Origin of the sequence: Novipirellula herctigrandis (assembly GCA_007859835.1) — a bacterium.
Taxonomy (GTDB): Bacteria; Planctomycetota; Planctomycetia; order Pirellulales; family Pirellulaceae; genus Novipirellula_A; species Novipirellula_A herctigrandis.
This window is the reverse complement of record SJPJ01000001.1, coordinates 2,259,771-2,317,441: the sequence shown is the minus strand read 5'-3', so window position 1 is coordinate 2,317,441 and position 57,671 is coordinate 2,259,771. Positions and strand designations below refer to the sequence as shown.

48 protein-coding genes, 2 tRNA genes and 2 pseudogenes (1 of these 52 only partly in view) are annotated in these 57,671 nt (G+C 53.1%); 36 read left to right on the top strand and 16 right to left on the bottom strand.

Going from position 1 to position 57,671, the window contains the following annotated elements; all coding sequences use genetic code 11:
- Nucleotides 1-127, bottom strand: partial view of a TetR/AcrR family transcriptional regulator gene (locus CA13_RS08325; protein WP_146395453.1) — the beginning only. 527 nt of this gene lie to the left of the window's left edge; the window shows 127 of its 654 coding nt (coding positions 1-127); its start codon is at nt 125-127; its stop codon lies off the left edge, out of view.
- A gap of 344 nt (nt 128-471) precedes the next feature.
- Here CA13_RS08325 and CA13_RS08320 point away from each other — a divergent pair, with 344 nt between their 5' ends.
- The 19 genes from CA13_RS08320 (at nt 472) to CA13_RS08225 (ending at nt 31,342) form a co-directional block, all read left to right on the top strand.
- Nucleotides 472-675, top strand: a complete 204-nt coding sequence (locus tag CA13_RS08320) for a hypothetical protein (protein ID WP_419194090.1) — start codon at nt 472-474, stop codon at nt 673-675.
- A gap of 505 nt (nt 676-1,180) precedes the next feature.
- Complete coding sequence (locus CA13_RS08315; RefSeq protein ID WP_146395451.1) at nt 1,181-1,567, top strand: hypothetical protein; 387 nt, start codon at nt 1,181-1,183, stop codon at nt 1,565-1,567.
- Between the two features lie 787 nt (nt 1,568-2,354).
- Complete coding sequence (locus CA13_RS08310) at nt 2,355-4,235, top strand: sulfatase (RefSeq protein WP_146395449.1); 1,881 nt, start codon at nt 2,355-2,357, stop codon at nt 4,233-4,235.
- A gap of 30 nt (nt 4,236-4,265) precedes the next feature.
- Nucleotides 4,266-5,789 (top strand): sulfatase-like hydrolase/transferase, encoded by a 1,524-nt coding sequence (locus CA13_RS08305; protein WP_419194089.1) that lies wholly within the window; start codon nt 4,266-4,268, stop codon nt 5,787-5,789.
- A gap of 174 nt (nt 5,790-5,963) precedes the next feature.
- Nucleotides 5,964-7,445, top strand: a complete 1,482-nt coding sequence (locus tag CA13_RS08300; RefSeq protein ID WP_473087451.1) for a sulfatase family protein — start codon at nt 5,964-5,966, stop codon at nt 7,443-7,445.
- Between the two features lie 5 nt (nt 7,446-7,450).
- On the top strand, nt 7,451-9,025 hold the full coding sequence (locus CA13_RS08295) for a sulfatase family protein (protein ID WP_146395447.1): 1,575 nt from the start codon (nt 7,451-7,453) through the stop codon (nt 9,023-9,025).
- 55 nt (nt 9,026-9,080) lie between these two features.
- Entirely contained in the window at nt 9,081-10,628 is a 1,548-nt protein-coding gene (locus tag CA13_RS08290) for a sulfatase-like hydrolase/transferase (protein ID WP_146395445.1), read from the top strand.
- Nucleotides 10,629-10,757: 129 nt separating this feature from the next.
- The gene (locus tag CA13_RS08285; protein WP_146395443.1) at nt 10,758-11,987 is read left to right on the top strand and encodes an SHD1 domain-containing protein; all 1,230 of its coding nucleotides are present in this window, start codon (nt 10,758-10,760) and stop codon (nt 11,985-11,987) included.
- A 258-nt stretch (nt 11,988-12,245) separates the two neighbouring features.
- Nucleotides 12,246-14,711, top strand: a complete 2,466-nt coding sequence (locus tag CA13_RS08280; RefSeq protein WP_419194088.1) for a glycosyl hydrolase family 95 catalytic domain-containing protein — start codon at nt 12,246-12,248, stop codon at nt 14,709-14,711.
- Between the two features lie 106 nt (nt 14,712-14,817).
- Nucleotides 14,818-15,888 carry a glycoside hydrolase family protein gene (locus CA13_RS08275; RefSeq protein ID WP_419194087.1) on the top strand — a complete coding sequence of 357 codons (1,071 nt, stop codon included), beginning with the start codon at nt 14,818-14,820 and terminating at the stop codon, nt 15,886-15,888.
- Nucleotides 15,889-15,949: 61 nt separating this feature from the next.
- Complete coding sequence (locus CA13_RS08270; RefSeq protein ID WP_146395440.1) at nt 15,950-17,461, top strand: arylsulfatase; 1,512 nt, start codon at nt 15,950-15,952, stop codon at nt 17,459-17,461.
- Complete coding sequence (locus tag CA13_RS08265; RefSeq protein ID WP_146395438.1) at nt 17,458-19,317, top strand: alpha-L-fucosidase; 1,860 nt, start codon at nt 17,458-17,460, stop codon at nt 19,315-19,317. The genes CA13_RS08270 and CA13_RS08265 overlap by 4 nt, the downstream gene beginning before the upstream one ends.
- A 153-nt stretch (nt 19,318-19,470) precedes the next feature.
- Nucleotides 19,471-20,523 (top strand): glycoside hydrolase family protein, encoded by a 1,053-nt coding sequence (locus tag CA13_RS08260; RefSeq protein WP_419194086.1) that lies wholly within the window; start codon nt 19,471-19,473, stop codon nt 20,521-20,523.
- Between the two features lie 183 nt (nt 20,524-20,706).
- Nucleotides 20,707-23,415, top strand: a complete 2,709-nt coding sequence (locus tag CA13_RS08255; RefSeq protein ID WP_146395434.1) for a right-handed parallel beta-helix repeat-containing protein — start codon at nt 20,707-20,709, stop codon at nt 23,413-23,415.
- A gap of 121 nt (nt 23,416-23,536) precedes the next feature.
- The gene (locus tag CA13_RS08250) at nt 23,537-24,610 is read left to right on the top strand and encodes a histidine phosphatase family protein (RefSeq protein ID WP_146395432.1); all 1,074 of its coding nucleotides are present in this window, start codon (nt 23,537-23,539) and stop codon (nt 24,608-24,610) included.
- Between the two features lie 225 nt (nt 24,611-24,835).
- A complete protein-coding gene (locus CA13_RS08245; protein WP_473087450.1) occupies nt 24,836-26,935 on the top strand; it encodes a sulfatase-like hydrolase/transferase in 2,100 nt (699 codons plus the stop codon).
- A gap of 1,232 nt (nt 26,936-28,167) precedes the next feature.
- Nucleotides 28,168-28,665, top strand: a complete 498-nt coding sequence (locus CA13_RS08240; RefSeq protein ID WP_146395430.1) for a hypothetical protein — start codon at nt 28,168-28,170, stop codon at nt 28,663-28,665.
- A gap of 245 nt (nt 28,666-28,910) precedes the next feature.
- Nucleotides 28,911-29,438 carry a macro domain-containing protein gene (locus CA13_RS08230; RefSeq protein WP_146395429.1) on the top strand — a complete coding sequence of 176 codons (528 nt, stop codon included), beginning with the start codon at nt 28,911-28,913 and terminating at the stop codon, nt 29,436-29,438.
- 731 nt (nt 29,439-30,169) lie between these two features.
- Nucleotides 30,170-31,342, top strand: coding sequence for a putative glycoside hydrolase (locus CA13_RS08225; RefSeq protein ID WP_146395428.1), 1,173 nt, complete (start codon nt 30,170-30,172; stop codon nt 31,340-31,342).
- 841 nt (nt 31,343-32,183) lie between these two features.
- Here CA13_RS08225 and CA13_RS08220 read toward each other — a convergent pair.
- The 6 genes and pseudogenes from CA13_RS08220 to CA13_RS08195 form a co-directional block, all read right to left on the bottom strand.
- The gene (locus CA13_RS08220) at nt 32,184-32,747 is read right to left on the bottom strand and encodes a lactoylglutathione lyase family protein (RefSeq protein ID WP_473087449.1); all 564 of its coding nucleotides are present in this window, start codon (nt 32,745-32,747) and stop codon (nt 32,184-32,186) included.
- A 24-nt stretch (nt 32,748-32,771) separates the two neighbouring features.
- Nucleotides 32,772-34,130 carry an alkyl/aryl-sulfatase gene (locus tag CA13_RS08215; protein ID WP_146395427.1) on the bottom strand — a complete coding sequence of 453 codons (1,359 nt, stop codon included), beginning with the start codon at nt 34,128-34,130 and terminating at the stop codon, nt 32,772-32,774.
- A 10-nt stretch (nt 34,131-34,140) separates the two neighbouring features.
- Complete coding sequence (locus CA13_RS08210; protein ID WP_146395426.1) at nt 34,141-34,587, bottom strand: MarR family winged helix-turn-helix transcriptional regulator; 447 nt, start codon at nt 34,585-34,587, stop codon at nt 34,141-34,143.
- The gene (locus tag CA13_RS08205) at nt 34,577-35,038 is read right to left on the bottom strand and encodes a hypothetical protein (RefSeq protein ID WP_146395425.1); all 462 of its coding nucleotides are present in this window, start codon (nt 35,036-35,038) and stop codon (nt 34,577-34,579) included. The genes CA13_RS08210 and CA13_RS08205 overlap by 11 nt, the downstream gene beginning before the upstream one ends.
- 81 nt (nt 35,039-35,119) lie before the next feature.
- The gene (locus CA13_RS34865) at nt 35,120-35,302 is read right to left on the bottom strand and encodes a hypothetical protein (RefSeq protein ID WP_419194085.1); all 183 of its coding nucleotides are present in this window, start codon (nt 35,300-35,302) and stop codon (nt 35,120-35,122) included.
- Nucleotides 35,303-35,317: 15 nt separating this feature from the next.
- Nucleotides 35,318-36,494: pseudogene (locus CA13_RS08195) on the bottom strand (sigma-54 interaction domain-containing protein); the annotation flags it as partial.
- A 17-nt stretch (nt 36,495-36,511) separates the two neighbouring features.
- Between CA13_RS08195 and CA13_RS08190 the strand changes: the two are divergent.
- From CA13_RS08190 to CA13_RS08175, 4 genes and pseudogenes are all read left to right on the top strand, one after another.
- Complete coding sequence (locus CA13_RS08190) at nt 36,512-36,946, top strand: carboxymuconolactone decarboxylase family protein (protein WP_419194084.1); 435 nt, start codon at nt 36,512-36,514, stop codon at nt 36,944-36,946.
- Between the two features lies 1 nt (nt 36,947).
- A pseudogene (locus tag CA13_RS08185) lies at nt 36,948-37,136 on the top strand (alpha/beta fold hydrolase); the annotation flags it as partial.
- 43 nt (nt 37,137-37,179) lie between these two features.
- A complete protein-coding gene (locus CA13_RS08180) occupies nt 37,180-37,716 on the top strand; it encodes an anthrone oxygenase family protein (protein WP_419194083.1) in 537 nt (178 codons plus the stop codon).
- A 28-nt stretch (nt 37,717-37,744) separates the two neighbouring features.
- Nucleotides 37,745-38,758, top strand: coding sequence for an NAD(P)-dependent alcohol dehydrogenase (locus tag CA13_RS08175; protein WP_473087448.1), 1,014 nt, complete (start codon nt 37,745-37,747; stop codon nt 38,756-38,758).
- A 74-nt stretch (nt 38,759-38,832) separates the two neighbouring features.
- Here the strand turns inward: CA13_RS08175 and CA13_RS08170 are convergent, their stop codons facing one another.
- The 3 genes from CA13_RS08170 to CA13_RS08160 all read right to left on the bottom strand — a co-directional run bounded on the left by CA13_RS08170 (nt 38,833) and on the right by CA13_RS08160 (nt 41,910).
- Nucleotides 38,833-39,288, bottom strand: coding sequence for a protease complex subunit PrcB family protein (locus CA13_RS08170; protein WP_146395423.1), 456 nt, complete (start codon nt 39,286-39,288; stop codon nt 38,833-38,835).
- Between the two features lie 30 nt (nt 39,289-39,318).
- Nucleotides 39,319-40,386, bottom strand: coding sequence for a CCDC34 family protein (locus tag CA13_RS08165; RefSeq protein ID WP_146395422.1), 1,068 nt, complete (start codon nt 40,384-40,386; stop codon nt 39,319-39,321).
- 414 nt (nt 40,387-40,800) lie between these two features.
- Nucleotides 40,801-41,910, bottom strand: a complete 1,110-nt coding sequence (locus tag CA13_RS08160; RefSeq protein ID WP_146395421.1) for an alpha/beta hydrolase — start codon at nt 41,908-41,910, stop codon at nt 40,801-40,803.
- Between the two features lie 400 nt (nt 41,911-42,310).
- On the opposite strand from CA13_RS08160, the gene CA13_RS08155 reads away from it, so the two are divergent.
- The gene (locus CA13_RS08155; RefSeq protein ID WP_146395420.1) at nt 42,311-42,478 is read left to right on the top strand and encodes an SEC-C metal-binding domain-containing protein; all 168 of its coding nucleotides are present in this window, start codon (nt 42,311-42,313) and stop codon (nt 42,476-42,478) included.
- Between the two features lie 78 nt (nt 42,479-42,556).
- Here CA13_RS08155 and CA13_RS08150 read toward each other — a convergent pair whose 3' ends face one another.
- A complete protein-coding gene (locus tag CA13_RS08150) occupies nt 42,557-42,847 on the bottom strand; it encodes a four helix bundle protein (RefSeq protein WP_146395419.1) in 291 nt (96 codons plus the stop codon).
- Between the two features lie 23 nt (nt 42,848-42,870).
- On the opposite strand from CA13_RS08150, the gene CA13_RS08145 reads away from it, so the two are divergent.
- From CA13_RS08145 to CA13_RS08135, 3 genes are all read left to right on the top strand, one after another.
- Nucleotides 42,871-42,941: transfer RNA gene (locus CA13_RS08145), tRNA-Cys, on the top strand.
- Between the two features lie 579 nt (nt 42,942-43,520).
- Nucleotides 43,521-44,540: a Tat pathway signal protein gene (locus CA13_RS08140; RefSeq protein WP_419194082.1), complete on the top strand. Its 1,020-nt coding sequence runs from the start codon at nt 43,521-43,523 to the stop codon at nt 44,538-44,540.
- Nucleotides 44,541-44,873: 333 nt separating this feature from the next.
- Nucleotides 44,874-45,380, top strand: a complete 507-nt coding sequence (locus CA13_RS08135) for a nitroreductase family protein (RefSeq protein WP_146395418.1) — start codon at nt 44,874-44,876, stop codon at nt 45,378-45,380.
- 3 nt (nt 45,381-45,383) lie between these two features.
- On the opposite strand, the gene CA13_RS08130 is transcribed toward CA13_RS08135, so the two are convergent.
- Entirely contained in the window at nt 45,384-45,968 is a 585-nt protein-coding gene (locus tag CA13_RS08130; protein ID WP_146395417.1) for a CvfB family protein, read from the bottom strand.
- A 236-nt stretch (nt 45,969-46,204) separates the two neighbouring features.
- On the opposite strand from CA13_RS08130, the gene CA13_RS34860 reads away from it, so the two are divergent.
- From CA13_RS34860 to CA13_RS08115, 4 genes are all read left to right on the top strand, one after another.
- Complete coding sequence (locus tag CA13_RS34860) at nt 46,205-46,351, top strand: hypothetical protein (protein ID WP_419194081.1); 147 nt, start codon at nt 46,205-46,207, stop codon at nt 46,349-46,351.
- A 540-nt stretch (nt 46,352-46,891) separates the two neighbouring features.
- A tRNA-Pro gene (locus CA13_RS08125) sits at nt 46,892-46,949 on the top strand.
- A 14-nt stretch (nt 46,950-46,963) separates the two neighbouring features.
- On the top strand, nt 46,964-47,173 hold the full coding sequence (locus CA13_RS08120) for a hypothetical protein (RefSeq protein ID WP_146395416.1): 210 nt from the start codon (nt 46,964-46,966) through the stop codon (nt 47,171-47,173).
- Between the two features lie 218 nt (nt 47,174-47,391).
- A complete protein-coding gene (locus tag CA13_RS08115) occupies nt 47,392-48,507 on the top strand; it encodes a slipin family protein (protein ID WP_146395415.1) in 1,116 nt (371 codons plus the stop codon).
- Between the two features lie 868 nt (nt 48,508-49,375).
- Here CA13_RS08115 and CA13_RS08110 read toward each other — a convergent pair.
- Entirely contained in the window at nt 49,376-49,993 is a 618-nt protein-coding gene (locus CA13_RS08110) for an SOUL family heme-binding protein (RefSeq protein ID WP_419195096.1), read from the bottom strand.
- Nucleotides 49,994-50,799: 806 nt separating this feature from the next.
- Between CA13_RS08110 and CA13_RS08105 the strand changes: the two genes are divergently transcribed.
- Nucleotides 50,800-51,099, top strand: coding sequence for an MTH1187 family thiamine-binding protein (locus tag CA13_RS08105; protein WP_146395413.1), 300 nt, complete (start codon nt 50,800-50,802; stop codon nt 51,097-51,099).
- 393 nt (nt 51,100-51,492) lie between these two features.
- Here CA13_RS08105 and CA13_RS08100 read toward each other — a convergent pair whose 3' ends face one another.
- Complete coding sequence (locus tag CA13_RS08100) at nt 51,493-52,839, bottom strand: malectin domain-containing carbohydrate-binding protein (protein WP_146403519.1); 1,347 nt, start codon at nt 52,837-52,839, stop codon at nt 51,493-51,495.
- A gap of 562 nt (nt 52,840-53,401) precedes the next feature.
- Here CA13_RS08100 and ltrA point away from each other — a divergent pair.
- Both ltrA and CA13_RS08090 read left to right on the top strand, forming a co-directional pair.
- Nucleotides 53,402-54,658 (top strand): group II intron reverse transcriptase/maturase, encoded by a 1,257-nt coding sequence (gene ltrA, locus CA13_RS08095; RefSeq protein WP_146395412.1) that lies wholly within the window; start codon nt 53,402-53,404, stop codon nt 54,656-54,658.
- Nucleotides 54,659-54,737: 79 nt separating this feature from the next.
- Nucleotides 54,738-55,358 carry a group II intron maturase-specific domain-containing protein gene (locus CA13_RS08090; protein ID WP_419194080.1) on the top strand — a complete coding sequence of 207 codons (621 nt, stop codon included), beginning with the start codon at nt 54,738-54,740 and terminating at the stop codon, nt 55,356-55,358.
- Between the two features lie 39 nt (nt 55,359-55,397).
- Here CA13_RS08090 and CA13_RS08085 read toward each other — a convergent pair whose 3' ends face one another.
- Nucleotides 55,398-55,850, bottom strand: coding sequence for a DUF3592 domain-containing protein (locus CA13_RS08085; RefSeq protein WP_146395410.1), 453 nt, complete (start codon nt 55,848-55,850; stop codon nt 55,398-55,400).
- A gap of 208 nt (nt 55,851-56,058) precedes the next feature.
- On the opposite strand from CA13_RS08085, the gene CA13_RS08080 reads away from it, so the two are divergent.
- Both CA13_RS08080 and CA13_RS08075 read left to right on the top strand, forming a co-directional pair.
- On the top strand, nt 56,059-56,301 hold the full coding sequence (locus CA13_RS08080) for a ribbon-helix-helix domain-containing protein (RefSeq protein WP_146395409.1): 243 nt from the start codon (nt 56,059-56,061) through the stop codon (nt 56,299-56,301).
- Complete coding sequence (locus CA13_RS08075) at nt 56,302-56,628, top strand: type II toxin-antitoxin system RelE/ParE family toxin (RefSeq protein ID WP_146395408.1); 327 nt, start codon at nt 56,302-56,304, stop codon at nt 56,626-56,628.
- A 129-nt stretch (nt 56,629-56,757) separates the two neighbouring features.
- On the opposite strand, the gene CA13_RS08070 is transcribed toward CA13_RS08075, so the two are convergent.
- Entirely contained in the window at nt 56,758-57,546 is a 789-nt protein-coding gene (locus CA13_RS08070; RefSeq protein ID WP_419194079.1) for a DUF1559 family PulG-like putative transporter, read from the bottom strand.
- Nucleotides 57,547-57,671: the final 125 nt, after the last annotated feature.

Here is a 57,671-nt window from a genome sequence, read left to right as displayed (position 1 = left end):
GCTGCGTCCAGAGGAAATCCAGCGCCGCCTCTAAAATCTCGGTGCGAGTCTGCTCCGACTTTCGCGGTTTGACGGCTGGGCTGGGGACACTTTCCAGGATCGACGAGTTCAGCTTGCAATGCGACATGACGTTGAGAATAACTGACGGTGTGTCAGTGTTCAACGGGCCGGTCGAATCGAATTTGAAAGCGATTTGAAGTGTCCCGCCTTGGCCCAGCGAAATCAAATTCCGAAAAGGTTCTCGGCTTCGCCTCACAACGCTTCAGTCGATCGTTTTTGAGCTCAATCGCTGTGGTCCGTAACCTGCGGAGGCAGCGTTCGCAGGTACTTTGCAGCTGGCGTTGGGTCTGCTTGGAGCATTGGTATCTACACAAGTCAGGAAAGGATTACGTGGGCAATCGAGGTCATTGAAAAATCTAAATTGACAATTGTAAATTTGAAAATCTAGAAACGTTTCAGTGGAGAAGATCGATGGATCAGCGCGGTGAAGATCTGGAAGACCGATTGTTGGATTTTGCAGCACCCATTGGGAAATTGGTAGATGCGTTGCGGGACACTCGGCAAGGCTGGCATATCGCGGGACAATTGGTGCGAAGTGGCTATCTGATGATCGGATCACGCCGCTTCTCGATGAATGCGTCCAATTGTGCAACATCATTGGAAAGTCAGTCGTGACAGCCAAGGCTAACCTTCAAAAAATGAATAAGCTGGCTGACGGAGGCGATTTTACAATTTACAACTTTCAATTTAACTTTTTCAGTTGGTAACGACTTAAGCCAGTTTGGTACTTGTGTAGATACCAATGGCTTGGAGGCCCTCTGTAGCAACTCATCAAGCCGATAGATTAACGAGCCCATAGGCGAGAACGTCCCCTTCAGGAAACTAAGTTTGGCCGACCGCAACTTGCGGAGGTTGGACCATCCTCGGCATTTTTCGAGATGCCCAAACTGCCGTCCGTCTTGGACACCGACGCGCGATTCGCATGCTTGGATTTCTCGCTTACTGAGGAACTCTGCGGAGATCTCAGCGCCGATCGATTGTCTCGACCTCTGGCCTAATCCCAAAACCATGGCTGTCTGCTCATTTTCCGGAAATCTGCTCGCGCCGTTTGCATTAGTAACCCTGACAGGCGTCGTTGAGTTTGCTTTTTAAGTTTGGTTTGTTTTGGAGGGGAGACGCGATGCAGGATTCGGTATTGCCGGCGGATCAGGTGACACGGGTGGCGTGTTTGTTGGGGCGTGCGGTGCTGCGGTGGCAGCGAGATCGGGTCGCCAACCCGAGAAGTTCGGAACTTGTCTCCGACTCTCTACCCGAGCGGCTTCAGACGTCGCCGGATTCGTTGCTCTCTGTGACTGGTCAAAACAACCGGGCAAAACAACCGGGCAAAACAACCGGGCAAAACAACCGGGCAAAACAACCGGGCAAAACAACCGGGCAAAACAACCGGGCGAGACCGACTCTCGACACGACACGGGAGACACAGGCGTTATGCGAAGAGCAACGAAAAAAGATCGCGACACTGATCGTCGAAGCGATCCGGCGGCCTAGTGTGAATGGTGAATGGTGAATGGTCATAGCGATTGAAGCGATCAGGCCATGCTTCACGGTCCGATGATCCCGGCTATGTAGCGAACGCATTCGGGATGTATGGATTATGTTGCCAAGAGCTTTTTAGGGGAACCTCGTATTTGCCCTCTCGTCGAGACGGAGTTGGTAAGATCGCCAAACGTCGTGTTCGGGACGAATCTGCGAACAAATCCCCAGTGAAAGAGAGGGGTGGTGGTGACAAATCAGTGGCCTTTCGCTGTCTATTCGGTCCGATACACCGATGCGAGCTAGCCTACAGCGTAATCTGCTTCGGTCGATGCAACCGCTCGCAATCAGGAGGCGAATCACCGACGGACACAAGAGCGAACTCCGAGACCTTGGCGTCTTCTAGCACAGACCAGTTACGTCCGCTTCTTTTGCGTGAGGTGTTCACGACCACGCGAGTTAGCGAATCACCAAAAACGCGTCCCGTTTGTAGCCGACCGACACAGAGATGTTTCAGTCGCTCTAAAGCGACAAGGGAGGCGAATGCGTGTTTCCTGATGGTTCCGGAATTAACAAAGTGAAGGAAGCAACGGAGGAAAGACAGGCAGGAGGAAGTCAATGGTGGAAGCGGCGGAGCATTTTTCTGCCCAGATTTTCTTGCCAAATGAAACTCCCACCACATGGCAACGGCATGAAATGGATGTCGCAAAACGTTAGTGCGCTGTCGCATTCTGAACTGCATTTGCGACTGATGTCGATTACACTTAAGTCGCAAATCCAGACCCGCTTGAGTAGCGAAAACAATTGCTGAGCGAAATCAAATGCGCCGATTCAGAAAACGACCATTCGCTGTTTCCATTCTTGTGATATTGGGATCGGTGTGCCTCTTTGCTGAGGAGACGCGTCCGCAACCTAACGTGGTGTTGCTATTGACCGATGACCTGGGTTGGCAGGATGTGAAGTGTTACGACATTGACGAACCATCGCCGATGGAAACGCCGAATATTGATGCGTTGGCCGAAAAGGGCGTCATGTTCTGGCAGGCCTATTCGCCGGCCCCGACCTGCGCCCCGACCCGCAGTGCGATCATGAGCGGTGATCATCCGGCTCGTGCTCAGCTTACTCATGTTGTCGGCGGCAAGCCGCCCGCGCCCTATCATAAAACACAGCACCGCATGATGCCGCCGTGGTACCGCGGGCACATGTCAGCGGAAACGGTAACAATCGCGGAGGCGCTGAAAACCAACGGTTACACGACCGGCCACTGTGGCAAGTGGCACATGTCAATCAAGCACAATGCTTTTCCGCAACCGGAAGATCAAGGCTTCGATTGGTCGCAACGCAACGCGGGAACAACCACCCGTATGCGGCCGCATCGCTTGACCGGGTTCGCAACTGACAAGCCTAACGATCCATATCGCCTGGATGACAATGGATTTGCAACCCACCAGAACAGCATCGACGCACTCGCGTTTTTGGATGAACACAAAGACAAACCGTTTTTTCTGTACTATGCCACCAAGCTTGTCCACGCACCGATTCATACGCGCAGCGAGCGGCTGCTGAAAAAATACTGCGACAAGCTCGGAGTGGAACTGCCGGAAAATCCGCAGCAGTGGAAAGGCGAGGGCCAGACCAATCCCTTTTACTGTGCGATGGTGGAAGAACTCGACTACTACGTTGGAAAACTGTTCCAGGCCCTGGAAACCACCCAAGACCCGCGTTGGCCGGGGCATACGCTAAGCGAAAACACGTACATCATTTTTACCTCCGACAATGGCGGCATGGAAAGGATGCCCGGCGACAATATCACGGATAATTACCCGCTTGATCGTGGCAAGATTTCTGCCATGGAGGGTGGCACGCGTGTGCCGCTGATCATTGTTGGCCCCGGTATTGATGCCGGTGTGCAGTCGGATGTGATGATCAACGGACTCGATTTCTATCCCACCATTCTTTCGTGGACTCGCACGCAGAAACCCGAAGGGAAACAGTTCGACGGCTGTGACATTTCCGAGCTGCTGAAGAACGACCCCACCGATCCGGAGTTGGTGAAAGAAGACGACGGTTCAGTCCGTGATACCATGTTGTGGCATTTCCCAAACAGCATCGCGTTGGAGAGCACGATTCGCATCAGGGATTACAAGCTCATTCGGAACTACGACCACAAAGACGATGCTCCAGAGCTGGAGCTTTACCGGTTGTACGAAACGAAGGACGGCAAACAGATTCGGGGAGACATTGAAGAGTCTAAAAACCTCGCCGCTTCGATGCCGGAAAAAACGCGGGCCATGAACGCGGAGCTTACCGAGAGGTTGACGGAGATGAGAGCCAGCTATCCCTATTTCAACCCGCACTGCAAACATTCGCTAGCGAATAAGGAAAAGGTTCCAACAGTCCTTTCTTTGAAACAAGATGGCGATGTTGTTGAGTTTACCTATCAGGAACATGGCGCGAAGGTTATTCGGGCTCAGTTGATCTACACATCCAACGGTGGAGAATTTCAGGAGGAGTGGTTTCGTACGCCAGCAAAATTGTTGCCCGAAAACAAGGGCTCAGCCACGTTGGCCGCTGGAACAACCCACTATGTGATTAACCTGATCGACGAGAATAATTTCCTGGTCAGCTATCCTGATGTGGAAAAATCGACTCGCACCAACCATCCGTCAGAGACGGCGCAGGCGGTTGCGGAATCCAAATAGGTAGAATGTGAAAACATGAAGAACAATAGCATGAGGAAAACTGGGCTGGCTTTTGGGTTGTTGGTCGCAGCCAACACCGCATTTGCGATGGGCCAGGCCAATGCAGACGACAAGCTTGCCAAGCGTGAAGCCAATCGCCCCAATATCGTCTTTGTAATGAGTGACGACCAGCGTTGGGATACGTTTGGTTGTTATGGCCGGACCGATGTACTCACTCCCAACATCGACAAGCTCGCAGCCAGTGGCGTGGCTTTCGACAATGCCTACTACGCGGTGGCGATTTGCATGCCGAGTCGTACCACAACGTTTACGGGACGCTACTTTTCGGATCATCAATGCGGATTTACCTATCCCTATAACCGCACGCTGCCCGCAAAGGAGTTTGCCGACAGCTATCCGGCCCAACTGCGAGCGGCGGGTTATCGTACGGGTTTCGTGGGCAAGTTTGGCGTTCGGCTGGAAGACCTGCCACAGACCGTCGCTGAGCACTTCGATTTTTACACGGGGATTTCCACGACCAGCAAGAAGGGGCCTCATTTTCCTGCGGACGATAAAAAATTGCAGCACATCTATCGAAAAGACCGCGATCCTAAAGAGCGAACTTTGATCAAGGGAGATTCGATGATTCACTTTCTGGAGACGCAACCTGAGGGGCAGCCCTTCTGTCTTTCGATCAGTTTTGATGCCGTCAAGAACGATCGCGACAGCGATATGTATGGTCCGCATGTGGCACTTTTTAAAGACAAGCCGATGTGGGTTCCTAAAAACTATGTGGAAGGGGAAAACGAAAAGCTGCCGCAGGTGCTGAAAGATCATGCCCGTGGTGTCTATCTGCATCGGGATCGAACATCGACACCGCAAGAGTATCAACGAAGGACTCGTCGTTTTGCCGTGCAGGGGTACACGGTCGACCAGCAAGTCAAACGATTGATGGACAAGCTGAAGGAAATGGGCGTGCTGGAAAACACCGTCGTGATTTACACCAGCGACAATGGTCGCTTCCACGGTTCGCAGGGGCTGTTTGACAAGGCGATTCTTTACGATGAAGCGATGAAGCAGCCGCTGATTGTTTTCGATCCCCGCGCCCCGAAGTCGCGGCGCGGCAGCCGAGTAGACGCGATGGTGTCCTCGGTCGACATCGCTCCGACAATTCTTTCTCTGGCCGGATTGGAAGTTCCGCCAAGTATGAAGGGACGCGACTTGGGTCAATTGCTTGCAGGCACGCAAGACTTGTCCAAATGGCGTGACACCGTGCTGATGGAAAACTTCTTTATTCAGGAACTTCTTGGTAAAGGGCGAAAAAAGGGAGTCACCCCTGATGCTCAAAACATAGAGCTCATTGCGAATAAGCGATCGTATCGCAGCCGCGGCGTGCGCACGGAACGCTACAAGTACTTCGCCTACTTTGAACATGATCCGGTGATTGAAGAACTCTATGATCTGAAAGAAGACCCGCATGAGCAGGACAACCTCATCTCCAATCCCGAATACGCAGCGGTACTTGAGAAACTGAGAGAAAAGACACGGGACTTCCACGCCCGCGCAACTGATTAACGGCCATGGCGTATGACCGTGCGACGAGCGAATTCATTGACGGTATAACTGACTGAATTTGGATTTCCCGGTAGTGGACGGGGCTACGAGTCCTGCGGCGAAAGGATTCGTTGCCTCATCCACTACGACACCTATGGCTCGAGCAACACCTAACAAAAAAATAGAGACTGAACGATGGAACTGATGAACCAAGCATCCATGATTCGACAGCTGGTCGTTGGGGCCTGGGCTGTATTGTCGCTGGCTGCCTCAGCTAACGCGGAACGTCCGAATGTTGTTTTTGTACTTTGTGATGATCTGGGCTACGGCGACGTGCAGTGCCTGAACCCGGAGCGGGGTAAAATCTCGACGCCGAATATCGATAAGCTCGCCGCCGATGGGATGATCTTCACCGATGCACACTCCGGGTCATCGGTCTGCACGCCGACTCGCTACGGTCTTATGACTGGGCGTTACAGCTGGCGCACCCGTTTGCAGCGTGGCGTGGTTCAGGGTTTTGCTCCCAATCTGATTGCTGCCGATCGTCCGACCGTGGCCAGCTTTCTGAAGGACCAGGGCTATCACACCGCGATCATTGGAAAGTGGCATTTGGATTTCCTCTATCAGGATCCGGCGACCGGGAAAACCGTGAAGCGGAAAGGAAAGAAAACGCTGGCTCCGGTCGGCAGCACCATCCCCGACGGACCGGTCAGCCGTGGTTTTGATTACTACCACGGCTTTCACCACGCGGGCGACATGAAGGGGGTCATCGAAAACGATACCGTCATCCTTCATGAAGACGAGATCAACATGTTGCCGCGTCTGAAGCGAAAGGCTGTGCAGTATATCGAAGAGCGGGCGAAAACTCCGGACCAGCCCTTCTTTCTCTATGTGCCACTCGGTTCGCCGCATACCCCGATTTTGCCAACGAAGGAGTGGCAGGGGAAAAGCGGGATCAATCCGTATGCGGATTTTGTCATGCAGACCGATGATGCTTTTGGAGCGATGGTCCAGGCATTGGAAGACAACGGGTTGACCGACAATACCCTGGTGATTTTCAGCAGCGACAATGGTTGTTCCAAAGCGGCGAAATTGAAAGAACTTGAGGCCGCCGGACATTATGCCAGCGCCCACATGCGCGGCTCCAAAGCCGATATCTGGGACGGCGGGCACCGCGTTCCATTTATCGTCCGCTGGCCGGGAAACGTTGCGGCGGGCACCGACAGTGACCAGTTGATTTGTCTCATCGACTTGATAGCGACACTTGCCGAACTGACGGGGACGCCGCTACCGGCCGGAAGTGCGGAAGACAGTGTCAGCTTTCTGCCCGCGTTGTCGGGGAAACCGATTGTGTCTACCCGCTCCGGAGTGATTCATCATTCGATTAGTGGCCACTTTGCCTATCGCCAGGGCAAGTGGAAGCTGTGCCTGGCCAAAGCTTCCGGTGGATGGTCAGCTCCAAACGAAAAGAGTGCCCCGGCAGATGCGCCCAAGGCTCAGCTGTACGATCTGGAAAACGACCCCAGCGAAACAACGAACCTTTATGAAAGCCACCCGGAAGTGGCAAAACGTCTGCTGAAACTGTTGGAAGCGGATGTGGTGGGTGGTCGCAGCACGGACGGTGCGGCGGCAAAGAACGATATGGATGAAATTAAACTGTGGAAAAGTGAGAGGTAAGGGTGATGAAAACAAATCGATATCGAACCTGGTTAGTGGTGGGGTTCGCTTCTTTGTTGGCTACCGGTTTCTTTGGAGCAGAGGTCGCTGCGAAGCGGCCCAACATTCTGTATATCGTCGCCGATGACCAAGCACCTTTTGATCTGAAAACCTACGATCCGGACTCGTCGTTGGACACTCCGGTGATTGACCGTCTGGCGGCCGAGGGCATGGTGATCGATGGAGCCCATCAAATGGGAGCCTGGTGCGGTGGCGTATGTACTCCGTCACGCCATATGATCATGTCCGGCCGCACGCTATGGCATGTTCCGGATAAACCAACATTCGGCCGCAATCCGCTTGAGAAAGATCCAGGTCATGTGCCACCCAATCTAGCGAGTCATACCATGGCGGCGGTATTTAATTCCGCAGGCTATGACACGATGCGGACTTGCAAGCAGGGGAACAGCTATGCTGACGCGAACAAGCAATTCAACGTCGTACACGATTCGACCAAACGAGGCGGCACCGATGAAACCGGCAGCGGTTGGCACGCGAAGCAGGTGCTTGACTATCTCGACGGGCGTGAGACGTCCAACGATCAGGATCCATTTCTAATCTATTACGGGTTTTCGCACCCCCATGATGTTCGGGACGGGAAGCCCGAGTTGCTGGCCAAATATGGTGCGGTGAATCATCGGAACAAGAACAGCCTCCCTCCGGCCAATCCAAATCAGCCAAAGCTTCCGCATAACTATCTCCCCGGACATCCGTTCAACAATACGGACATGAAGGTTCGCGACGAGGTAAACGTCAGCGGGGTTTGGAGCAACCGTGATGAACGCACTATTCGCAATGAGATCGGCCGAGAGTATGCCTGCAGCGAAAATATCGACATCCAAATCGGTGCTGTTTTGGAAAAGCTGAAGCAGTTGGGCGAACTGGAAAATACCTATATCTTCTACACGTCCGACCACGGGATGGCGATCGGACGGCACGGGCTGCAGGGCAAACAAAATCTTTACGAGCACACCTTCCGCGTCCCCTACATCGTGAAAGGCCCAGGCATCAAACCGGGCTCGCGGGCGTTGGGGAACATTTATCATCTCGACGCGCTGGCAACGCTTTGTGATCTCGCCGGGATTGAAACGCCGAAGACCAGCGAAGGGATTAGCTTTAAGCCAATTCTCGAAGGGGAAAAGGATACGGTGCGCGATGTGCTCTACGGTGCCTATTGCGGCGGCGCGAAGCCCGGAATGCGGTGTGTCAAGAAAGGCGACTGGAAACTGATCCGCTATGAATCGACCCAGGATGGCGTGAGCGAAACCCAGCTTTTCAACCTGGCCGAGAACCCCAACGAATTGCTGCCTGAACACCACGATCCGAACGTGATTGCATTCACCGGGTATACGCCCAATCCGAAGCAAACCGATCTGGCTGACGATCCGGCCTATGCACAGAGGCTCAAGGAAATGGAGCAGGTTTTGCTGGAGGAGATGCGAGATCACTATGATCCGTTCCGCTTTTCCAATCAGCCAGATGACGGCTTGCCGGCTGTGATTGAAACGAAGCAGGGTAAAGGGAAGATGAAGTCCAGGTAGAAGAAGTCCAGGTAGGATGCTCCCCGAAGCCTAGGATACTCATGAGAGATGTAGTATGAAAATTCAAATCGTTTTGGTGCTGGCCAGCCTGCTGCCCGTTGTCTCTATCGCCCAGGCAGAACCAGTGGATCAGCCCAATGCCTCTGCCAAACCGAATGTCATCTTCATCAAAACGGATGACCAGCGATTCGATTCGCTCAGCATGACCGGGCATCCGGTGACCAAGACGCCCAACATTGACCAGTTGGCCGCCGAAGGTGTGTTCTTCAATCAAGCGTTGATCACCAGCCCCATTTGCGGTCCCAGTCGTGCTAACTTCTTCACCGGACAGTGGGAACGAAAGAATCGGGTTGGCTTCACGTATGTCTCGAAGAATTTCATCCCCACCGAACTGTTTGACAACAGCTGGCTGATGCAGTTGAAACGAGCGGGCTACTTTACCGGGTACATCGGCAAGCACCACACCAATATTGGTGAGATCAAGCAGCAAAATCGTTACATGAAAGAGAACGTGGATTTCTGCTACATGAAACCGGGGCACCTGGGTTTTGATCTGATGAAGTGGAAACAGTTTCAAAACTTGAAGCACAGTTCACAAATTGAAGGTCTGTTTGAGGCGACCGACGCGTTTATTCGCCCTGGCAAAGACAAAGACTATTTCTTTGAGAACGCCGATTCATCGGTGAAAGACTTTTTGCGGCAACGCCATTCGGACAAGCCGTTTTGTCTGTCCATCAATTTCAATTTACCCCACGCCGCCAGCATCGGTGGGATGGGATCCAAGTCGACCGACCCGGAGATGTATCGGTCGCTCTACAGCGACAAAGCAGACGACTTCGTGTTCCCCAAAGGGTATCCGAATATCGAAGTGCCGTTGCCCGACGATGTTTTTCGGCAAGACGAATTGATGGGCTACTATCGGACAACGAATCCGCCGAGGTTGCTCGACAAGAAAACCAAAATGGCCCGCGCGGTCGCCGGGATTGATCGGTTCGTCGGCAACTTGCGGCAAACGCTCGCAGAAATGGATTTGGCCAGCAACACGATTCTGGTTTTCATTTCGGACCATGGGCTGTTGCTGGGAGAACATGGACTGGGCGGCAAGACGTTCTTGTACGAAGAGTCGATTCGCGTTCCACTGATCTTTTACTCGCCTTACTTTGAAAAGAATGAGCGAGGGAAAACGATCGACAAATTGGTCGTTGGGCAGGATGTGCCAGCGACGATTCTAGAGTTGTGTGGATTGCCGGTCCCAGCGACCTATCAAGGCGAAAGCCTGCTGCCGCTGATTCAGGGCCGCGAGGTTTCGTGGCGCGAGGATGTGTTCTGCGAAAACCTGTTTACCGATCAGGGCTATCCGCGGATGGAAGCGGTCCGCGGGAAGAATTGGAAGTACATTCGTTACTTTTCGCGAGAACACGATCGCAAAAAGTATTTGCCCAAGGCATCCACGGGCGGCGAGCAGCCGATTTACGAGGAGCTGTTTGATCTCAAGAAAGATCCCAAAGAACAGAACAATCTGGCCACCGTCCCGGAATACGAATCCGTGTTGAAAGAACACAGAGCACGATGCCAGGTGCTGGTGACGGAATTGGCAAAGTGAATAAATGGACGGCGCCCGAACAGTCGTCGTAGTGGATGAGATTACGAATCCTTTTGGCGCAAGACTCGTTACTTCGTTCACTACCGGAAACCAATCACTACCAATTCTGCTGTTGAATAGGACATAGCGATGTGGCGAAAACCTACTGTCTCACCGTACTACCGAACGCCGTTCGCGTACTTGACGCTGTTTTGCGCCATGACCGATAGTGCATTCGCTGACGAGCCTCGCGTCTGGAATTCGGCAGACGGAAAGTTTTCTGTCGAGGCAGAACTCGTGGGTATCGAGAACGACAACGTCCAATTGCTCAGAACAGACAACAGCAAAACGGTGTCTGTTCCGATCGAGAAGCTAGGCCGTCGTGACCAAAAATATATACGGAATCACGCACAACAAGTAACGAGCACAAACGAACTTACGCACCGTCGTGCCGCATGGATGGAAGGCCAATGGGGATTCCGCTTTAACATGCCAGGCATGAGACAGCCTAAATCGCTTGTTGAGTTTGATGTGCAAAAGATGATGGATCAGATCAAGGTTCTCGATACGGCTGCATGGGTCCAAATCAATCTCACGCAAGGAGCGAACGGTTCTTTTTACACCTCGCCTCACGCTGAACTGGCAAAGCATGTTTCGCCCAACATCGTCCCTCAGCGTGACCTGTTTGGAGAAACGCTCCGCGCACTCAACGAACAAGGCTTCAAGGTGATTGTCTATTTTGCGACGGAAGGCCCTACGATGGGCAAACATCCAGACCAGGCCATGCCGGGTGTCATCGACAATTGGAAGTCATATGCCAAATCTTGCCAGCTGACACCGAACCAAGCTGTCGCTGAGATCATTGTCAAAGAATATTCGTTGCGTTATGGCACGAAGATAGCAGGGTGGTGGTTTGACCATGCGAAATACGGTGAAATCAAGCTGTTGGAAAAGGCGGCTCGTGCAGGAAATCCTGAGGCGGTTCTGGCGTTCAACATGGGGGGATCCTCCAAGCTCCTGACCTGTCCAGAATCCGACTTTACTGCAGGCCATCCCACACCGATGAAAAAGCACAGTCCATCATGGGAAGGGAATGAGGTGGCAATTACACTCATTGAGAAGAATAACTACATCAATGGTTCTTTGGGACATTTCTTTCCGCCCATGCAGAAAACGTGGAACTCCGGAAAACCAGCATTCGAGACGCAGCAGGCCGTGGACTGGACGATGCGTATTGTTCAAGCAAATGGATCCATCACCTGGGCCGTCGCTCTTGAGGATTTCAAAAACAAGCAGGCTCCATTGGCCACCTTTCAATTTCAACAACTGAAAGCAATCAATGAGGCCGTCAAGCGAAGCAGATCAGCCGCCACGCCCTAGCGTACGGCTCCAAGAAAGAATCGGGTGTTGGCGGCTTATTGATTTATTCGTTTAACAGCGTTTAACAGTTAGCCGAAGGCGTACTTACCGCCCGTCGCGTGCGCCTACGGCTGCCGGTTAAACGAAATACAGTATACGAAGCACTGGATTAACAGCCCGCTAACGCACTGCGCCTGAATATTGTTTTTCGCTACCACGTTAAATCGACAGAACCCTTCACGACAACCATACGTCTCTCGTCGCTAACTCGACCTCATCATGAAAAAGAACCTCTTGTGCCAAATGCTACTTCGCATCGCTATTGCAGCCTTTGTGACGGTCGGCATCGCAAACGCCCAAACACCCTCGCAAGAAGCGCGACGGTCGAGTCATTCAGCAGAATCGACGCTTCCGCTTCCGAGTCCCCAGGTTCGATGCGAAGTCGACTACGAGTCATTTCTTTCGAAAATCGACATGACTTGGGATCGCGTTCCCCATCGCTGGGAAGTCGCTCCTTACACGGGCAACGGCAATGTCGGCTTCCTGCTTTATCAATCCGTTCGGGACGCCAAGAATGTCATCTCCATTCATGTCGGTCGACATGACTACTACGACCACCGGTTGCCGCACGAAGGAAACGAGCACCTTTGGATCTATCGCGGCCGTCTGCCGCTGGGGCGTTTCCAGCTCGAGTCGAAAGGCAACATCGAATCTGCAGACCTGCGACTGAGCTTGTGGGACGCCGAAGTCACCGGGACGGTTCATACGGACAAGGGTTCGTTCACCGTTCGCGGTCTGTCGCACAGTTTGGATGATGTGATTTACTTTGAGACCGATGCATCCGACGGTGAATCCATTCAGATCACATGGCATCCCGATGAACCGATGCCGCCTGTGCGTGCGACACTCGATTCAGGCGGTGGCCCCAAAGGTGGAATCTGGGACAAAATGCGGGTCGCACCGCTGCCGATGCCACCGGCCGCGAGCTTGAGCGAAGACGACGGAATAAAGTTCTGCTTCCAACCGCTCTATGACCATCGTGGCGAAACCACAACGGGCTGGGAAGTGAGCGGCGATTCCGATGGCAAGCAAGTCTTAATGGCGAGTATTCACCACAGTTTCCCCGAGCGGAACAGCAAGGAAACCGTGAAGCAAAATCTCAGCAAGGCTCAAGAGCGACTTGCCGAGAACTGTTTCTTCGATTCGCACAGGCAGTGGTGGCACGATTACTATCCGCTCAGCTTTCTGACGATCAATGATCCCGAGAAGGAAGCGTTCTACTGGATTCAAATGTATAAGTTCGCGTCGGCGACGCGCGGTAATGGTCCTGTCATGGATTTGATGGGGCCTTGGTATCACAACACGTTCTGGCCGATGGTTTGGGGCGATCTGAATGTGGAACTGCAGTACTGGACGCACCTGACGGCCAACCGGCTGGATGTGGGCTCGTCACTCTGCAATTGGTTTGACAAACACGAGGCACAGCTTTTCAAGAACGTTCCGGCACACTGGAAAGACAGCGCTGGCTTGGCCACGCTGTTTCCACAGGACTTGGTGGCAAGCCAGAGGGCGAGTGTGCCAGACATGCTGTGTTGGATCCTTCACGACTACTGGCTGCACTGTGAGTTCGCCGGTGACCGCCAGCGAATGAAAGACGGGCTCTTTCCCAAGTTGCGCGGCGTTGGAAACAGCTACTTGAATTATCTCAACGACAATCCGGTGGCTTCGGGCGACGGAACCATCCACATCAAGAACAGTTGGTCGCCGGAGTATCCAGGAGGTCGCGGGCAGGATATTAACTTCACCATCGGGCTGATGAAATGGTGCTTTCAAACTCTGATTGAACTCAATCAGGAACACGGCCTAAACGATCCGCGTGTGAAGGAATGGGAAAATGTCGTCACTCATCTTGTTGATTTTCAGATTGATGAAAACGGCCTGCGCGTCGGCAAAGATATCCCGTTCGATAAACCCCACCGACACTACTCGCACCTGTTGCCGTTTTATCCACTGGCGGTCCTGACTCCTGACACTGCGAGGGGCAAGAAGCTCATGCGGACCTCGCTGGATCACTGGCTCAGCGTGACCTTCAACAGTGACATCAAGGTCAAAGCCATGCCGGTCACTGGCTACACCGCTACTGGCGCAGCGTCAATGTACGCGATGTTGGGTGATGCCGGGAAGGCTTATCATTATCTTGATTTCTTTATTCAGCACGATCGCGTGTCGCCAACAACGATGTACGCCGAAGGCAATCCCGTCATCGAAAGCCCGCTGTCGTTTGCGACCTGCATCCACGACATGCTGTTGCAAAGTTGGGATGGCAAGCTTCGCGTCTTCCCCGCAACACCCGAAAAGTGGGCCGACGTCGCCTTTCATCAATTTCGAACGCAAGGAGCGTTTTTGGTGAGCGCGAAACGAAAAGACGGCAAGACGGAATTCGTGTCGATCGAAAGTCTGATCGGATCGCCATGCGTCGTTCGCACCGACATCGCGGAGCCAGCGATTAGTATTAACGGTGGTGCCGCCAATCCGCTGATGGTCAAGAAACGCGATGACGGATTCTATGAGGTGTCATTGAAAAAAGGCGAAACGGTCACCTTCAGTCGCCGCGCTCTTGAGCAAATGGATTTGACGATCCAAGCGATCCCCGTTACGGAACAGAACCGCAACGCGTTTGGTTTCAACAAAAAAACAGAACGCTTGCCGGGCCATCAGCACTACACCGCCAAGAACCGACGTTGATCAAAATCGCCGATTTCCCTGAACCAGAAATTGCTGAACTGAAAGCCAATAAGAAGCAACCTTTAAACAACTAAGTATTGCAATGAAACAACAAATTACTGTTCGGATGAATCTGATTCTCATCGCGGGGCTGCTGGTCGCCATCGAGTCCGCTATGGTTTCCGGGCAAGATCATGAGGATCGCTCATGGGCGGATCGCTTGGAATATGTGGGCGTTGCGGTGGAAGATCCCGGCTATCATGTGTGGGGGTCCAGTCCGGTGGTGGGACCGTCTGGAAAAACGCACCTTTTCCTTGCGCGTTGGCCGTTGAAGCAAGAATTTAAGGCTTGGTTAACCCATTCTGAAATTGCCCGTTATGTGAGTGACAGTCCAGAAGGCCCTTTTGTGTTCCAAGAAGTGGTGGTGCGGGGGAGCGGGAAAGAAGGGGCATGGGATTTTCAGTCGCCACACAATCCCAACATACAGAAGGTAGGGGACCGGTACGTGCTCACCTACATCGCCAATGGTGGCGGAGTGAAAAGTGAACAAGTTGCTTCGCAGCGGATCGGAATGATGATTGCCGATCGCCCCGAAGGCCCCTGGAAAAAGGTCGGGGACGATGGCCTGATCCTGGCCCCTCCGACAGACCCTTCCATCTGGAGCCATCAATCGACGGTTGGAGTCAACAATCCCGCACTCTTGGAGCATCCGGACGGCCGATTTTTTCTGTACTACAAGGCGATGAAGAAGGGGGATGTTCGTCGCATGGGGGTTGCGATTGCGGATCAGGTCGAGGGGCCTTATGCATTTATTGCTGATCCATTGACGAGCAACTCGACGACGATCGAAGATGGCTACGCGTTTGTGGAAAACGGAAAGGTTTACCTGTTAACCACGCACAACAACAAAGGAACGGGCTACCTTTGGGAGTCGGATAACGGGATTCATTTCACGGATCCAATTTTGGGTTACGATAAAATGCATCGCTATCTGGATAAAGAACTTCTTGCCAACGCCAAGGTACCGCGTGGCAAGAAGTTTGAGCGTCCGCAGGTGCTTGTCCAGGACGGGCACCCCACTCACCTCTACGTCGCATCCGGAGCCAATCTAACTGGTGGAAATGGCAGTCATTCTTGCCTATTCCGAATCAAAAGACCGAATCCGTCTCACTCCGGTTCAGAGGCAGGCAGCAGATAGGAAGCGACGCAACGTGTTGTGCCTTTCATCGTTTTGAGTTCATTTGCCCTGAATTAAGAATATGCACCATCTTATAACCGCTGGGTTACTGAACCTGGTATTCATCGCACTTGTATTTTCCGACTGTCACGCAGGCCAGCTTGCGGGCAAGCGTCCCAACATCATCCTTGTGCTTACGGACGACCAGGGAATGGGCGACTTGTCCTGCCTTGGCAATCCGATTCTGAATACGCCAAATATCGACCACTTCTACAAGCAATCGACACGCTTGGCTGATTTTCATGTCAGCCCTTCCTGCGCACCAACGCGTGCAGCAATCATGAGTGGTCGCCATGAATTTCGCGTTGGCGTCACGCATACCATTTTGATGCGCGAGCGCATGGCACTGGACGTTCTCACGCTGCCACAGATGCTTCAAGCGAGCGGTTACGCGACAGGTATCTTTGGCAAATGGCATCTTGGAGACGACGAACCCTACTTGCCACACAATCGTGGATTTGATGAATCGCTAATTCATGGTGCAGGCGGTATTGGCCAAACGGTGTGGGGAGACTTCCCACCCAACGGCAAAAGGACTTACTACGACAGTGTACTGCTGCATAACAACCAGATTGTACAAACCAAAGGCTATTGCACCGACTTGTTTTTTGATGCGGGGATGAACTGGATCAAGGGACAGCATGAAGCAAACAAACCGTTCTTCGCCTACATAGCAACTAACGCGCCTCACACACCTAACATCGCTCCCAAGAAGTACACGCAACGATTTAAAGAGATGGGCTGGGCGACTTCCAAAAACCATGCGCCGGCAGGACGTTTTGGCATGATCGAGAATATCGACGATAATTTTGGTCGAATGATGCAGAATTTGATGGATTGGAATGCCCTCGACAATACGCTCATTATTTTCATGACCGACAATGGAATGAACTATGTGAGCGGCAAGAAGAACGGAAAAAACGCCCCTTTCTTTACTGCGGGTTTAAGAGGCCATAAGGGCACCCCCTATGAAGGCGGAACGCGAGTGCCTTCGTTCTGGTATTGGCCAGGTGTCTTAAAAGAAGGCGTCGATGTGAATGGGCTTACGTCGCACATCGACATCTTTAAAACGTTCGCTGATCTAGTGTCTGCCAAACTGCCTACACAGATGCAAGAGCTCGACGGACGCTCATTGCTGCCGCTGTTACAGCACCCGGATTCCGAGTGGCCCGATCGTGAACTTTTTGTCCATGTTGGTCGCTGGGAAGAAAAGCATCCTCAAGCAAAAAACGTGGCGAGTGCTAAGTTTGTCAACTGTGCCGTCCGGACCGAGCGATGGCGTTTCGTCAACAACTCAGAACTCTACGACATCAATGCTGATCCTGGCGAAACGACTGATGTGTCAGATGCGAATCCCGAAGTCGTTGCCCGACTGCGAAAAAAATACGATGCGTGGTGGGACAAAACTGTGCCACTGATGGTCAATGAAGGGCTCACCACGGAGCGTGTCCGTAAGAAGCTTCCGCTTGTGGAGCGATACAAGCAAGCAATAGAAAGTAAAACCCTACCAACATGGAACCCCAGTATTCGATGAAAACTCTATTGAATGCGATCTGCCTGGTAACACTTGGACTGAACTCATTGAACGCAGCCCAGCCAGACCCCATGGAAGCTCAGGCACGCGCGAAAGCAGACCGTCCCTGGTTTGCTCAATTCATGTCCGGTGATCCCGTGGTGGCTGCCTTCCCCGGTGAGTCGGAACAAGATCGCATAAAGCGTGTCGCGAAATGGAAAGATGCCAAATTTGGTCTCTTCCTCCACTGGGGACCGCAGAAAGCAGGCGGTGAAGTCAAGATTAGTGATAACGTCTTACGCCGATTCAATCCGACGAAGTTTGACGCTGAACAATGGGTGCTGACAGCCAAAAAGATCGGCTTCCGATACATCGTGATCACGACGAAGCATCACTCGGGCTTCTGTATGTTTGATTCGGCCTACACCAACCATGACATCATGGATGCAACGCCGTTTGGCCGCGACCCGATGAAGGAACTGGCCGATGCTTGTGCAAAGCATGATATGTTGCTCGGCTTTTATTACTCGGTTTGGGACATCGCTCACGCCGATTACACGGCAAAACTCGGCAGCCCGAATTACGCTCGGTATCATCAATACATGCTCGATCAAACCGAGGAGTTGCTCACCAAGTATGGTGACATCGTGACGCTCTGGATGGACGGCGAGTGGGTCAACACATGGAGCTATGAGCGGGCATCGGATTACCGCGATCATGTCAGAAAGTGGCAACCGGATATCTTGCTCGTGGATCGTATCGGGCAGCGTCGCCTGGGGGATGGAGACTATGGATCTTCAGAGAACTTCGTACCGTACGTCGGGGACAATATCAACGGTCGCCTGTGGGAGAGCTGTCAGAGATTTGACGGAGGCTGGTTCTGGAAAGGCAAGGACACTTCGCAATCACTCAAGTGGGCAATCGACAACCTGGTTGATACCGTTTCGCGTGGTGGCAACCTGCTGATGAATATGGGGCCAACGCCGGAGGGGCTCCTTCCTCCTGTGAGTGTGCGAAAGTTGCAACCGCTCGGCAATTGGTTGCGCAAATATGGTGAGTCAATCTATGCGACGGAGCGTGGCCCGCACTACCTGCTGGATTGGGGCGCGTGCAGCCGGCGCGGCAATACACTCTACTACTTCGTCAGAGATTGGCCTAATGATGGCAAGCTCGTCATCCCAGGTCTTAACGTGGGGCAGCCGGACGCAGTTATCCAGCAGATTCAATTTCTCGGCGACATTAAGCCACTTTCATTCGTCCAGTCTGCTGGTAATGTGGTCGTTGATGTGCCAGCAAAATCGGTCGACCCACTGTTGAGTGTGATCAAGGTTGAGCTAAACGGCGCCCCTGTTGTTGACAATGCGAGTCGTCCATTGACTCGGCCGTTACGCCCTCAGCAGGGGAACGCAGAAGTTGATGTTGGTGATTACTTTTTGTCATCCGCCTTTGCGAAGGTTCACGGTGAAGACTTGCACTTTTCGCTTGGTGCCGGAGCCGGTGGACAACGTGAAAACTTAAAAGGTTGGACCAATCCGTCGGATTGGGCGGAGTGGGAACTTGTCGTTGAAGAGCCTGGTTCTTACGTCGTGAAAGTCAACCAATCCAGTTGGATGAATAGCGGCAAGTTCGTCCTCGAAGTTGCTGGCCAGGAGTTCCGACACACCGTGAAAGCCGGGCCTCTCGGCAGGGGACGCTTGTCTCCGTTCAAAGCCGCTTTCCAGTTGGTTGAGCTAGGCCAAGTGAACTTTGATCAGCCCGGTCGCTATCAACTCTCGGTCAAAGCATTGAAAATCGCCCCGTTGGCGATCGAATACGATCAAGGCCTGATGATGCTCCGCGAAGTCGTGTTGTCGCCCGCAAAGTATGGTAATGATTAAGATGTCGTTGTGGAAATCACGGCGAGCGAAAAGACCCTTTCCGCCCAGATGGGCCCCGGCGGCGGGCACTGCATGCTCTTCGAGCCGAAATGACTTGCAAATGACACAACTGGAACAACAAACTTCCTCCATCGAATGGAAAAGATGATGCAAATGAGACTCTTTGTACTTTGTCTATTGGCTGTACCGACGCTTTGCATGGCGCAACCATGCGATCTTGAGTTTGAATATGTTGGCAAGGCGGTGCAAACCGAAGGCATGCATGTTTGGGGTTCGTCGCCCGTGATCGGCCCTGACGGAAAAGTGCATCTGTATGTCGCACGTTGGTCCATGATGACGCAGAAGAACTTCAGCGGTTGGTACAAGGAGTGCGAAATTGCACACTACGTGGGCGACAAGCCGGAGGGCCCTTTTGAATTTGTCCGTGTGGCGGTGCCCGATTCCGACGGAACCTTCAACTCGCCACACAACCCAACGATCAAGAAGATCGATGGGAAATATGTGCTTTGCTTCATCGTCAACGAAAACAGTTTGCTAAAAACACAGCGGATCGTCATGTACGTCGCTGACGATTTGAACGACGACTGGAAACCGGCCGCCGGAGCCGAGGCCGACGGCACGATCCTGCGAAAGTCCACGGAACCTGGGGATTGGAATGTGGCTGCCCAGTTGGGTGTTTCCAATCCTTCGCTGGTGAAACACAATGGAAAATATCTGTTGTACGACAAGTCTGTCGTCAAGCCTTACCCCAAAGCCAAACGCGGCAGGTACAACTATGGCGTTGCCGTGTCGGACAAGCTGGAAGGCCCCTACAAGCATCATCCGAAACGTGTCACCCCGGACTCCATGCAGCTGGAAGACGCGTATGCGTTCACCATGAATCAGCATGTCTATATGCTAAGCCGTGATTTTGTGGGGTCCAAAGGGTCAAACGGTGGAGGACTGCTTTGGAAATCCAAGGAAGGATTCTTTTTTGATGCCGAGAACACGACGCGTGCCTATGAAGATCTGGCACATTACGTCGGGAAGGAAGCGTTGAGTGAAGGTAAAGCGTATCGAGGCAAAATCGATGGCCACCTTGAACGCGCGCAGGTGCTTGCGATCGACGGGAATCCCGCGTATCTGTATTTGGCCACCGGAGTCAATACGACGCCTGGGCACGGTAGCTGTTCGCACGTCTTCAAGATGAAGGAACGAACCAAATAAAAGGCGGAATCTGAAGGCCAGCGATTGACTTTGTCTTTGGATTGCAAATGTGGACGGGCGGCTTTTAAAAACACTTATTGCAGTCGGATGCCTGCGGCTCGAGTTACGGAACAACTCACAGACGGGAAACGCTTTCACTCGTAAAACAAATTGCTGACAGCACAAAGATAGAAACATCTCGATATGTCCAAAATACACAAATACGTCATTCTGTTCTGGTGCCTCACCTTCAGTTCGCTCTGGGCTGATCAGGCGACCCTTGTTATGAGTCCCGATGGTCCCATCGCGACGCTGGAAGATGCTCGATTGCAAGTTCGAGAACTTAAGAAAAGGCAGCCCAGTCAACCGATTGAGGTCCTGATAAAAGGCGGTGTCTACCCTTTAAGGCAAACCGTTGTGTTTGGTGTGGAGGATTCGGGCGTTGAAGGAGCTGCTGTCGTTTACAAAGCGTTCCCCGGTGAGGAACCTGTGTTTACAGGAGGTGTTTCGATAACGGGATGGAAAAAAACGTCATCGGATCCCAAGGGCGTATCCGAGCAGGCGCGCGGCAAGCTTTGGGTGGCTGAGATTCCAAAGGGAGCAGGCGAGCAATGGGTGATCCGATCCCTCTACGATGGGAAGACGATTCTTAAACGCTCCAGGTCAGGTAGCTTCAAATATGCAGACGTCAAAAAGGAAAATGACTTTAACCAGCAGGGTAAAAAGTTAACGAGTGTGTTGGAGTATGAAGGTAAGCCCGTTGCACCGTTCGACCGCACTGTTTTCTACAGGGACAATGACATCAAGGATTGGCAAAACCCTTCCGATATCGAACTCCTGCTGAAGGATCGTCCGTGGTTGGCCAACATCATCCCGCTTGAGCGCATTGATTCCGAAAACAAGATTGCCCACTTGGCGGTGGATCCGACGTATCAGCCGATCAACCCGAACAACCGCTACTGGGTTGAGAATGCGATCGAATATCTGGATGAGCCGGGAGAATGGGTGGTAAATACTCAGGAAGGGCGTATTTACATGTGGCCTGAAAAGGATGTGGCCGACATGAATGTGATCGCGCCGTTTCTACAGGAATTCATCCGAGTTGAAGGCGCGGAGGATGGACCTTTTGCGTCGCATCTCCGTTTCGAAGGTCTCACCTTCACCCATGGTGTGCGTGACAACCTGCTTGCACAGGATAAGGGCCTGCAACACGACTGGGAAATGTATGACAAGGGCAATGCCGTGGTCCGCTTCCGCTTTGCCGAAGACTGCGCGGTTTCATCGTGTGTCATCAAGTCAAGCAGCGGCACGGGCATCCGCCTCGATCTGCACTGTCAGCGAATCAAAATTGCCAGCAATCACCTGCACCATCTCGGCGGAGGAGGCATTGTGCTCAGCGGCTATGGTCCGGGCACCAAGGACGTGAACAAGAACAACGTGGTGCACGACAACTACATTCACCACATCGGTGAACTCTTGTTGCATTCCGCCGCCATTTTCATCACACAAAGCGGGCACAACGAAATCACCCACAACACGATTCAAGAAGTTCCTTACAACGGCATTGTGGTGAGCGGTTGCCGTCCGCATGAGTTTTACCTCGTGAACCGAATCCCATTCAGGCGCGCATGGGTATCCTCGATTCGATTTAAGGAGTGTGAGTCCGCTATCAGAAAGGGACTCGCCGCCGAGTGGCAGAACCGTCTTGAGCACTTCCTGCCGCTTCTACATGCCCGTGAAAACAAGATCATCATGAATGATATCTCGCGCACGCTTCTCAAGCTGCATGACGGGAACGCGATCTATTTCTCAGCCATGGGCGAGGACAACTTGGTGGAGCGCAACTATCTTCACGAAAATTATGATACAGCAGGGGCCATTCGTCTGGATGACAATCCGAGTTTCACCATCATCCGGGAAAATGTGATCACTGAATCAGAGCGAGGCCTGGGGCTCAAGGGACCTGCCGATGTGATCAACAACTTCATTTTCACTGAAACTTTCCTGCGCGGGCGAACCCTGCCTGGATGGTTGGGTGGCACCAAGAAAGCGCTACCGCAGAGAAACATCTTTATGCCGCCGGCGTCTTCTAAGTCCGGTAACGGTCTTTACCTGACAGACGAGCGTGCGACGAACCGGCCGTTCTATGAGAATCTCCCTAAAATGGAGAACTCGATCTATTTTACGCAGAATAAGAGTGATCCGTACGTGCCCAAAGCAGAACTCGGGAGTGACTTGTTCGCTGGGCAACCGGTGACGCCCGGTAAAGATCCGGTGAAGCTACTCTACGCAGATCCCATGTTTGATGAAGAAGCGATGAAGGAAGGACTCTATCGATTCAAGAAGGGTTCGCCCGCCGAGAAGCTCGGCATCAAACCGATCGATCTGCGCGAGGTCGGATCGTCTTTAGCAAACCCCTTGAATGCTCGAGGTAAAAAGGTCGTCTTTGAATTTACCGATGGTTCCGCACTGGATGCAAAAGCGGGCGTCGTTGGGGCGAGAATGACCGTCAGCGGCATCACTCTCACCACTCGTGCGATCATCGGCAGTGATCGGACTCACGAGGGCAATACGACCACCATCTATAAAGGCGTGGACTCTCTGAGTATCAACACCGGCTCCGTGAGTGGCTCCGAATATCAGAATTTCGATCCCAATGAAGCTTGGGTGTTTGATTTCGACACCGACGTCATGCTTGATGAGATTGATTTCGCTGGGCTTGGGCGCGGCGAAACCATGAGACTTACAATTCTTGACGGAAGTAACGGAGGAATGGGAACCGTGCGAACGGTTACCGATGCGGATGTTCTGGTTCTCGAAAAACAGGTTTCTGCAGGAACGGATATTCGAATGGAGCAAATTGCAGGCAAGGCGCGAATCGACTCGATTTCTGTTGCTGAGCCAGGTTTATGAATTGTTTCGATCCAAGGGTGATCAATCTAGCGGTAAACAACACCGTCACTGCTGAATTTCCCGTGGGGACAACTATAAGCAACAAGCTTCGACCACAGATTTGATCGCAACAGAGGCCATTATGAAAAAACCATTAATCGTATCGCTACTTATTCTGGCAGCCAGTGTTTTGCTGGGACCGAGCGTTGCCTTCGCGGAGTTGAAGATCTATTACATCCGCCATGCAGAAGGTGGGCACAACGTCAAAGCGGACTGGGAGCATCGGAAGGTTCCCAAAGATCAATGGCCCGCTTACGTTGGGAACCCCGATATGTTTACTCCGAAAGGACTGGCTCAGCAGGCCGCCGTGTCGGGGAAGCTCAAGAAATACGACTTTGATTTTATTGCGGTAAGTCCGTTGTGGCGATGCCGGAATACAATTTTGCCCTACATGAAAGAGATGGACGTTAAAGGGGAGATCTGGCCGGAGCTTCTCGAGCAACGTGCCAGCGACTTGATTCTATCCACGGAACAACCAGCACCCACCGACACGATTTTCGGAGAGGGAGATGCTGTGGAATTACCCGCCAATGAGGCACCCTATTTTTCCCTGCGGTCGGACGGCATGAATAATATCAAACTGCCTCGCTACGGGAACACGCCAGCAGATGATGAACTGGTGAACGCCGCGGCCCGTGTCGTGATTCAACGAGTGCTCGACATGATTCAGGATCGTTTTGGCGGGACCGATACAACCATTCTGCTGTCAGGGCATGGAAGCAGCGGTAAAGCCGTTCTCCGAATGCTGACGAAAGATCCGCTAGACGGATTTCCCAGTATTTCAAATACGGGAATCTGGATGGCCCGAGAGCAAGCCAACGGCGAGTTCAAGCCAATGATGTTCAACGATTATCCGCTTGAAAATGGTAAGCCTTCCGCCGCATTAAAACATGCGTCGATGGATACCAATGGCGACGGGCAGGTGACCAAAGCGGAATACGTTGCCCCTCGCGCCGCCGGCTTCGGACGGAAAGACCACAACAAAGACGGGGTTCTCTCACTTAACGAGCATGCCCATTCCTCGTTTGAAGTCGCGGACAAGAATCAGGATAACCAGCTGACACCGGAAGAATATGCTTCTGTTTTTGAGGATCAGTTCGATCAGCACTATGATAAAAATGGCGACGGCGTATGTACCGTTGATGAGATGCGATAACGAAGTGCAAAATTTGGCAATGGACCCACAGGAAATGAGCAGAAGAGAACAGAGGAAATGGACGAATTTGAGAAATTATTCGGTATGGGTATTGGGACCGTGCATCACAGTGCCTTGCATGCAAAATGACTGATACTGAAAAGCCTTCTCCGTTCTCTCCGTTGCCTCCTGTTAAATCAATTCACCGAAAAAAGCCATCCAATCCCAACCTCAGGATACATTCCCTTGAAAATTCGACTACTGCAATTTTTGTTTCTGCCCGCAGCATTGTTTTCGGTCAACGACGCTACGTTGTATGCCGACGACGACGGTCGCCCTGAGAAACCGAACGTTTTGTTGTTGCTGACCGACGACCTCGGTTGGCAAGACGTCAAGTGCTATGACATTGACGATCCTTCGCCGATGGAAACGCCCAACATCGACGCCTTTGCCAAGCAGGGTGTGATGTTTTGGCAAGGTTACTCACCGGCCCCAACCTGTGCTCCTTCACGCTGTGCCATCCTGAGCGGCAACCATCCAGCGCGGGCACAGAAAACACACGTCGTTGGCGGTGCACCACCGAAGCCGAACAGCAAGCATTCTCGGGTGATGAATCCATGGTATAGCGGTCGTATGCCTGCCGATGAAATGACCTTGGCAAAAGCTCTTCGCCAAAACGGATACACGACAGGACATTCGGGAAAATGGCACATTGCGATCAGCCACAATGCCTTCCCGCAGCCGCAGGATTTGGGTTTTGATTTCACTCGGTCCAGTCGTGGATCGCGAAGTGGGATGGACAATCGACTCACCGGTTTTGCCACCACGGCCGCGGATGATCCATACAGGCTCGATGAAAACGGCTACCCGTATCACCAAACGAACGAAGATGCCCTGACGTTTTTGAAGGAGAACAAAGACAAACCGTTCTTTCTGTACTATGCGACCTGGCTCGTTCACGCTCCGATTCACACGCGGTCAGAGGCCCACTTAGACAAATACGTCAAGCGTTTGGGGACGGATCCGGCCAACACCCCGACGAAGGACACGCCGGGCCAGTTGAATCCGTTTTATTGTGCGATGGTCCAGGAACTGGATTACTACGTTGGGATCATTTTCGATTATCTCGACGAGACCGAAGATCCACGCTGGCCCGGACACAGCCTGAGCGAAAACACTTATGTGATCTTCACCTCCGACAACGGCGGCATGGAAGGCAGCCCGAAGGAGCGCTACACCGATAACGAACCGTTGGCTCGCGGGAAAATCTCGGCGATGGAAGGCGGGACCCGTGTTCCGTTGCTGATCGCAGGCCCCGGGATTGCCGCGGGTGTGCAGACCGACGTGATGGCCAATGGGCTTGATTTCTATCCCACGATCCTGGCGATGACGGGAACACCCAAGCCATCAAACAAGAATCTCGATGGGTGTGACCTGCTGCCGCTCCTGCACAACAACCCCACGGATGCCGGGCTGGTCAAGCACGCTGACGGGACGACTCGCGACACGATGGTTTGGCACTTCCCGCACGGATCGGCGATGGAAAGTACGATTCGCGTCGGCGATTACAAGTTGGTCCGCAATTTCGACCACGTCGGCAACGACGAAACAGTACCTTTGGAGCTGTTTCAGCTTTATGATTCATCCAACAACAACGCACGACGTGTTGATATCGAGGAAGCGAGGAATCTGTCCGAGTCGATGCCGGAGTTGGCCCAAAGCATGAACACCAAACTGACGGCCGCGCTGACCGAGATGCACGCAAGCTATCCGTATTACAACCCAGCTTGTGCGATACCCTTGCCCAACCAGGACAAGGTTTGCACGGTTGAGTCGCATCAAAGGAAAGGGCAAAAAGTTAGCGCTACCTACAAAGAAAAGGGTGCCCGGGTCACCAGCGCGGATTTGATTTACACACTCAACGGTGGCGAGCAGTACGAAGAATGGTTTCGCACGCCAGCGACTCTAGCGGATAACAACACCGTCACTGCTGAATTACCCGCCGGGACAACCCACTATTACCTGAACCTGATCGACGAGAATCAGTTTCTACGGAGTTACCCGGAAGTTGCGGGAAACGGCAAATCGTTCGCCGGCACTGCTTTGAGTACTCAGCAAGAATCGGCTGCCGCGCCGATCAAGGCCACGAGGACCAGATCAAAAGGAAAGGGTGATCGCAATATTCCTTTTGATCGCTGGGACACGAATAAGGACGAGCACCTGTCGCTGGAAGAGTATCAGAGCGGACTGGCTGGGAAACCTGACTTGGAGGAACGCTTCAATCGTTTTGACACCAACGGCGACGGCAAAGTCTCGCGTGGAGAATTTGTGGGGAAGGAGCGGTAAACCGAGACTTGGATGTGGGCAATTGGTGTTTCAGAGCGTCGGTTCTACCGCAAAGACGCTGTCAACTGGATGAGTATTCCGGTGATGATCCGAAATGCCGTGGATGCGATCAGCAAGAACAGGTGTCTGCTCTGAATGGCACAGGCATCGTCCTAAGCTGCTGTAGTATAACGGTTTCGGTTTAGTTTGCGGGGACACGTCATGAGCCTGTAGCTCTTCTGCCTGCGTTTCAGCTCCCTTTTTTCTTGTCTGTCTGGGCGGTTGCCAACACCTCGTTCGGAAATCACTTCGAGCAGGTTGCCCCACTGCTCGTTGCCTCGGACGGAACCGAGTCGCAACGATGATGCAAACTCTTTCATCGCCTGCATTGCACCAGTGAAGCTCGGACGCGAGGGACTGAGGCTAAACCTCAACGCAGATACAAGGATCTCGCACCGCATCAAGTTAATTCCAATCAGGTGGCAGTGGATCCCTTCTTCTGGCTCTTCAACTGTGGGTATGAATCTTGGTTCTCCTCTGTACCTGACATCGTGACCGTCAACCATCTCTACAATTCGTCCATGAAACAACCATGCTTCGCTGCTGACTTCTTCGCAACGTTTGGATGTCCATGCGAGCAGTTGCTCGAAGAGTTCCTCCAGGTTAGGAAGTCCCGAAGTGCTATCGGAAGAAAGTGGGCAACCTTCCTGGCGTCGTCCCTCGCGGAGAGCTTCTGTAGAAAACCAATTTCCTGGATTCACTAGACCTCCATTGGTTGTCGTCTCACGCGGGAGAGGGTCGGCGAGGGCACATTGCATTCAACAGCACCGGTGTCGTGGAAATCGAGAGGCGGAAAACTCGGTCATGTCGGCTAACGGCAAGCTAGATTTCTAAGCGGCATCGGCTCGTGAATGGTTCCGAGCGTTGGATGATCGCGATTTGATCGGTTGCCCGTGATCGGTTGCCCGTGATCGGTTGCCCGTGAACGGTTGAATTGCGCAGAACCTTCTCGTTGTAACGAATTTGCGGATGAAGTATGCACTTGTCATCACCGGCGTTCTGGTCGGGCTAGCAAGCATGAATAGCGCCAGCGAAGCTGTCCAGTGTCGATTCTCGCTGGCCAGGATGGGTGTCGCTAACGAGGACCTGCGCGTTTTCCCAAATCAATCAAATTAATCTGTCGAGCGGAACATACACCCCGTAGCCGACAAATTCGGGCGGTATGAACAGGGCAATACGCCGGAGGAAAAAATATGATCGGCACCTTTCTCATTTATTTGGTGAGCTACAGTCTGCCTGTCGGTTTGATGTGCGTGATGTGGAAACTCAACGCCCGGCGGTGGACCCGCCTGGCCCGAGCGTATCGCGTTGTTGAGGGAACCGATTGCGTTGCCAAGCGGACCATGCAGACGGTGATTTTGGTTGCTGGCGATGTCGGGTGGAACTCTTACAAGGGAATCGTGACGGTCGGCGTGACGAGAGAGGGTATTTTGCTAAAGTTGATGCCTCCCTTTTCTCTCTTTCACCCACCGATACTGATCCCCTACGGCGACAGCCACATCGAGCCGAAGCGATGGTACCTGATAGGAAAGACATTGCAGTACACGTTGCGCGAGGTGAGTGACGTAAAGATGATTGTCCACGATGACTTGCAGGATTGGATTGAATCGCAAGTCGCCAGCTTGGCCATCGCACAGGCAGACACTCGAATCGACGACGATGTATTCGCGGGCATGCCGACGATTGTTTGATTTGCAATCGCTGCGACAGCAAACCTAACCCTACCGAACGATTTTCAGTCAGTCCGGTCGCTCGTTGGCTGCAGAGGCTTGGTGCTTACAATACGATCGCGTTGCCATTGATTGGTGCCGGCACCGGCGGCGGGTCGACCGGCGCCGTTTTTGATATGATCAAGGCGAGCTAGCGAACGTTAGCTTTGGAGGGCGAATCGTCATCGTTCAATTGAGGAAACACTGAATTAACAGGATTCATTCAAATGCTGATCAACATTCAAGTTGGCGACGTACTAGAAGTTGCCGCTAACGTGTTGATCTCTACCGCGAACCCTTGGCTGAATCTTTCCGGTGGCGTCAATGGAGCGATCCTCTCGGCGGTTGGGCCGACGATTCAAGAGGAACTGCACACATACCTTCATTGCCAAGGCATCTCTGCCGTGCCGGTTGGAACCGTCGTCCAAAGCGAAGCCGGAAACCTGCCGTTCGAATGCATTCTGCATGCGGTAGCGATCGACCCGTTCTACGATTCGTCCGTTGAACTTGTCCGCGAGACCATCGTTGCCGGTTTAGACCTTGCCATTAATGCTGGAGCGAAAACAATCTCTACGCCGACGTTGGCCACCGGATACGGCCCAATGTCAATCGCTGATTTTGGAACCGCAGTGGCGCCGCTTGCCAATGAACCTAAGTTCGATGAGATTTCATTGACAATCGTAGTCCGCTCAGAAGAGCACCGATCCGAGCTGTTCGAAGCCATCTCAGCGGCTCGGGTTTCCCACCGGCGGTAAGGCTCGCCAACCAAGAATCTGGTTAACCCTTCCCAGTTCTCTCCTACATAACGCACCTGCACAGTGGACGCGTTATGCGTTCTATGACCTGGAATGGGATTTCCATGCAAAAATTCATTTTCCGTCGTGCTCGTGCTCGTGCTCGTGTTTGGATCGTTGCCCATACCGAAATCGGCCAAGGTCACGAGGTGCGGCGGGACGCTCTACACGCTGAAGCCAGATGAGAAGGAAGGCCAGTTATAAGGCCAGTTATGCGGTGTGTATCCGTACAAGGTACACGTGGATTTTTCGTTCGCCCAAGGTGCTTTTCTCGACGACCCCGATGGGTTACTCAAACGGCGGCGGCAAGTTCCGTCGGCAACGGACGTGCGAGAGCTTTGATGATCTTGATGCGAAAATCGTCAAGCGGATTGTGAAGGCAGCGGCGAAGCTTTGAAGCTTGCTTCGTTGATCAATCGCGTCGACAGCCTGTTGGGTCGGCCAATCTATCCGCACGCTTCCATTTCGACCAAGGCCAATTTCACATCATCCCGCGTCCATGGGGACTAAACTGGTACGAAGCTAACGTCGCCTGAGTTTACGCAAAATACCTCGACCAAATCCACAACCAAGACGTGTGTCTTGATCGGTCTGCAGTCTACTGGTAATAGGATGATCAGTCCAAGAACAAGTAAGCTGGGCAGCACTACAGCAAATGGTGATCGCTAAAGGGAAGATAAAGGGAATATGTCATGAAAGTCAGACAACGGTTGGGTTTGATTCTGTTCACAGCGATTTTCGCCAGTCATGCCATTGGTCAGCAACGGCAGGAACCCGCGAGTAACGTGTTTCCGGAGTTCAGTTGGGACCGGGTGCCGGTGTCTGTGCACTTTGGTATCGGCGACGGGCTCGAACCGGAACAATATGATTTCGTGGCCAAGCACTTCAATTTCATTACGCTCACTGCGGGCCAGCTCCCCAGAGACAGTACAGGCAGCGCTGAGACATACACTGCGGAAGCCGCCCGGGCCATCAAGAATCGCAACCCGAAAGCGAAAGTGCTGTTCTACTGGGCCAGCGATAAGCCGAAGGCTCAATCGAAGATATCCAATGCAGCCTATCCGGGTGAATACATCATCCACACTCGAAACAGAAAGGGTGGAAAGAAACAAGTCACGAAGCATTTCGACGTGACTCGCAAGGAGGTTCAGGATTGGTGGTCTGATGCAGCCGCCAATGCCGTACATAAATATTCCTGCGACGGTATCTTTGTTGATGGGGCTACCGCAGGCACTCCCGGAGGCCCGTGGAGTCGTGACCTAGGCAATGAGAAGGCTGCCACGATGGACAAGGCCATGTTTGCCATGCTGAACAATGCAAGAAAGAAAATGGGCCCTGGCAAGCTCATTATCTTCAATCCGCTGCATGGTTATGAAGGAAGTCGCACGCAGTTGGGCAAGGAATATTTGCCGGTGACCGATGGTGCCATGGTAGATGATTTTGACCGGCTCCGCGTGCAAAGCAAGGAATACATGGCCAACACGATGAAGACGATGCAAGAAGCCGCAAAAGACGAAAAGATCATCGTCTTCAAAGGCTGGCCGCGTTTTCTGAGCGCGTGGAGGGACGGGAAGATGAAGCAGACTCCGCATGACGAAGTCCTCCGTATGGCGCAAAAGGACATCACTTTTCCGCTGGCCTGCTTCCTGGTGGGAGCCGAACCAAACTGCTATTTCTGCTATACCTGGGGATGGAATCCTGAAGAGGGTTCGCTCGACTGGTATCCGGAATTTGACAAGCCGCTGGGACCGCCGAAGGGCGATGCTGTTCAGAGAGGCTGGACATTCCAGCGTGAATTCGAACACGCCACGGTGTTTGTGGACCTGGAAAACAGGACGGCCAAAATAGACTGGTCTACCCTCTGAAGAAGAAAAAGGCGTGGAAACCGAAACCGCCGTCTGCTAGTACCCCCCAGGTCGGGCTTCTCTTTCGCGAACTTCACTGTCAAATCAACGAGCACTTGGTGGGGCCTTGGCCGACCAGGTTTCTTCGCTTTTCCGGCGAAGTCGTCCCAATTGTTGGCAACAAGTTGCCGGTGCCAACGCAAGCTTGTGTCCGGCATAAACAGAGTGCCAACTTGTGCAAGTTGTTTGCGGCCGAGGAGCATGCCATTGATGGGCGAGCGACGACCGGGCAAGCGACGATCGGGCAAGCGACGACGCTGCTCATCCGTTAGCAAGATTCGCTTCTTGCCGCACTTCTCTTTTTGAACGGCATTCTCGGTGCAAAGCTACTTAATGATTTCTTGTTGCTGTCGATTGACCCCACTGGCACGAATGATCCGCATCAACTGCCTCGGTTGCAGAATGGATTTCATTGCCGTCTCGGAATGGCCAAATCGGAGACTATCATGGCTGGTGACTGGAGTCGAAAGCGGCGCCGGTGAGCTTGTGTGGGTTCGGAGTTGCATTCGCGTCGGTGAGAAGGGTTGCGGAACCATTGCCGATGTCGACATGCATTTCAGTGAGGCGGAGATGCATGAGCGACAAAAGTCTGAAACCCTACCTTTTGTTGAGTCGGATGCTCGGCTGAGTTATTTGAGTGCACGGGCAAATCGATCATTTGCCCCGGCGTAACGACCGGCGGTCGCAGCGTGGTGACCGTAGCGTGGTGACCGTAGCGTGGTGACCGTAGCGTGGTGACCAAGGAAGTGCCAGCCGAAGTCGTCCTCGCGGGGAATCCGGCGAAAGTCATTCGCAAGTTCACCTAACCGCATCCCCCACAATCGGAATCGGATTGGTAGGCACCGGCTGAATACGTCAGTTCATAGCTGTGTGAATAGATCTCGATAAGATTTCCAAAAGGGTCCTCACAGTAAACCATTCGGTAAGGTTTTTCGCCGGGATAGTACTCACGAACTGGCATCCGTTGCTTGCCCCCGTTCGCGACGATTCTTTTTGCGAGGCCCTCTACGTCTGGATCCTGTACGCAGAAGTGAAATACGCCAGTCTTCCAGTATTCAAAGTTGTTTTCTGGCTTTTCGGCATTTTTAAACTCGAACAACTCGACGCCGACTCGGTCGCCGGTTGCTAGGTGAGCAATACGGAATCGCTCCCAACCTTGTCCGAAGACATCATCGCACATTACTCCAATCGCCGAGTCATCCGATACGATTTCGGTGGGCGGCATGATGACGTACCATCCCAACGTTTTCGTATAGAAGTCGACGGCCTGATCCAGGTCAGTGACGGAAATGCCGATGTGGGAAAAGGTTCGTGGATACGTCATATGAGGCTCTTCCGTCGAGTGTTGCGTTTGTGAATGCGACATGTTTATTCTCGGTTGAGGTAATTGTCATTCCGGTATCGTCGTTTCACGAAGTTCGCGAGCCACAGTCAGGTAATAGTTGCGAGCGGTTGCATTGACCATTTCGTTAGCGAGATTGGTTAATGCGTCGGCTTTGATGTGCTTTGCGTCTGTGTCTTCGGCGTTGATTGCAAGCAGGTGATCGGCGAGTTGTGCGGCCCATTGGCTGTCGTCCGCGGCCAGCGCTTCGCGGGCGGATTTCAATAGCTTGTCCATTCCGCCGGCCAGTTTTGCGACCCGCTCGGCTTCTGCCTTGGGCGGCAGCGGAAACAGGTTCGTTGGATTGCCGTCGAACCAGCCGAGGTAGAAGTTGAAGGTCGTGCGGACGCCCCAGTCCGGATGTCCGTAGAACGGTTGCAAGTATTCTTTGCCCGCGAGCGGTTCAGGAAGCTGCACGTACTCAACCAATTCGTCCGGCGTCATTCCTTTGTTGATTCCTTCAACCGTTTTGTCGTGGATGAACCGCACCGCGGTGTGGTAATCGGTCAGAACTTGCTTGACCTCACCAGCGCCCACAATTGGATTCGTATGACCGCCTACGAGTGCCTCAGCATCGTAGTCAGCAAGCTTTCCGAGACTCTCGGCCCACAAGCGAACGTTGCGATTGGGAGTGCCGCGAATCGCGTACAGGTTAGGAAATGATCGGTAGAAATTGTCACCGGCAAAGAGAACCTTGCCGGATGGGTACCAAGCAAAGAGTTGATCGTTGGTTTCGCCAGGCGATGCGACAAGTTCCAACTCGATGCCAGCGACCTTGATCGTTTGACGTTCGCCTTTGAGGAAGTGTGTTGGATTGGTGTCGTGTGCTGCTGCGAAAACTGCTCCACCGCGTTTGGGGTATCGAACCGGCGCGATACCGTTATTGATCCGTTGCTCGGGGGGCAATTTGAATCCGGCCTGCCTTGCGCCACGCAAGTTCTGAGCGGTCAGGTTGCCAGACGTCCATGAGCGAGCTTCGCTACCAAAATTCTCGTGTCCCCAAATCTGCGGTCGTTCGTCACCGAAAAATGCCGCCGCACCGCCCGTGTGATCGCCATGCGCGTGCGTGAAGATGATCGCCTTGACTGGCTTGACCGTGACTTTACGAAACTCGGTTGCAATTCGCTCGGCGTCATTGAGCATCATCCCGGTGTCGATAATCACGACGCCGTCCTCGCCAACGATCATCGAGACGTTCGACACGCTGAACCCAATAGCGACGTAAACATTGTCGGCGACCTTGATGATCTGCTCGGCAAATTGAGCGCTCTGGTTTCTCAGCCGCTGAGCAGCGCTCGTCGCGTCCTGAGCAAAGTTTGAACCTGCACCGATTAGCAAAAGAGCGAGTGAAAAGGCGATTGTTCGCATGAGTTTATTCCTATGAAAGGTGTTTGGTTAAGTTCTTCTGTATCTGCCGCAGAACGTTTTGCGTCGCGCTGAGCTCCGACTTTGAGATGCCCTTCAACGCGGTTTTTCGTAAGTCGTCCAATAACGGGAGAACTGTCGCGAGTTTTTGTTCGCCACGACGAGTCAGTCCGACCATCACGATGCGAGCGTCTTCACTCGATACAGTCCGCTCGACATGCTTTTGCTGGACGAGTCGATCTAATTGGCGCTTCACCGTTGTCGGATCACGGATCATCCGCGATGCCAAGTCGTTCATGCTTAGCGGTTCATCGGCGTCTGCCAGAGTTATCAGCGTTTGGGTTTCTTCCGGCGAAAACGGCCAACCGGCGCTCTTTAGCTCAGCGACCATTCCAGAACGGATCAAATAAGCAACACGCCCGATCGCGAATCCAGGCGAGGACTCAGAGTCAAATTGCATTTTCGTCTCCGTGCGAATCCTGGATCGAAACGGTCGTAGGTCCAGCAAAAATCGGACGGTACCAATCAAAGTGGCAGTAAATGAGCAAAGCACACGCCCCAAAATCGAATATGCCGATGACGAGGTATTGATGAGCAAAGAAGATCACGTACAGCAAGATGTTGAACGCATAGGGCAGCGATATCAGGATCGCGAGTGGCGATGTCCGCGGGAAGAACATCAAGCCGCCAGCGATTGTCTTGAGAAATCCAACCCAAAAAATAAGATAGCCTGTTTTCTCTAACGCGAGCATGAATTGATCGAGTTCACCAGGCGGATCGCCAACCGGATACCCATTTACGCCAAAACCCATCGTCATGATCCCGGTGCCGACAAGGAACAACGTGAAGAGTATCCGCACGATGAGCGCGAGACGTGGAAGTCGAACGCTGCGTTTTTCCAATGAAGACATATCACTTGGTTCATGCGAGTTGAGGTTGCACGTTTGTTTATCGGGCTCACGAGACGAAAGCCCGGCGATTCAGTATCACGCTCAATGCCTGTATAGTACAGCTAATGGTCGGCTAGTCAATGCTTTGCGGAGAAAAAAATCGGACGCCGCCGCTTCAGCGGAGGAAAGGACACCATCGCCGTTGGTATCCGCTTTGTGTTGGCGATTCGATGCACCAGCGACGGCGTAGGTTTGGGCGGCGAGAAATCGTTCGATGTTCATCATTGTTCTTGAGTGGAATTACGTTGTGATGCCGAGACTTTTGATGCGTGAAGATAGCGTGGTGGGTTTCATTCCTAGTAACGCTGCGGCTCCTGAATTGCCGTAGACTTTGCCACCGGTTGCCTCCAAGGCTCGGCGGATGTTCTCGGCTTCGAGCGTTCTCAGTTGGGCTGTTGTCATGATCTCATCTTCGGACTCGCGCAACGCCGTGACTGCTTTGGGAGATGCCGAGATTGTTCCGCTGGGTTCGATCCGCAATCGGCCCTTGGGGGATGTGATCAATGCACGTTCCAGCACGTGCTGTAACTCGCGGATGTTGCCCGGCTAATCGTACTGTTCTAGCTGAGCAACGTTTGCCTGGCTAAGTCTTGGCACCTTTTTGCCAAAACGGCGTCCGAGGTTGGACAACACGTGCTCGGCGAGTAAGCCGATGTCTTCTTTGCGTTTACGAAGCGGCGGTAACTCGATCGGAAACACGCTGAGCCGATAGTAAAGGTCGAGCCGAAATGCACCTGATTCGGCTTCCGCTTTCAAGTTGCGATTAGTCGCGGCGATGATGCGGACATCAACCTTGCGAGTGCGTTCCTCTCCGACACGTTCCAGTTCACCTTCTTGCAACACTCGTAGCAACTTGCTTTGCAGGTCGAGTGGGGTCTCGCCGATCTCGTCCAGGAATAGCGTTCCACCGTCGGCCAACTCAAAGCGACCGATGCGATCCCGCACCGCGCCGGTGAAGCTGCCTTTGGTGTGGCCAAAAAACTCACTCTCATAGAGCTCGCGAGGAATCGCCGCACAATTGACTTTGATCAATGGACGCTGGCCTCGTGCAGAACGTTCATGGATCTCACGTGCCACCAATTCTTTTCCGGTCCCAGTCTCGCCAGTAACCAACACGTTTGAATCGGTTGGAGCGACCAGTGAGATCTGTTGAGCGACTGTCTGTAACGCCGCACTCTGCCCGATCATCTCACCGAACGATTCGCCACGTAGTTGTTCTTGCAAGTAGTCGTTCTCAAGTGCAAGGCGATCGCGGAGTGACTCAATTTCATCCCAAGCCTCGGCGCCGGCAATCGCGGACGCGACAAGATTCGGCAATCATGCGAAGCCAATCGAGGCACGAGTCACCAATCGTGGTACGACTAAAAGCAGCAAGCACTCCGAGCACGTTTCCGTGATGGATCAAGGGTTGCCTACCTGAAGTTCAGCGGTGCGTTGGGCGAAGGCGAGTTGCCTGCCCAGGCTCGCGAGCAAATTGCACTCACCGTCGGCCAAGCCAACTCGTGCGAATACTGCCTCCGTGCTCACTCGGCGATCGGAAAGATGGTGGGCTTGACCGCGGATCAAGTTCGCCGCGCTCGCCTCGGCGGCGCTGAGGACACCAAGGTCAATGCGATCTTGGAGTTCACATCGCATTTGATTGAAAAACGCGGCCACGTTTCCGACGACGACTTGGCCGCACTTCGCAGTGTTGGCGTCAGCGATGGTGAGATCGCGGAGATCGTCGCCAACGCGTCTCTGAACTTGTTCACTAACTACGTCAACCACGTCGCGCAAACAGAGATCGACTTTCCGTTGGCCGAGCAATTATCGGCTGGCGAAAAGAGCGATTCCTGCGGATGTCACGACGACAAATGCAGCGTTGCCTAGCAAGAACGACAAGATCTTTCCTGCTGCCGGAGCCTATCCCTACCAACGTGACTTGAAAAACGCTGAGCTTCATTTGCTCAACACTGGCCACTTTGCTCTTGAAGAAGACGGTGAAGTGATCGCGGGTCACCTTCGCCGATTTCTGGCTGAACATGTTGGCCCCATCCACCACACGGTCACGATGAAGTAGACTTTACGACGTTAGGCTGCAGCGTACTTTGTGCGCTGCGGTCATGCTACTTTTCGTAAAGAACATGATGATTGCCAGTGCCATCCTACCGATCGCGTTATTAGCGGCAGCGTTTCTTTGCACACTCGTCGCAGGCTTTGTTTTACTGTTTGCCGTCGTCGTGATGCCGGGAATCGGAACTTTGCCCGATCGCGATTTTCTGCGATCATTCCAGGCCATCGACAAAGTGATCCAAGGCAATCAGCCGCTGTTCCTGCTTACCTGGGCCGGTTCGATCGTCTCGTTGGTTATCGCAACAGCACTGAGTGTTTGGCAACTTGACGGAGCGATCCGAGTCATTGTCGTCGTCGCTTTCGGCACCTACTTGATCGGAGTTCAGTTGCCAACATTTACCATCAATATTCCCTTGAACAACCGAGTTCAAACGCTCGAGCTCGATAGACTCGATGAAGCAACTCTGGCTGACGAACGATACCACTTCGAGGCTCGTTGGAATCGCTGGAACGTGACTCGAACCGTGTTTGCCTGTATCGTGTCGGTGTTGTTGCTGATTGTATTAGTGGTCTTCCACGCACAATAGGTCGCACCCGTTTCTCGAATGAACCCGGATGATTATGCAGGCAATCTATCGGCGGAACTACGGTTCTCCGGACACACTGGCATTAGTGGACGTGGAGAAACCGAGTCCAAAGGTTAACGAAGTTGTGATTCGTGTTCACGCGGCAGGCCTTCACGTTGGCGATGCGTTTGCGGTCAGAGGCAGTCCGTTCTTGATGCGAATGGAGACCGGCTGGACCCGCCCGAAGCGTGGCATTCCGGGTTTCGATGTAGCGGGGACAGTGGAGACCGTCGGCAAGGAAGTGACGCAGTGGAAACCAGGGGATGCGGTGCTTGGTGAATGCAGAGGCTCATGCGCCCAGTACGTGACTGCCAGCGAGGATAGGCTGGCTCGCAAACCAAGCTGCCTGACGTTTGCCCAAGCGGCGGTCGTCCCAACGTCGGGATTGGCGGCACTTCATGCACTTCGAGACGTCGCGAGGGTCGCGTCTGGGCAACGAGTGTTGATCAACGGTGCATCCGGTGGTGTCGGCACCTTCGCCATTCAGATCGCCAAGGCATGGGGCGCTGAAGTGACGGGCGTTTGCAGCGACCGCAACGTAGACATGGTCCGCTCGATCGGTGCCGACCACGTGATCGCGTACGACCGCGAGGATTTTACAACGGGCGACGGGCGCTACGATGTTATCTTTGACAATGTCGAGAATCGGTCACTGCAAGAGTGCCGGCGGGTGCTAGGTCCATCTGGCACGTTGATCCTCAACAGCGGTACCGGCGCGAGCGGCATCGCGTTGCTTTGGCGACTCATCAAGCCGCTGCTGATTTCACCTTTCACGCGGCAGAACCTTCGCCGCTACCTATCGGTTCCCAACCGAAAAGACCTCGAACTGCTGGCGACGCTCATCAAAGACGGTTGCCTCACCCCCGTCGTCGACCGATCGTTTTCGCTTGCTGAAACGCCCGACGCCATCCGATACTTGGAAACCGGCCGCGTGAAGGGGAAGGTGGTCGTTCTGGTCGAAGAATTCATGCCGCCCGTATCGACGGACGAAACTACCCACTGACAAAATGCGTTGACCACAAAACCTGAATCTCGACGCTTCACTTGGTCTGACGATGAACCAAATTTTGGATGACGTTAGTCGTTCAACCAAACAGCTTCTACGTTGACGCTCTTGGCAAGTTTTTGAATGACGACCGCATGAGTGGGAAACGTGATAGCCATACCGACAGGACGATCTCCCTTAGGCCAGCTTAAGGATGGAAAGACCTGCAACGCATCGCCTTGTAACGCCATGCCTTGAATTTCAACAGAATGCCCCGTCGTGTTGCATTCTCCACAAGCGACGATGACGACCAACTCGGTCGAAAAATCGACATCTTCCGGTACGGTATCGCCTGTGAGCTGCTGCAAGTCCTCGTCGGAACGAACAAGGTAGACGCCTTTTGTCTCGACACGGCTTACGTTGATCGTCCGTAGGACTTCGAGCCTCTCTGCTTTGGCGTTAGGTAAATCGACCGACTTCCGTTGAGAACATCCATTGGTGAAGCTGGCACAAACCGCGACCAAAAGGCATAAGGCATACTGCTTCATCTGTGCATTCCTGTGTAACTGTCATCGATCCTAGGAGGTGTGTTTCGACTGTTTTTCGTTCGACGCCTCTTCGAATTCGACCGTAAACTCCACCGGCAGCGATTCAATGACCATTGCGTCTTCCTCGAGTTCAGGGACATGGAACACGGAAAATTGGCTGCTCGTGATGCCTGTTGTATAGGTGACCGCGAATCGATGTGTGCCGGGCTTTACAAAGTAGAGTGGGAACTTCGATGCTGGTCGGTTCAAGGGAATGCGATACGTTTCCCCTGGAGCAAGATCAACAGAAAATTCGCTGTCGTGGAATATGCCGCTCGTCCCGCTGTGGATACCGTGTGTTCCGTCAGCTGAGTACTTCCATTTTGTGGAGTGGTGTGGTCGTCCGTTTGAGGTCGACGGATAAAGACGTCGCATTTGATCCGAGGTGTTTTCGAATAGGAGTGTCATGCGGGGCTGGGTTGGTCGTTGAGGGGCGGAAGGAACGATAGGGCGAGGTCCAATTTCTTTGATCGCTTTTTGCTCAGAGATAATGTGTCCTGGGAGAAGTCCGTTCACCGAATGGAGGGCAGACCCCCATCCGCCTCGCGTCACCGTGTTTTCGACTTTCCCCTCCGCTTCTTCCCTTTCTTCCAGTGCCTTTTTTCTGGCCTCTCGTTCTCGCCGTTCGAGTTGACTCCATTGCCGTTTCCAGCCGTCGAGCTCTCGCTGGCCAGCCTCAAAGGCTTCGATTTGTTTGCTAATGTCTGCAGGCACACGCACCGATGCGGAATCCATCAGGATCGTGAGCTTGATGTCCTTTCCCAGTAGCTCCGCTTGTTGCAACTGCTCCTGGTATTTGGCTTCAGCGAGTTTTCGCTGTTCCTCGTGGCGTTTCTGTTGCGCTTGGATTTGTTCCCGCGTGTATCTGGGGCCCGGAAATGGGACCTGGGCCGAGACTCGCGTTGCCGGAAGTGAAACCACAGACGTCAGGATCAGGGCGAATAGCATCGTTGGCTTCATGGTTTTGGTTTCGCGGCTATTTGGTTTCGCGGGTGTTTGGTTTCGCGGGTGTTTGGTTTGTTTCTCGTCCTCGCGAGACTGCTCGCTGTCAGGGGACAAGAATTCCCGAAATTTAGAAACCGAAGCGAAACGGTTTGGGAACCTTCCGTTTTCAGGTGATGAGTCGCGGTCGAGATGAATCGCATAGCTAAGAACGGGAGACCGCCGGTATTGGTGGCTCCATTTCCAGCTCGATTCGGAGGACTTGGTGATTCCTGATTATGATTCTACGGCGGCAAGACCGAACGATCAGTCGACGGTTCGGCTTCGTTCGATCGTCGTCAGTATCGCAATGAGTTCGTTCGGCACGATTTCAAAGGTTCGAGACGTGCTGCTGGAAGCAATGCGGTTGCCGCGAGCAATCAGACCCAGTAACCCGTTTCTCGAGCTTCCGTCTATTCCTTCAAACTTGACAATTCAAAGTACCCCATGATTGTCTGACGCGGTGTCCTAAACGGTCACACGGAAGTTGATCTAGTGGGAGCTACTCTGGATACCAGTGCCATCTGAGGGTTTCATCTCCAGCGTGCGTGTCAAGAAGGCGTGAACCTTATCGATGATCGGTGTGCCTTCGTGCTTCGCGCCCCAAGCAGAGTGCCCCCAGCCATCCAGAGTACAAACTTCGAGCTCGGCTCTGTATTTTTGTTGAAGTTCGATCGCTTCGCTGAAGGGCACCCTCTCGTCATCTGTTCCATGGATTATCATTAGCGGTGCATCGTTGGCGTCGAATCGGTTACGACCATCAAACCGTCTGAGTAGGTCGAGCAGCAATCCTGAGCCCCAATGGCTGACGACAGCCTGAACGCTGGAGGAGTGGTCTCGATGGGTGTTTTCGAGGAGCTTTTTTTCATTCGGATTGTCCAGTAGTTCGTCTCGGAAGTCTTCCTCGTCCGATGCCCCAAGTGCAACAGAAATGTACGCGCCCGCAGACCCGCCATACGCGACGATATAATCAGGATCGATTCGGTACTTTTGGGCGTTCGCTCGAATCCAACGGATCGCAGCCTTCGCATCGCGTGTTGCGGAGTAAGTTGGTCTGTTGTCGGGCCAGCCTTTGGGTGCAATCCCACGATCTCCATGCAAGCGATAGTTGATCGAGTAGCACACCCAGCCTCGTTGGGCAAAGTACTGTGCACCATTGACCATGGAATGCATGAGCGAATCGCCCGTCCAACAACCGCCTCCGTGAATCAGCACAACCACGGGGCGATTCTGTTGATGGTTGTCGTCAGGTTGGTAGACATCAAGGGTCAGATTGCGTGGAAAGCATCGCGTATTATCGGACGGATGGTATGTCATCCCTTGCCCATAGGGCACGCCAAGTGTTACGGTTACCTTGTAAGTTGCATCGTTGTAAACGGGGGCGAGACCGACGTTCGCTCGATCCCAATTCAAAGTGGTCTGCTTTGGCTTGGGCGTGTCTTCCGCAGCGTGTTCTTCCGCAGCGTGTTCTTCCGCGATGGGAGTTCTCAAAGCTCGATCCGGCTCATCCGCCCGCGACAGATCGCAAAGCAGCAGGCTAATCAGCAGAATGACGCTCATGATGGGACACTGAGTCGCCCAACGGGAAATCCTTAATGACATCGAATTGCTCGTGGTAGATAGAGAATGGGTGGGTCACTGACGAATCGGAATGTAAGAGTCGACGTTTTCCAGTCGACCTGCGCGCGGCATCCTTTCGAGCGTCTGAATGGCGATTCTACTCGCTTGACCTGATTCGCCCAAGGGTTTGTTCCTTACGTTTCTAATCATGGATGGCTTCACGCCGAGGAAGCTTTTTGAACCATTGATTTCGTTATTCGATCAAGTCCGTGAGCCCGTGAATTGAAGAGTCACGACGGATTGGCGGATTTCATCGCGAACCTGTCTCGTTTGTCAGAGTCCTACTTAGACAAAATCGATGGGATGTCCGAATCGGTAACAAGATCAAGGAGATCAATCATGAATACGCACGACTTAAACAGCGAATCGTTTTTTCGAGCCGATGAGTAAACGACGACGTGGCTTTCCATCCGAAACGCAAGTCAAACGAGGAGTGCGAATCGTCCACGGCGACAAGCAACTCGAGGAGAAACTCGGACGCAATGATCCCTGCCCCTGCGGCAGTCGATTGCGATTCAAAAAGTGCTGTATGCGTTCGGGCCGCTTTTGATGGCTCCAATCGCGACGACTACTTTTAGGGACGACGACTGAAGGATTCCTGAGGGATGAGTCTTGAGTTGCGAGGAAATCAGTCCGATGAGCGGAGTGATCGGATGAGGCCGTTGAGAATACGAGCGGTTTCATCGGCCTGACTGGATAGCTGTTCGCTGACCGGTTCATCGGTGTATCCGAGCCTTCGAGCGATCGTCAATGGATATTCAGCTTTTCGGATTGAGCCGAACACCCTATCGAGAAATCGAACGAAGTCCGCCTGCGAATTTCGGGCACAACCTTCGACGATCTTCGACGCAACTGAGACGGAAGCACGACGAGTTTGGGGTGATCTCGAATGTTTCTCCCTTTCCGTCTCAGGATTCACAACTCAAGACTTACCTCTCTCTAAACGCTGGAGCCAGACGGCAAGGCATCCGACTGCAACTCGGACGAAGTGGGTTCGACTCCCACCGGCGTTTCTCAATGGATCGACTGCAGACTCGGGTTACATCTTTGTAAAAGAACCGTCTGATTCAAAACCTTCGTTGGCCGATCGCGTTTTTGCATCATTACCCGTGGGATAGGCATCCTGTCTGTCATTTAGCATTCGACAAGCTGGAAGCTTATCCCACCACTAAAACACACTTGGCGAAGTGTTGACCAGAGACCCGTGTGAACAACACAGTGGCGAGCAAAATCGAGACGCCTGCGCGCGAGAGGATGTCTTTGCGGGCGTTTGTTTTTCCGGCCCGGATCGGCGTCAGATATCGCCTCTCTCGATCAATTGAGATGAAGATCGCCTGTGGCATGAGCCACCTGCGGCGAACGCATAAGGACATTGCCGATGTCGATTGCTTCAAAAACCGGTTTTTGCAATGTCGGATACTCGGCTGAGTTTTGTGACCGGACGCACATCGCACGATCTCGCGTAGAATGAGGATTCACTCATTGTTTTACGCAAAACAGATCTAGTATATTTACTAACGCAGTTGTCAATAATGGTATTCTTAGCATGTTAACTACATGGTAATTCATGTATCCAAAAATGAGGAATAGCGATGATGAAGCGACGTGAATTTATAACCGCCACGGCAGTCGCCTCAATCGGCGCGACACTGCCATCTCATGCAGCGGACAAAAAACCAGAGCAACTGATGTGGGGCAACCTCCTTCATCTGAGCTATAACATGTGGGAGGACTGGTCGGCACCGGGACACGAAACTCGCTACTTCCATCCGGAGCTTCAGTTTGATGAGAAGCTATGGGACGACATGCTTGCTAAGTGCGCATCGTCCGGAGTCAACATGATTGTCCTGGATGTCGGCGATGGCGTACTTTATGAGAGTCATCCAGAGATTGCTGTGGAAAACGCATGGAGTACGCAACGCTTGGGCAATGAAATCAAGCGAATGAAACAACTTGGGATTGAGTGTATTCCTAAACTTAATTTTTCCACCGGACACGATGCCTGGATGGGGAAGTATTCACGCATGGTCTCCACCGAGATCTATTACGGCGTCTGTAAAGATCTGATTGCCGAGGTCTGCCAAATATTCGACAAGCCGCGGTTCTTTCATCTGGGCATGGATGAAGAGACCAATCTGCACCAGCGAGATTATTTAGTGTCAACCGTCCGCCAATTCGACCTTTGGTGGCATGACATTTACATGCTGTTTGATGCCGTTAGAAAAGGGGGCTCACGCCCGTGGGTATGGTCGGATTACTACTGGCATCATCCGGAGTTGTTTCTGGAAAAAATGCCGAAAGATGTCCTCCAGAGTAACTGGTACTACGGGACCAAGTTTGATCAGGAATCAGAGAAAACCAGGATCCGGGTGGATGCCTACAATGTCTTTGAAAAGCGGGGATACGATCAGATTCCAACCGGCAGCAATCATTCAAACCCGGTTAACTTTGGACTCACAACCGAATACGCCCTGAAAAACATTGCTCCCGAACGGCTGCTGGGTTTTTTGCAGACACCCTGGCGAAAAACCAAAGAACAGTTCCGCGATCATCACATGGCGGCGATTGAACAGATCGGAGCCGCTCGTAAGGCTTTTGAAAAAAACGGATAAGCTGTCCCCCGACTGATAGCGATTTGAATATCTGGTAGCGAGCTCAGCAACTCCGCCGTTTCTGTACGCTCGCGGTCGCCGCTATTTTAAGGCGAAAAGCACTCTTCCAGTGAGCGGAGAGTTTGGTTCACGCGTTGCTTGAAGTTAAAGTCACGAAATCGAAAGCATGGTCCGTCGGATGCCGTCGACTGACCGTCAATCGAACTGGAAAACCCACCCCATGTTGCCAGCCAACTGGAAGCGATAGATAGTTTTCGGTATCGTTAGCTCACTACCGGGTATTCAAATTACTGATCAGTTATCAGTCAGTTTACGAAAGCAAAGGAATTTGACATGGAAGCGATCAAAGCCCTCATGACACGACGCAGTATTCGCAGCTGGACCACCGAGCCAATCACGGAGCAGGAACGCAAGACCATCATGGAGGCGGCCATGAACGCCCCGTCAGCGGCTGATGCCCGTCCATGGCATTTTGTCACCATCGATAACCCCGAGGTGATTAAGCAGTTCACCCAAATGGGCGGAACCGAAATGCTGAAGGAATCCACCTTCATGGTGTTGGTCTGCGGCGACGAGTCGAAAGAAATCTATCCCGGTTTCTGGCCGCAGGATTGTTCCTGCGCCGCGCAGAACATGCAGCTGGCTGCCCACGATATTGGGATTGGCTGCGTCTGGATTGCGATCTATCCGTTGCAGGATCGAGTTGAAACTGGCCGCAAGATTCTCGGCATTCCCCAATCGATCACTCCGTTCGCCCTGCTGGCCATGGGCGTGCCGAACGAAGTGCTGGCGCCGGAGTACCGCTACGACGAAGAACGGCTGCACCAAAACAAATGGTAGTGATCAAACCAATCGTATCCCATCCTTTTCAATCGTAATGACTCTCTGTTTATACAGGCCACCGATCGCTTTTTTGAACTGTCCTTTGCTCATCCCAAGCAGGTCAAAAATCGGAGCCGGAGGAGACTTGTCATGAACGGGCGCAAACCCGTCATGATCGCGTAAGTAGTCTTGAATCATTTGACTGTAATGGTCGCGGATTTGCCAACCACTTTTTAGACTCAAATCAATTTTGCCGTCTTCGCGAATATGCTTGATGTAGCCTTGGATGCTCTGCCCAAAACTGAGCCGTTGATCCACTTCGTCTTTGTCCAATCCCCAATCTAAGAACGCGCCGATCGGAGTCATGTCTTTTACTTCCAAATACGCGAATTCGCCGACCTCCGCTTCGGGAGTTTGAGTGGTCGCGATAGGGCGATCTTCTGAGTCCAGGTAAAGAAAGACTTCAACCGTATCATCGATACTCAAGTTGTCCGGAGCATGCTTTGAAGGAAGCAAAATCTCGCCGAGATTTCCGGCATCCAAATACAACCCGAAATCAGTGTGTTTGACCACTTCTAAATTATAGGTCCTGCCGATTTGAATCATGGCTTCAATGCTTTTTGTGTATGTTTGATCGAACGGGTTGGTTGAGTTTTTGAATCGGGGACAACTCACCGCAGTGTCCGCGGTGGGAGCATGACGACAGTATGATCTTCACCAGCAAGCGATTCGTCAATGATTGCAGCGACCGCTCTCCCAGTCGGACTGCGACGCAAGTGTTCCCCACGCGTCGATTGTTGGCGAAGGAGAACGTCGGGCGACTTCTGGGGCGAGTCAGAACTATGCCAAGGCAATACAGCGAAGGCCAGACCACACTGCCTGAAATCCCAGCGTTTGATGAGTTGGTTGCGACACGACCGGCAAGCCGAGACGCATCGCCTGCGGACTTATATGATTGCTACAATCAGCTTCCAGAGGGCGACGACTGAGTAGCCGTTTGTTATTCAATTGCTTCTGCTGCTGGCAAAGAGAAGCAAACTCATTCTTTACATCGATTGACTGTTGCTCAGTCTAAAAGCTTGCCGTGCTTGTCAACGTTCGCCGCTGCATGCGGCCAACGGGAGTGTTTACGGTATGTTGACCGTGCCCTGAAACCTGGACTACCTCAGACTCAGAGGGTGGGTGAAGTGAAGCCAACGACCTGTAAACCGCAGGGCTTGTTTGGAGAGAATGGTGAGCCACGTACGAATAAGGTGCCATTCGTCCCGGACACCTTGTTTCTCAATGACGCTTTGTTTCTCAATGACGCTTTGTCTCTCGAACAAAGCTAATGCGCACGCGTAATGCACGGTGGGTGTTTCGATTTAGCTTCTGAGAATGCCGATGTTGTCGCGAACTACATCGCGTTTTAGGTGTCCTCATCATTGCGATCGGCCGGTGGGGTTCCGGCGGCGCGGTTTTCCTCGTATTTGAACGGTTGGGATTCCGTGTTCCGTGCAAACGGGTTCTAAACGAACACCGGTCGAAGTAGCTCAGTTGGCAGAGCATCAGTTTAGGGAACTGACGGTCACGGGTTCGACTCCCGTCACGCAAACGCTTTGTTGCAAAACAAAGCTCCAGGGCACGAAAGTGTTCACCATGAAGCTGGCGGGCATTCGGTTGCCTTGTCGAATCAGCCGACGGACGCAGGCGACTTCGGTCGCCAAACGTCTGCTCGGCAACACGATGGTTTCGCCCTGCAAGGCATGCAGACGAATCATCCAGCAGCATCGGAAGAAACTGAAAACGATCCTCGACCGTTGGACGGATAGCATTTGGCCCTGGCCAAAACGCGTTGGTCCAACACGACGATCCGATTCAGCGGACACCGGTCACGCTCGATGGTTTCGAGCTACCTTCCGCGAATATTTTGTGTGATTCAGCGAACAATCGTCTGCCCAAAAGCCTCCTTCTCTCAAACCAAACGATAAACCAAGCCGCTGGCAAGGCGGCAATGAAACTTGCCGCAAGTGTTTAGGAGTACGACTTTATGATGTTCAAGAAGATTCACGTCCGCAGCTACGAAGTTGGCATGAAGTTCCGTGATGGCGAATTTGTTTCGCTGCTCGGTGCCGGCAAGCACTTCGTATTCACGCGGTTCGGCCAGACCAAGGTTCAAGTGGTCAGCAAGCGAGATCCGTGGATTGCTCGTGGCGATGCGAGCGATCAACTCGACGTGATCGTGAAGTCGGGTGCACTCAGCGGCAAGGCTGAAGTGGTTGACTTGAAGGATCACGAGCGAGCTTTGGTTTGGATTGACGGTCGCTTCAGCCGCGTGCTTGGCCCTGGCTTGTATGCTTACTGGATTGGCGTTCGGGAAGTTCGCATCGAAACGGTCACGATCGAAAACGCTCGGCTCGAGCACAAGGAGCTTGCGTCGATCGTGCGCGGTGTTGACGCTACTCGATTCCTTGACGTGTGTAAGGTTGAGCGAGATCACGTCGGCGTTCTGTTCTTGGACGGGCGTTACGTTGATCAAATCGGCCCAGGTTTGTACGCGTTCTGGGAGGATGCCGGCGACGCTCGCGTTGTTGAGATTGACATGCGTGAATCGCAAGTCGACGTGTCAGGTCAAGAAATGTTGACCGCCGACAAGGTAACGCTGCGTATCAACGCGATGGTGACTTACGTTGTGAAGGACGCTCGTCGAGCGGTGAGTGCATCGGATGATGTGCGTCAATCGATCTATCGTGAAACGCAGCTCGCGTTGCGTTCGTCGGTGGGTGCTCGTGAACTTGATACGTTCCTTGGTGGCAAAGACGATCTGGTTGAAGAACTCGAACAGAACGTCCGCGACCGCGCAGGGACGCTCGGCTTGGAAGTCGTCTCGGTTGGAATTCGAGACGTGATCCTACCAGGCGACATGAAGGACTTGATGAACAAGGTGACGGAGGCCAAGAAGGCGGCCGAAGCCAACTTGATCGCACGTCGTGAAGAAACGGCGGCGATGCGCAGCCAAGCCAACACGGCAAAGCTACTGGCCGACAATCCAACGCTAATGCGACTACGAGAACTAGAAGTTCTCGAAAAGATCGCCTCAGCGGGCAACATGAGCATCGTGCTCGGCGAAAAGGGATTGGCCGACCGAGTCGTCAACTTGCTGTAACTCGAAACGCCCGCGGAGGAGCCATTCCCCGCGGGCGTTTTGTTTTTTTCTTTCCGTCCCAAGCCACATTCGCGCGGACCTTTGGCATTTCAAAGCCGAAGATCCTTCAACCAGGTGGTAAATCGGGAGATGCGCAACGCTTGTTCTTTTTTGTCGCTGGGTAACACCGATGAAGTGCACTGGGCCGTCGCTACCGAGCTCGTTAACCACGAGAACATTTTACGCTTCTCGCTAATCGCCACCATTTTTTTGGATTGCTGACGGCCAACAAAGAACGGTTCGTGCCATGGCGTTGCATCAAGAACGAAGACGATTCTACGCTGCTGGGGTACAAAATGTGATCGGCAAGACGCTAGCCGCCGATTTGGTGATGGTGAGTTGAATCGTTGCGCTACCAACCCGCGTCTAACGCCTATCGGTCTCGATTATGTCGAGTCAGCCAAAGCCTCGTTCCATGGACGCTGAGTCGATCACTTTTATTTAACCGATGCTGGGATGAAGGCGTTAGCCGATGAGACAAACGCCGGACTGCTTAAGTTAAGCTAAGTTAAGGCGACGTGGATGATCCACCCTCATCGGTTTCCGGGGTAGTTCTCGCGGGCGCAATCGGTCCTGGCTTATCTTCCAGATTGGCGCCCCTTAAATTTTGCCAGCGCCACGGAGTAAAATCCTTGTTGCTGGCCGAAGACTCCCCCGCGGGCAATTGCAGCTTTGAACCATATCCAAACTTACTGTCGGAGAGAATGAAGATGAAAAACGGGATTCGGGTAATCGAGGCGATGGTTGCGACTCACACGAACCATTAACCCATGTCGCCATTTCGCTTCGCTGGTTTCTTTTGAGCTGCGACCGGTTCGATGGAAGTGGTTCATGGCGATTGCAACCGAATCAGGATTTCATTGCGGCGTAGTGGGCCGGGGGTGAAGGGGGGATCGTAGGCAGCGGATTCGACGTTGCTGGAATCGGGGGAATCCGTAGCTGCGGAGAGGTCTTTTGTTTTTATCCACTCACGCAACTTAGCCTCGGATTCTTTGGCGAGTTTCTCATTCAGTCGGCCCGAGAAGCGGTAAACGGCGAAGCGTCCGCCGGCTCGCTTGCAAATCGCGACGTCTTCACCGGTGGGTGAAGGGACGCCTTCGACCGCGACTTTTTTAGGCATTACGAACCCCATTTGGACTGCCGAATCCGCTTTGTCATTCTCCATGAACACTGGCGTCGTCATGGAAATCTTTTGCTCGGACTCGTTCGCGCCACTGATATAGCGAAATAGCCTCATGAAACTGCCGTCGCGGCCTTGAGCGTCGACTTTGGTGGTCGTCGCAACCAACATCAGATCGGGGTATTCGCGAACTTCAAACTTGCCGTCCGACTCGACGACCTTGTATTCGGCAGACTCATAGCCCGCTCGCGTCGTTTTGTTGAACATGAACACTCCGATCGCGATCAAGACAGCAACGCTCGCGAAATACACCATTCTTTTACGCATCATCCATTCACCAGTGGGAAAATTGTGGCGACGAATCGGAAGTCGAATCATCGGTTATGGAATGATAGACGCGAGGGAAGTTCAAAGAGTGTGGGGGGGAAGTGTGTGGTTCGCATTGCCACCGAATCTGCAAAACATGCTGCGCCGGCGTCGAGGCTGAGTCATTTTTTGCCTGCACTGAAAAGCTGCACGAATTTATACGTGTCAGTTCTGGGTTATGAATTCGTCGTATTTCGCTGTGTGCACGAATTCATCCGCATGGATCCGAAGTGCGTTTTTCGTGGGTGTTTACCACTTTTTTGTGCGAGGGTGGCTAGAGTTCGCTGTGGATAACTTTGTGTGGAGAGAGTTTTGAACGAACTTCGGTTCGCACAACTTCGGTTTGCATTCGGCTGGCTTAAAAAACGCGATACCAGCACACCGGTTCTTGTTGCCGGCACCCACAGCATCTACAAGCGAGCGTCTGGCCTCGATCCCTTTGACTTGGTTTGACTTAATCCTGGTCGATGAAACCTATCTCGTTTTAAAAGCGTGGCGGTATTTATCGGCAGTTCCTGGCCAACTGCACCGCGTCCGTTTCAAACAGCGTTAGTGGCGAAAGAAGGGAATAGGCAGGAGTTTGCCGGTCGTTTTCGTACAGAACCGAAGGAACGAAAAAATGGGTGCCGCACCGACAGCGAACGGTGTTGGGGATTGATGGACCTTCGTTGATTTCTCAGAACAAATGCGATGCCTTGCACTGCCTGAAAGTCTATACTTGATCCTAAAAATGTATTCCTGGTCGGCAGATGAGAGGCTTCGCTAAGATGAAAGTGATTGTAGATTTGTGTGTCGTCCCGTTGGGGGTTGGTGTATCGGTAAGTCAGTACGTGGTTGAGTGCCAGAAGGTATTGCAGGAAGCTGGATTGGAGCATCAGCTCCACGCTTACGGTACCAACATCGAGGGTGAGTGGGACGATGTGTTTGCCGCAATAAAACGGTGCCATGAACGCGTTCACGCTATTGGGGCACCGCGAATTTCCACCACTATCAAAGTTGGAACGCGGACAGACCGAGAGCAGTCAATGCAAGACAAAATCGACAGCGTGACGGAGCGCAGAACCTAGAAGCCCCCCTAACCTACAAGCCCCTGTCTACTCGATTTGGTTCATTGACCGGAGCGTTGCACGGCCCCATGATCGCCGTCCGTGTTCGCCGTCCGTGTTCGCCAGCCCAACATGCCATGCGTTGATAGCGTATCCGTCTTCGAATAGAAGGGAAGGAACGGGCAATGTGTGCCGCACGGAAAGCAATCGGTTCAGACTGCTCCCCGATTGTTGATCCGAGCTTTGGTTAGCAAGTGCTTCCGTTAGCAAGAGCTTCGGTATCGGTCACCGATGCATGCAATTGAAATTGCCGAGACTTGCATCGGTGTTGACCAAACTTGACCTACTATCCGAACCAAGCTCAGCAGGCAGTCTTGCCGAGTTAAGTTCGTTGCTAGCCACGAAAGTTGGGGATTATTTGGAACTCACGTCGTAACAGAGCAGTAATCCTTGATCGCGAATGTAGAGTTTTCCGTTGGCAATGATCGGATGTGCCCATGCAGGGGCACTGCTACGGTCGGGTTGCTCGAAACGGCCACGCTGAACAAACTCATCTTGTGATGGTTCAATGAGAAGAATTTCTCCCTCTTCGCCACGCAGATAGAGTCGACCGTCTGCCAACAGCAGCGACCCCTTGGGACCTTCACGATCACGCCAAAGCAAGTCGCCGGTTTGAAAGTCCAGGCAGGTCAACATTCCGCCACCGTTTCCTCCGTTGGCTCCGTACAGACAGCCATCAACCACGATCATTCCGCCGTGATGGTTTTGCATTCGGGGTGTGAAATAGGCTTCTTCAGCCGTGCTCTTTCCATCTTCGCCTTTCACCAATTTGACGGCGCCGCCACCGGCACCGTAGGCCGAAGCAGCGAACAACAAACCGTCTTGAAAAATGGGTGTAGAACAGTTGATCCCCATCGCGTTTGCTGGTGCGTTGTATTGCCAAAGCACTTTGCCATCGCTAGCCGAAACACCGACAAGCGAATTCGCTGTGAGTTGAACGTATTGTCGGTGCCCCACAAAATCGATAGCAATCACCGAAGCGTATGCCGCTCCTGATTGAGCACCACGACGTCCGCCGAAACGGCCCCCTCCGCCGAAATCACGGCGGCCACTTGAACCAGCGGTACGTCCGCCACCGAAATTAAAGAATCCCGGGCTTGTCGAACCGCCAGTGAAACCTTGATCTTCCAGCCAAACGTTCCCCAAGGAATCTTTCAACGAGTTTGATTCGCCAGCCTTGACTCGGATCGTGTCGGCCTCATTCGCGTCATCGCCCTGGGGAATGATCTCAATCGCCTTGATGGCTGGACTTTGTAACTGTTGAGCAAATGCAATACTCAACTCCCCATCGGTTATCTCCACCGGGACGGATTCAACGTATGCCTTTCGTGGACCACCTGCCTTTTTCCAGATGTCAAAGTCCTTGAACTCTTTACCTTCAACGTTGATGGTGAAGACTCGCTGCCCTTCATCGGTGATTCCGTTGTACGTTTCAGCGAAGTAGAGGTTGACGAGATACTTTCCGCGTGGAACCTTGTGAGTAAATCCGGTCATCCCCCAGTGTTCGCTTACAAACACCTCGGGATTTTTCGTGCCGGTTATTGATGGGGCGGAATTATCGTTTGCTTCGCGTCTCGGTGGTTCGCTGCGAGGCGTGTTTTCCTGACGACTCGCAGCACCACTCTCAGCCTCGGTGGACTCGCCGGGCATTATGGTTTTCCAAATCGTCTCGCCCGTCAGCTTGTCCAGTGCCACGATCATCGCGTCAGCAGCTCCCGGCGTGCAGATGACTGTGCGCCAGGCAATGTGCACTTGAGATGAGGGTTTGTTGGTCCCTCGCAGCCAGCTTGCGGAAGCCGGTTGCAAACCACCGTAAGCGGCTGTGGTCAAAAGCCATGGTCGTGAGCGTTACGGAAAAGGCGAGACTTGATCTTGTCAGGTACGAAACGGAAAGACGAATGCAAATGAACCACTGATGACCCGTCGAAAGCGTAGGAATGACGTCAAAACCGGGAGGTAGTCGTTAACCCGGGATGAGTGCTGAAGGTGATCCGCTTACTGTCAGCATGGCGTCCGGCGTAAAGGTGGCGTGAGTTCGTTTCAGGCTCAAGTGTGGAACCTGGGAACCTGTCGCCTCGATGATTGTGGCTCGTCGCCACAGCAAGGGAGCCGTCCAAGTGGCAGACCCACAAGGACCTGAGTACCGATGCGAGGCACAGGGGCGGACTGGTCTGTAGTAGCGACGAAGCGTCGGTAATCGACGTGGAGCGAAGGGACCAGATTGTTCAGCAGATGAAGTGAACCAACTGCAAAGGAGGAGTTCATGACAGAAGCAAAGCCGTATGTGATTCCGAAGCAAATCGTTTGGGACGCGTACAAGAAAGTGAAAGCGAATCGCGGCGCGGCCGGAGTGGATGGTCAATCGCTGGCGGATTTCGAGAAAGACTTGAAGAATAATCTCTACAAGCTCTGGAATCGAATGTCGTCCGGCAGTTACTTCCCACCCCCGGTTCGTCTCGTTGAGATTCCAAAAGGTACCTCGGGTCAGACTCGACCACTAGGCATTCCGACCGTTTCGGACCGGATAGCGCAGATGGTCGTGAAGCTGATGCTTGAGCCGCAAGTCGAACCACACTTCCATGAAGACTCGTATGGCTATCGGCCAGGCAAGTCGGCATTGGATGCGGTGGGGGTGACTCGCCAACGTTGTTGGCGTCGCAACTGGGTGATCGACTTGGATATCAAAGGCTTCTTTGATAATCTGCGTTGGGACTTGGTCATGCGAGCACTCGAGCATCACACCGATGTCCCGTGGATTCTACTCTACGTAGAACGCTGGTTGAAAGCTCCGGTTCAACACGAAGACGGACACTTCGAAGAACGAACGAAAGGCTCGCCGCAGGGTTCTGTGATCAGTCCCTTGCTGTCGAATCTGTTCATGCACTATGCGTTTGACGAATGGCTTCGTCGGAATTATCCGTCGATCCAATTCGCCAGGTACGCCGACGATGCGGTCGTGCATGCTCGCAGTCAGCAAGAAGCGGAAACGCTTCTTGCTGGACTACGCGGGCGGCTTGCAGAATGCGGCTTGGAACTTCATCCTGAGAAGACCAAGATCGTTTACTGCAAAGACGACGATCGTCGTGACACGCATGAACATACATCGTTCGATTTTCTGGGCTACACGTTCCGTCCTCGTCGAGCCAAGAACCGGCATGGCAAGCTGTTCATCAGCTTTCTTCCCGGTGTGAGCCAAAAGGCGGCGAAGTCCATCCGTGCGACGATTCGTTCGTGGCGGCTGGGCTCGACGCGTAGCAATCAGCGTCTGGAGGAGATCGCAAAGTTCGTCAATCCTTTCGTACGTGGTTGGGTGAATTACTATGGTCGATTTTACAAATCGGCCCTCACACCCGTGTTGCGAGAACTCGAACGCAGTCTTGTGTATTGGGTTCGTCGCAAGTTCAAACGGTTCGCTCGCCATGGTCGACGGGCGGTTCATTGGCTGGGCGTCGTCGCCCGCCGCGAACCGAACCTGTTCGTGCTGTGGCAAATCGGCATCCGACCCGCGGCTGGACAATAAGAGCCGGATGAGCCGAGAGGTTCACGTCCGGTTCCGTGAGGGCCTGGGGGTGCGATTCCCCCAGGCTACTCGACTCTTGGTGTTCTCCAAGACTGAGCAGTCGGCCACTCGCGTCTTTCGGTCAGTCGAGCGTTACCTGACATCAAAGCTGAAACTCGTGGTCAATCACGACAAAAGCAGCGTCTGCTCGGCGGAGGCGGTCGAGTTTCTCGGCTATACCTTTCGCGGTTTCGGCGGACGATTCGGTGTCAGCCGGAAGAACCTGAAGCGGTTCAAAGAGCGTGTGAAGCAGATCACTCGTCGCAACGGCGGGCGTTCGATTCAATCACGTCTAAGCGCACTTCGCCGGTACTTCCAAGGTTGGGTGGGCTACTTTCACTACGGCCTGGGCAAGAAGCAACTGCAGAGTTTGGACAAGTGGATCCGTCGGCGCATCCGCGCCTGCTATTGGAAACAGTGGTATCGAGTCCGCACCCGAATTCGGATGTTGTTGAAGCTCGGCGTTCGTCGTGACGAAGCCTTTTCTCACGGTAGCAGTGGCCGCGGAGTCTGGGTGATGTCCTCGAGTGCCGCGATGCATGTGGCGATCTCGAAGGACTATCTCAGGCAACAAGGACTAGCGAGTCTCGAGGAGATTTGGAGCAAGTTTGCTTCCAAGAAACGAACCGCCGGATGCGGACCCGCATGTCCGGTGGTGTGAGAGGGGTCCCGGGCAACCGGGCCCCTATCTCGATCATGGTTATCCGCCGTCTGGAGTCACCCACCGTATTCGTCGATGAATCCAATAGACGCCAAAGTACAGTAGACCAAAGACGATCGACATCGCCAGCAGTACCACCGGTATCGCCCAAGTGTAAGCAAAAGCGTCAATGCGTGCACGGTTTGGGTTTCGAGCATCGTAGAGAATCGCAATACGGTCGCCAGTGTCCCCAGGCGAAGGCGAAACAAACGAACGTGGCGTAACCGTGTATTGCTGTCCTGCAGCAATGAACGTGAAGGTAGGTTGGTATAGCGTGTCACCTTCATCCGAAGTCATTTCGGCCGATGCCGTTATGGTGCCTGTCGTACACGTTGCGCTACGAACAAACGAACCAGTCTCGATCGCAAAAATCGCAGATGCGAGCAACATGCACCCTACGAGTATTGGCATCATTACACGTGCCATTCGGAACGATGTCGCAAGGTCAAGCATCGTGAATTTCAGTCGGATAACGGTACGGTTCAGCGGGCGGCGGCGAACAACTTGCAAGCAGACGAAAAAGCTGACCACCGCCGCTCCGTTGCAACCGATGGTTTTCCGAACGCATTGGAGCAGCGTTGAAACCCGCTCCAGGGTGCCATTAGACTTCGTAGCACAGCACGGTACAATAGAAGAATCCAACAACAAGCAGGATCGAAAAATGTCAACAATTTCCGTGAATTTGCCAGACGCCGTGATGTCTGAGATCGCCGAGCGAGCCCAGAAAAATGGGTTTTCCGATGTCAGCGAGTTCGTATCGCAAATGATCGCCAAGATTAGCGATAGGCAGAAGCAAGTAGAGGCTTTGGCAATCGAGGGGATCAACAGTGGTCCGAGTGAGCCATGGAATGGTGCAGAAATCGAAGCAATTAGAGAAAGCCTTCGATCGAAGCACGGAAGCTAAATGTCAAATCGAAGGGTTCCGCATCGTAGACAGCTAGCGATCGACGACATCGCCGGGCATTCGCATCACATCGCGGAAAACAATCTTGACGCTGCATTGCGTTTCCTTGACGCAGTTGAGGCAACTGTAGAACTGCTCTCGCAATTCCCGGAGGCGGGCGGTGCAGTGCCGACAAGTCGTCTTGATGCTGACGGGCTTCGCGCGAAACTTGTAAACGGATTCGGAAACTATGTCGTCCTGTATTTCGTCACGAATGAAACGGTGGACATCGCACGGGTCATTAGGGGTGGACAGGAACTCGACCAGATCGCGCTCAACGCGAGCTAGACGGGCACCCAGTCGGATAACGGGCGGGTTGACCGGGGACGAGCGGAAAGGCAACCATTGCCAAAACGCGTTTTCGAGTCCTCCGCGTCCAACCCATGGTTCATCGGGTTCTCGGAGCGGCGAACGACTTTAACGGAGCCATCCATCTCGCACCAGTTGTGAACGCTCTATTGTTTCACCGCCGTTTGCGGTCAGCAAGGCGCGAACCAAGTCTTGAGGTGCCTCAGGGTTCAGGTGTAACACGGTCCCATCAGCGAAGGCAACCAGCGGACCAAGCTTGCGCGGACTGGAGATTCCGCGGCCCTTTGGATCGTTGATCGTAAACGTCATCTGATCGAATCGCAGGTCGATCGGTTGTGACCAGAAAGCATCAAGTAAGTGAGACTCGGCGAGCATGATGGTGTTCGTGACACCGTCACCGATGTCATCGTAAGTAATATTGTGGTCGTCTGGCCATGCAGTCTCGTTTCCAACAATAGCGAAATAGCGGACGTGGAAATCAGACTTGCCATCCGATTCCGCAGTACGAAATGGCCAAGCATAGTCAATCGGTCCGTCGTACGGTCCCATTGTCTTGATTAGTGGCTCTCCGAATTCGTTGAGCGGAGGAGCATCGATGTGTACGTCAAGCCCGCGAGCAAGCCGCATATTGTAAGGGCCGTCCCACGATTCGTCCCAGCGATAGAGTTGATCGACGGCAGCAAGGTATGGCGTAACAAGTGTCCGCCAACTGTGTGCTGGCTTGCCGTTTAAGTCAAAGAGAGTGTGTGGCGGCAACTGATTGTATTGAGCAGCGTAGTTGTCGATGCCGAGCATCACTTGCCGAAGGTTATTGCGGCTGGACATGACGCGTGCAGCACGTGCAGAGCGACCGACGAGCGATGCGAAACCGATCGCAAGTCCGCAAACGGCGAGCACTGTTATGAATAGTAGATAGTGTCGAGAGTTCAAACGTTTGATGAAACTATCCTCGACGAACGACCCGCGTCACCGGGGCCCGTGAGTTGACATTCCATTTGTGAAACAACACCAACGGGCCTCCG

What these genes read in the sequence shown, in the direction of transcription:
- CA13_RS08320 (WP_419194090.1), top strand. Translation starts at nt 472, where the DNA reads ATGGATCAGCGCGGTGAAGATCTGGAAGACCGATTGTTGGATTTTGCA.
- CA13_RS08315 (WP_146395451.1), top strand. Translation starts at nt 1,181, where the DNA reads ATGCAGGATTCGGTATTGCCGGCGGATCAGGTGACACGGGTGGCGTGT.
- CA13_RS08310 (WP_146395449.1), top strand. Translation starts at nt 2,355, where the DNA reads ATGCGCCGATTCAGAAAACGACCATTCGCTGTTTCCATTCTTGTGATA.
- CA13_RS08305 (WP_419194089.1), top strand. Translation starts at nt 4,266, where the DNA reads ATGAGGAAAACTGGGCTGGCTTTTGGGTTGTTGGTCGCAGCCAACACC.
- CA13_RS08300 (WP_473087451.1), top strand. Translation starts at nt 5,964, where the DNA reads ATGGAACTGATGAACCAAGCATCCATGATTCGACAGCTGGTCGTTGGG.
- CA13_RS08295 (WP_146395447.1), top strand. Translation starts at nt 7,451, where the DNA reads ATGAAAACAAATCGATATCGAACCTGGTTAGTGGTGGGGTTCGCTTCT.
- CA13_RS08290 (WP_146395445.1), top strand. Translation starts at nt 9,081, where the DNA reads ATGAAAATTCAAATCGTTTTGGTGCTGGCCAGCCTGCTGCCCGTTGTC.
- CA13_RS08285 (WP_146395443.1), top strand. Translation starts at nt 10,758, where the DNA reads ATGTGGCGAAAACCTACTGTCTCACCGTACTACCGAACGCCGTTCGCG.
- CA13_RS08280 (WP_419194088.1), top strand. Translation starts at nt 12,246, where the DNA reads ATGAAAAAGAACCTCTTGTGCCAAATGCTACTTCGCATCGCTATTGCA.
- CA13_RS08275 (WP_419194087.1), top strand. Translation starts at nt 14,818, where the DNA reads ATGAATCTGATTCTCATCGCGGGGCTGCTGGTCGCCATCGAGTCCGCT.
- CA13_RS08270 (WP_146395440.1), top strand. Translation starts at nt 15,950, where the DNA reads ATGCACCATCTTATAACCGCTGGGTTACTGAACCTGGTATTCATCGCA.
- CA13_RS08265 (WP_146395438.1), top strand. Translation starts at nt 17,458, where the DNA reads ATGAAAACTCTATTGAATGCGATCTGCCTGGTAACACTTGGACTGAAC.
- CA13_RS08260 (WP_419194086.1), top strand. Translation starts at nt 19,471, where the DNA reads ATGAGACTCTTTGTACTTTGTCTATTGGCTGTACCGACGCTTTGCATG.
- CA13_RS08255 (WP_146395434.1), top strand. Translation starts at nt 20,707, where the DNA reads ATGTCCAAAATACACAAATACGTCATTCTGTTCTGGTGCCTCACCTTC.
- CA13_RS08250 (WP_146395432.1), top strand. Translation starts at nt 23,537, where the DNA reads ATGAAAAAACCATTAATCGTATCGCTACTTATTCTGGCAGCCAGTGTT.
- CA13_RS08240 (WP_146395430.1), top strand. Translation starts at nt 28,168, where the DNA reads ATGATCGGCACCTTTCTCATTTATTTGGTGAGCTACAGTCTGCCTGTC.
- CA13_RS08230 (WP_146395429.1), top strand. Translation starts at nt 28,911, where the DNA reads ATGCTGATCAACATTCAAGTTGGCGACGTACTAGAAGTTGCCGCTAAC.
- CA13_RS08225 (WP_146395428.1), top strand. Translation starts at nt 30,170, where the DNA reads ATGAAAGTCAGACAACGGTTGGGTTTGATTCTGTTCACAGCGATTTTC.
- CA13_RS08220 (WP_473087449.1), bottom strand. Translation starts at nt 32,747, where the DNA reads ATGTCGCATTCACAAACGCAACACTCGACGGAAGAGCCTCATATGACG.
- CA13_RS08215 (WP_146395427.1), bottom strand. Translation starts at nt 34,130, where the DNA reads ATGCGAACAATCGCCTTTTCACTCGCTCTTTTGCTAATCGGTGCAGGT.
- CA13_RS08210 (WP_146395426.1), bottom strand. Translation starts at nt 34,587, where the DNA reads ATGCAATTTGACTCTGAGTCCTCGCCTGGATTCGCGATCGGGCGTGTT.
- CA13_RS08205 (WP_146395425.1), bottom strand. Translation starts at nt 35,038, where the DNA reads ATGTCTTCATTGGAAAAACGCAGCGTTCGACTTCCACGTCTCGCGCTC.
- CA13_RS34865 (WP_419194085.1), bottom strand. Translation starts at nt 35,302, where the DNA reads ATGATGAACATCGAACGATTTCTCGCCGCCCAAACCTACGCCGTCGCT.
- CA13_RS08180 (WP_419194083.1), top strand. Translation starts at nt 37,180, where the DNA reads ATGCTACTTTTCGTAAAGAACATGATGATTGCCAGTGCCATCCTACCG.
- CA13_RS08175 (WP_473087448.1), top strand. Translation starts at nt 37,745, where the DNA reads ATGATTATGCAGGCAATCTATCGGCGGAACTACGGTTCTCCGGACACA.
- CA13_RS08170 (WP_146395423.1), bottom strand. Translation starts at nt 39,288, where the DNA reads ATGAAGCAGTATGCCTTATGCCTTTTGGTCGCGGTTTGTGCCAGCTTC.
- CA13_RS08160 (WP_146395421.1), bottom strand. Translation starts at nt 41,910, where the DNA reads ATGTCATTAAGGATTTCCCGTTGGGCGACTCAGTGTCCCATCATGAGC.
- CA13_RS08155 (WP_146395420.1), top strand. Translation starts at nt 42,311, where the DNA reads ATGAGTAAACGACGACGTGGCTTTCCATCCGAAACGCAAGTCAAACGA.
- CA13_RS08140 (WP_419194082.1), top strand. Translation starts at nt 43,521, where the DNA reads ATGATGAAGCGACGTGAATTTATAACCGCCACGGCAGTCGCCTCAATC.
- CA13_RS08135 (WP_146395418.1), top strand. Translation starts at nt 44,874, where the DNA reads ATGGAAGCGATCAAAGCCCTCATGACACGACGCAGTATTCGCAGCTGG.
- CA13_RS08130 (WP_146395417.1), bottom strand. Translation starts at nt 45,968, where the DNA reads ATGATTCAAATCGGCAGGACCTATAATTTAGAAGTGGTCAAACACACT.
- CA13_RS34860 (WP_419194081.1), top strand. Translation starts at nt 46,205, where the DNA reads ATGCCAAGGCAATACAGCGAAGGCCAGACCACACTGCCTGAAATCCCA.
- CA13_RS08115 (WP_146395415.1), top strand. Translation starts at nt 47,392, where the DNA reads ATGATGTTCAAGAAGATTCACGTCCGCAGCTACGAAGTTGGCATGAAG.
- CA13_RS08110 (WP_419195096.1), bottom strand. Translation starts at nt 49,993, where the DNA reads ATGCGTAAAAGAATGGTGTATTTCGCGAGCGTTGCTGTCTTGATCGCG.
- CA13_RS08105 (WP_146395413.1), top strand. Translation starts at nt 50,800, where the DNA reads ATGAAAGTGATTGTAGATTTGTGTGTCGTCCCGTTGGGGGTTGGTGTA.
- CA13_RS08100 (WP_146403519.1), bottom strand. Translation starts at nt 52,839, where the DNA reads ATGATCGTGGCACTGGACAAGCTGACGGGCGAGACGATTTGGAAAACC.
- ltrA (WP_146395412.1), top strand. Translation starts at nt 53,402, where the DNA reads ATGACAGAAGCAAAGCCGTATGTGATTCCGAAGCAAATCGTTTGGGAC.
- CA13_RS08085 (WP_146395410.1), bottom strand. Translation starts at nt 55,850, where the DNA reads ATGCTTGACCTTGCGACATCGTTCCGAATGGCACGTGTAATGATGCCA.
- CA13_RS08080 (WP_146395409.1), top strand. Translation starts at nt 56,059, where the DNA reads ATGTCAACAATTTCCGTGAATTTGCCAGACGCCGTGATGTCTGAGATC.
- CA13_RS08075 (WP_146395408.1), top strand. Translation starts at nt 56,302, where the DNA reads ATGTCAAATCGAAGGGTTCCGCATCGTAGACAGCTAGCGATCGACGAC.